The sequence below is a fragment of the [Chlorobium] sp. 445 genome (genome assembly GCA_002763895.1).
Taxonomy (GTDB): domain Bacteria; phylum Bacteroidota; class Chlorobiia; order Chlorobiales; family Thermochlorobacteraceae; genus Thermochlorobacter.
Genome location: NSLH01000002.1, coordinates 1 through 57,671, shown reverse-complemented (window position 1 = coordinate 57,671; position 57,671 = coordinate 1). Strand labels below are relative to the sequence as shown.

At 47.1% G+C, this 57,671-nt stretch carries 59 protein-coding genes and 2 pseudogenes (1 of these 61 running past the window's edge); 20 read left to right on the top strand and 41 right to left on the bottom strand.

Features of this window, described 5'->3' with window-relative positions; all coding sequences use genetic code 11:
• Positions 1-862, top strand: partial view of an ATPase gene (locus CMR00_01395; protein PIO49030.1) — the 3' portion only. Its footprint begins 797 nt before the window's first position; the window shows 862 of its 1,659 coding nt (coding positions 798-1,659); its start codon lies beyond the left edge, outside the window; the stop codon is at positions 860-862.
• A 288-nt stretch (positions 863-1,150) separates the two neighbouring features.
• Here the strand turns inward: CMR00_01395 and CMR00_01390 are convergent, their stop codons facing one another.
• The 20 genes from CMR00_01390 to CMR00_01295 all read right to left on the bottom strand — a co-directional run bounded on the left by CMR00_01390 (position 1,151) and on the right by CMR00_01295 (position 18,981).
• On the bottom strand, positions 1,151-2,680 hold the full coding sequence (locus CMR00_01390) for a leucyl aminopeptidase (GenBank protein ID PIO49029.1): 1,530 nt from the start codon (positions 2,678-2,680) through the stop codon (positions 1,151-1,153).
• 142 nt (positions 2,681-2,822) lie between these two features.
• The gene (locus CMR00_01385) at positions 2,823-3,266 is read right to left on the bottom strand and encodes a hypothetical protein (protein PIO49028.1); all 444 of its coding nucleotides are present in this window, start codon (positions 3,264-3,266) and stop codon (positions 2,823-2,825) included.
• Positions 3,267-3,269: 3 nt separating this feature from the next.
• A complete protein-coding gene (locus tag CMR00_01380; protein ID PIO49027.1) occupies positions 3,270-5,759 on the bottom strand; it encodes a DNA topoisomerase I in 2,490 nt (829 codons plus the stop codon).
• 275 nt (positions 5,760-6,034) lie between these two features.
• Positions 6,035-7,192 (bottom strand): hypothetical protein, encoded by a 1,158-nt coding sequence (locus CMR00_01375; GenBank protein PIO49026.1) that lies wholly within the window; start codon positions 7,190-7,192, stop codon positions 6,035-6,037.
• Positions 7,193-7,334: 142 nt separating this feature from the next.
• The gene (locus tag CMR00_01370; GenBank protein PIO49025.1) at positions 7,335-8,051 is read right to left on the bottom strand and encodes a hypothetical protein; all 717 of its coding nucleotides are present in this window, start codon (positions 8,049-8,051) and stop codon (positions 7,335-7,337) included.
• 64 nt (positions 8,052-8,115) lie between these two features.
• Positions 8,116-8,649: a hypothetical protein gene (locus CMR00_01365; protein ID PIO49024.1), complete on the bottom strand. Its 534-nt coding sequence runs from the start codon at positions 8,647-8,649 to the stop codon at positions 8,116-8,118.
• The gene (locus CMR00_01360; protein PIO49023.1) at positions 8,603-9,022 is read right to left on the bottom strand and encodes a hypothetical protein; all 420 of its coding nucleotides are present in this window, start codon (positions 9,020-9,022) and stop codon (positions 8,603-8,605) included. Before CMR00_01360 ends, CMR00_01365 begins: the two co-directional genes overlap by 47 nt.
• Positions 9,019-10,224 carry an amidohydrolase gene (locus tag CMR00_01355; protein ID PIO49111.1) on the bottom strand — a complete coding sequence of 402 codons (1,206 nt, stop codon included), beginning with the start codon at positions 10,222-10,224 and terminating at the stop codon, positions 9,019-9,021. The genes CMR00_01360 and CMR00_01355 overlap by 4 nt, the downstream gene beginning before the upstream one ends.
• A 29-nt stretch (positions 10,225-10,253) precedes the next feature.
• Complete coding sequence (locus tag CMR00_01350; protein PIO49022.1) at positions 10,254-11,081, bottom strand: methyltransferase type 11; 828 nt, start codon at positions 11,079-11,081, stop codon at positions 10,254-10,256.
• A gap of 3 nt (positions 11,082-11,084) precedes the next feature.
• On the bottom strand, positions 11,085-11,432 hold the full coding sequence (locus CMR00_01345; GenBank protein PIO49021.1) for a hypothetical protein: 348 nt from the start codon (positions 11,430-11,432) through the stop codon (positions 11,085-11,087).
• Between the two features lie 95 nt (positions 11,433-11,527).
• The gene (metF, locus tag CMR00_01340) at positions 11,528-12,421 is read right to left on the bottom strand and encodes a methylenetetrahydrofolate reductase [NAD(P)H] (protein PIO49020.1); all 894 of its coding nucleotides are present in this window, start codon (positions 12,419-12,421) and stop codon (positions 11,528-11,530) included.
• Positions 12,422-12,487: 66 nt separating this feature from the next.
• Positions 12,488-13,261: a hypothetical protein gene (locus CMR00_01335; protein ID PIO49019.1), complete on the bottom strand. Its 774-nt coding sequence runs from the start codon at positions 13,259-13,261 to the stop codon at positions 12,488-12,490.
• 67 nt (positions 13,262-13,328) lie between these two features.
• Positions 13,329-13,622: a hypothetical protein gene (locus CMR00_01330; protein PIO49018.1), complete on the bottom strand. Its 294-nt coding sequence runs from the start codon at positions 13,620-13,622 to the stop codon at positions 13,329-13,331.
• A 193-nt stretch (positions 13,623-13,815) separates the two neighbouring features.
• Entirely contained in the window at positions 13,816-14,154 is a 339-nt protein-coding gene (locus tag CMR00_01325) for a hypothetical protein (protein PIO49017.1), read from the bottom strand.
• A 57-nt stretch (positions 14,155-14,211) separates the two neighbouring features.
• The gene (locus tag CMR00_01320; GenBank protein PIO49016.1) at positions 14,212-14,538 is read right to left on the bottom strand and encodes an iron-sulfur cluster assembly accessory protein; all 327 of its coding nucleotides are present in this window, start codon (positions 14,536-14,538) and stop codon (positions 14,212-14,214) included.
• 85 nt (positions 14,539-14,623) lie between these two features.
• On the bottom strand, positions 14,624-15,046 hold the full coding sequence (locus CMR00_01315) for a Fe-S cluster assembly scaffold IscU (protein PIO49015.1): 423 nt from the start codon (positions 15,044-15,046) through the stop codon (positions 14,624-14,626).
• Between the two features lie 42 nt (positions 15,047-15,088).
• Positions 15,089-16,318, bottom strand: a complete 1,230-nt coding sequence (locus CMR00_01310) for an IscS subfamily cysteine desulfurase (GenBank protein PIO49014.1) — start codon at positions 16,316-16,318, stop codon at positions 15,089-15,091.
• 83 nt (positions 16,319-16,401) lie between these two features.
• Positions 16,402-16,800, bottom strand: coding sequence for an Rrf2 family transcriptional regulator (locus CMR00_01305; protein ID PIO49013.1), 399 nt, complete (start codon positions 16,798-16,800; stop codon positions 16,402-16,404).
• Positions 16,801-17,030: 230 nt separating this feature from the next.
• Positions 17,031-17,609 (bottom strand): hypothetical protein, encoded by a 579-nt coding sequence (locus CMR00_01300; GenBank protein PIO49012.1) that lies wholly within the window; start codon positions 17,607-17,609, stop codon positions 17,031-17,033.
• 79 nt (positions 17,610-17,688) lie between these two features.
• Positions 17,689-18,981 carry a hypothetical protein gene (locus CMR00_01295; GenBank protein ID PIO49011.1) on the bottom strand — a complete coding sequence of 431 codons (1,293 nt, stop codon included), beginning with the start codon at positions 18,979-18,981 and terminating at the stop codon, positions 17,689-17,691.
• Positions 18,982-19,119: 138 nt separating this feature from the next.
• On the opposite strand from CMR00_01295, the pseudogene CMR00_01290 reads away from it, so the two are divergent.
• The 4 genes and pseudogenes from CMR00_01290 (at position 19,120) to folE (ending at position 22,912) form a co-directional block, all read left to right on the top strand.
• Positions 19,120-20,981, top strand: a pseudogene (locus tag CMR00_01290) (hypothetical protein).
• Between the two features lie 189 nt (positions 20,982-21,170).
• Positions 21,171-21,692 carry a hypothetical protein gene (locus CMR00_01285; protein PIO49010.1) on the top strand — a complete coding sequence of 174 codons (522 nt, stop codon included), beginning with the start codon at positions 21,171-21,173 and terminating at the stop codon, positions 21,690-21,692.
• 109 nt (positions 21,693-21,801) lie between these two features.
• Positions 21,802-22,251, top strand: coding sequence for a 6-pyruvoyl tetrahydrobiopterin synthase (locus CMR00_01280; GenBank protein ID PIO49110.1), 450 nt, complete (start codon positions 21,802-21,804; stop codon positions 22,249-22,251).
• Between the two features lie 4 nt (positions 22,252-22,255).
• Complete coding sequence (gene folE / locus CMR00_01275) at positions 22,256-22,912, top strand: GTP cyclohydrolase I FolE (GenBank protein ID PIO49009.1); 657 nt, start codon at positions 22,256-22,258, stop codon at positions 22,910-22,912.
• 115 nt (positions 22,913-23,027) lie between these two features.
• Here the strand turns inward: folE and CMR00_01270 are convergent, their stop codons facing one another.
• The 4 genes and pseudogenes from CMR00_01270 to CMR00_01255 form a co-directional block, all read right to left on the bottom strand.
• The gene (locus CMR00_01270; protein ID PIO49008.1) at positions 23,028-23,915 is read right to left on the bottom strand and encodes an energy transducer TonB; all 888 of its coding nucleotides are present in this window, start codon (positions 23,913-23,915) and stop codon (positions 23,028-23,030) included.
• 5 nt (positions 23,916-23,920) lie between these two features.
• Positions 23,921-24,574, bottom strand: coding sequence for a biopolymer transporter ExbD (locus CMR00_01265; GenBank protein ID PIO49007.1), 654 nt, complete (start codon positions 24,572-24,574; stop codon positions 23,921-23,923).
• An 18-nt stretch (positions 24,575-24,592) separates the two neighbouring features.
• Positions 24,593-25,163: pseudogene (locus tag CMR00_01260) on the bottom strand (biopolymer transporter ExbD).
• Positions 25,164-25,189: 26 nt separating this feature from the next.
• Positions 25,190-25,942, bottom strand: coding sequence for a flagellar motor protein MotA (locus tag CMR00_01255; protein PIO49006.1), 753 nt, complete (start codon positions 25,940-25,942; stop codon positions 25,190-25,192).
• A gap of 369 nt (positions 25,943-26,311) precedes the next feature.
• On the opposite strand from CMR00_01255, the gene CMR00_01250 reads away from it, so the two are divergent.
• The gene (locus CMR00_01250; GenBank protein ID PIO49005.1) at positions 26,312-27,538 is read left to right on the top strand and encodes a hypothetical protein; all 1,227 of its coding nucleotides are present in this window, start codon (positions 26,312-26,314) and stop codon (positions 27,536-27,538) included.
• An 11-nt stretch (positions 27,539-27,549) separates the two neighbouring features.
• Positions 27,550-29,238, top strand: a complete 1,689-nt coding sequence (locus tag CMR00_01245; GenBank protein ID PIO49004.1) for a hypothetical protein — start codon at positions 27,550-27,552, stop codon at positions 29,236-29,238.
• A gap of 11 nt (positions 29,239-29,249) precedes the next feature.
• Here the strand turns inward: CMR00_01245 and CMR00_01240 are convergent, their stop codons facing one another.
• The 5 genes from CMR00_01240 to CMR00_01220 all read right to left on the bottom strand — a co-directional run bounded on the left by CMR00_01240 (position 29,250) and on the right by CMR00_01220 (position 34,021).
• A complete protein-coding gene (locus tag CMR00_01240; GenBank protein ID PIO49003.1) occupies positions 29,250-30,299 on the bottom strand; it encodes an oxidoreductase in 1,050 nt (349 codons plus the stop codon).
• A gap of 28 nt (positions 30,300-30,327) precedes the next feature.
• Entirely contained in the window at positions 30,328-31,905 is a 1,578-nt protein-coding gene (locus tag CMR00_01235; GenBank protein ID PIO49002.1) for a cryptochrome/photolyase family protein, read from the bottom strand.
• Positions 31,906-31,971: 66 nt separating this feature from the next.
• Positions 31,972-32,349, bottom strand: coding sequence for a hypothetical protein (locus CMR00_01230; protein ID PIO49001.1), 378 nt, complete (start codon positions 32,347-32,349; stop codon positions 31,972-31,974).
• On the bottom strand, positions 32,349-33,263 hold the full coding sequence (locus CMR00_01225) for a hypothetical protein (GenBank protein ID PIO49000.1): 915 nt from the start codon (positions 33,261-33,263) through the stop codon (positions 32,349-32,351). Before CMR00_01225 ends, CMR00_01230 begins: the two co-directional genes overlap by 1 nt.
• Positions 33,179-34,021, bottom strand: a complete 843-nt coding sequence (locus tag CMR00_01220) for a hypothetical protein (GenBank protein PIO48999.1) — start codon at positions 34,019-34,021, stop codon at positions 33,179-33,181. Before CMR00_01220 ends, CMR00_01225 begins: the two co-directional genes overlap by 85 nt.
• A 139-nt stretch (positions 34,022-34,160) precedes the next feature.
• Here CMR00_01220 and CMR00_01215 point away from each other — a divergent pair, with 139 nt between their 5' ends.
• Positions 34,161-34,535: a hypothetical protein gene (locus CMR00_01215; protein ID PIO48998.1), complete on the top strand. Its 375-nt coding sequence runs from the start codon at positions 34,161-34,163 to the stop codon at positions 34,533-34,535.
• A gap of 167 nt (positions 34,536-34,702) precedes the next feature.
• Here CMR00_01215 and CMR00_01210 read toward each other — a convergent pair whose 3' ends face one another.
• Positions 34,703-35,359 carry a 50S ribosomal protein L25/general stress protein Ctc gene (locus tag CMR00_01210; GenBank protein ID PIO48997.1) on the bottom strand — a complete coding sequence of 219 codons (657 nt, stop codon included), beginning with the start codon at positions 35,357-35,359 and terminating at the stop codon, positions 34,703-34,705.
• Between the two features lie 38 nt (positions 35,360-35,397).
• A complete protein-coding gene (locus tag CMR00_01205; GenBank protein PIO48996.1) occupies positions 35,398-36,336 on the bottom strand; it encodes a ribose-phosphate pyrophosphokinase in 939 nt (312 codons plus the stop codon).
• A 155-nt stretch (positions 36,337-36,491) separates the two neighbouring features.
• Here CMR00_01205 and lpxD point away from each other — a divergent pair, with 155 nt between their 5' ends.
• From lpxD to CMR00_01180, 5 genes are all read left to right on the top strand, one after another.
• Entirely contained in the window at positions 36,492-37,571 is a 1,080-nt protein-coding gene (gene lpxD, locus CMR00_01200; GenBank protein ID PIO48995.1) for a UDP-3-O-(3-hydroxymyristoyl)glucosamine N-acyltransferase, read from the top strand.
• Positions 37,572-37,711: 140 nt separating this feature from the next.
• Entirely contained in the window at positions 37,712-38,092 is a 381-nt protein-coding gene (gene gcvH, locus CMR00_01195; protein ID PIO48994.1) for a glycine cleavage system protein H, read from the top strand.
• A gap of 47 nt (positions 38,093-38,139) precedes the next feature.
• Positions 38,140-41,091, top strand: coding sequence for a glycine dehydrogenase (aminomethyl-transferring) (gene gcvP, locus CMR00_01190; GenBank protein ID PIO48993.1), 2,952 nt, complete (start codon positions 38,140-38,142; stop codon positions 41,089-41,091).
• Between the two features lie 103 nt (positions 41,092-41,194).
• Complete coding sequence (locus CMR00_01185; GenBank protein ID PIO48992.1) at positions 41,195-42,733, top strand: fumarate hydratase; 1,539 nt, start codon at positions 41,195-41,197, stop codon at positions 42,731-42,733.
• A 41-nt stretch (positions 42,734-42,774) separates the two neighbouring features.
• On the top strand, positions 42,775-43,956 hold the full coding sequence (locus CMR00_01180) for a delta-aminolevulinic acid dehydratase (GenBank protein PIO48991.1): 1,182 nt from the start codon (positions 42,775-42,777) through the stop codon (positions 43,954-43,956).
• Positions 43,957-44,000: 44 nt separating this feature from the next.
• Here CMR00_01180 and CMR00_01175 read toward each other — a convergent pair whose 3' ends face one another.
• From CMR00_01175 to CMR00_01165, 3 genes are read right to left on the bottom strand one after another with little or no spacing between them, the layout of a single operon-like run.
• Entirely contained in the window at positions 44,001-44,570 is a 570-nt protein-coding gene (locus CMR00_01175) for a rhomboid family intramembrane serine protease (protein PIO48990.1), read from the bottom strand.
• A 14-nt stretch (positions 44,571-44,584) separates the two neighbouring features.
• A complete protein-coding gene (locus CMR00_01170) occupies positions 44,585-45,007 on the bottom strand; it encodes a hypothetical protein (protein PIO48989.1) in 423 nt (140 codons plus the stop codon).
• The gene (locus CMR00_01165; protein ID PIO48988.1) at positions 45,004-46,119 is read right to left on the bottom strand and encodes a glycerate kinase; all 1,116 of its coding nucleotides are present in this window, start codon (positions 46,117-46,119) and stop codon (positions 45,004-45,006) included. The genes CMR00_01170 and CMR00_01165 overlap by 4 nt, the downstream gene beginning before the upstream one ends.
• 30 nt (positions 46,120-46,149) lie before the next feature.
• Here CMR00_01165 and CMR00_01160 point away from each other — a divergent pair, with 30 nt between their 5' ends.
• The 3 genes from CMR00_01160 to CMR00_01150 all read left to right on the top strand — a co-directional run bounded on the left by CMR00_01160 (position 46,150) and on the right by CMR00_01150 (position 49,136).
• The gene (locus CMR00_01160; GenBank protein ID PIO48987.1) at positions 46,150-47,115 is read left to right on the top strand and encodes an alpha/beta hydrolase; all 966 of its coding nucleotides are present in this window, start codon (positions 46,150-46,152) and stop codon (positions 47,113-47,115) included.
• A 131-nt stretch (positions 47,116-47,246) separates the two neighbouring features.
• Complete coding sequence (locus CMR00_01155; protein PIO48986.1) at positions 47,247-47,942, top strand: fatty acid desaturase; 696 nt, start codon at positions 47,247-47,249, stop codon at positions 47,940-47,942.
• 9 nt (positions 47,943-47,951) lie between these two features.
• Positions 47,952-49,136 carry an SAM-dependent methyltransferase gene (locus tag CMR00_01150; protein ID PIO48985.1) on the top strand — a complete coding sequence of 395 codons (1,185 nt, stop codon included), beginning with the start codon at positions 47,952-47,954 and terminating at the stop codon, positions 49,134-49,136.
• Here the strand turns inward: CMR00_01150 and tmk are convergent.
• From tmk to CMR00_01120, 6 genes are all read right to left on the bottom strand, one after another.
• A complete protein-coding gene (gene tmk / locus CMR00_01145) occupies positions 49,133-49,780 on the bottom strand; it encodes a dTMP kinase (GenBank protein PIO49109.1) in 648 nt (215 codons plus the stop codon). The two genes, CMR00_01150 and tmk, sit on opposite strands and share 4 nt — an antisense overlap.
• 26 nt (positions 49,781-49,806) lie before the next feature.
• Positions 49,807-50,388, bottom strand: coding sequence for a TIGR00730 family Rossman fold protein (locus CMR00_01140; GenBank protein ID PIO49108.1), 582 nt, complete (start codon positions 50,386-50,388; stop codon positions 49,807-49,809).
• 111 nt (positions 50,389-50,499) lie between these two features.
• Positions 50,500-51,006, bottom strand: coding sequence for a glyoxalase (locus CMR00_01135; protein PIO48984.1), 507 nt, complete (start codon positions 51,004-51,006; stop codon positions 50,500-50,502).
• A gap of 36 nt (positions 51,007-51,042) precedes the next feature.
• Positions 51,043-51,360, bottom strand: coding sequence for a hypothetical protein (locus tag CMR00_01130; protein ID PIO48983.1), 318 nt, complete (start codon positions 51,358-51,360; stop codon positions 51,043-51,045).
• 21 nt (positions 51,361-51,381) lie between these two features.
• Positions 51,382-52,008 carry a guanylate kinase gene (locus CMR00_01125; GenBank protein ID PIO49107.1) on the bottom strand — a complete coding sequence of 209 codons (627 nt, stop codon included), beginning with the start codon at positions 52,006-52,008 and terminating at the stop codon, positions 51,382-51,384.
• Between the two features lie 36 nt (positions 52,009-52,044).
• Positions 52,045-52,929, bottom strand: a complete 885-nt coding sequence (locus CMR00_01120) for a YicC family protein (protein ID PIO48982.1) — start codon at positions 52,927-52,929, stop codon at positions 52,045-52,047.
• A 152-nt stretch (positions 52,930-53,081) separates the two neighbouring features.
• Here CMR00_01120 and CMR00_01115 point away from each other — a divergent pair, with 152 nt between their 5' ends.
• The 4 genes from CMR00_01115 to CMR00_01100 all read left to right on the top strand — a co-directional run bounded on the left by CMR00_01115 (position 53,082) and on the right by CMR00_01100 (position 57,381).
• Positions 53,082-55,283 (top strand): thiol:disulfide interchange protein, encoded by a 2,202-nt coding sequence (locus CMR00_01115; protein PIO48981.1) that lies wholly within the window; start codon positions 53,082-53,084, stop codon positions 55,281-55,283.
• A gap of 81 nt (positions 55,284-55,364) precedes the next feature.
• Positions 55,365-55,751, top strand: a complete 387-nt coding sequence (locus tag CMR00_01110; GenBank protein PIO48980.1) for a transcriptional repressor — start codon at positions 55,365-55,367, stop codon at positions 55,749-55,751.
• A 98-nt stretch (positions 55,752-55,849) separates the two neighbouring features.
• Positions 55,850-56,848, top strand: coding sequence for an alcohol dehydrogenase (locus tag CMR00_01105; protein PIO48979.1), 999 nt, complete (start codon positions 55,850-55,852; stop codon positions 56,846-56,848).
• Between the two features lie 50 nt (positions 56,849-56,898).
• On the top strand, positions 56,899-57,381 hold the full coding sequence (locus CMR00_01100; GenBank protein ID PIO48978.1) for a DNA starvation/stationary phase protection protein: 483 nt from the start codon (positions 56,899-56,901) through the stop codon (positions 57,379-57,381).
• 65 nt (positions 57,382-57,446) lie between these two features.
• On the opposite strand, the gene CMR00_01095 is transcribed toward CMR00_01100, so the two are convergent.
• Positions 57,447-57,671: hypothetical protein (locus tag CMR00_01095; GenBank protein ID PIO48977.1), on the bottom strand; the 225-nt coding region annotated here is incomplete at its 5' end.

Sequence of the window (57,671 nt, the reverse complement as noted above, 5' to 3'; positions counted from 1 at the left end):
TTTGCAAGATGAACTGGGGCTCCCCCCAACAGCTGCAGAATATACAAGCATTCTCAAAGGCGAGTTTGGGGAAGATTGGTTACGCCACTCCATGAATCTGATGGACAATCCAGAAGAAGCACAAGAATTTGCAAAAAAGAAAAATCTCATGCTGAATTCTATGCAAGCCCTTTTGAGACGCTTGCGTAGACTCCGCTCAGTGTGCGAATTTCTAGATTTTAGTAACAATAAAGATAAGTTGAATGTCATCGAAGAACTTATTAAGGATTTGCAGCGCGGTGTCAGTGTCGTTATCGAGTTTGGTAAATATGACAACATGCTTAGCTACTTGCTTGTTGCCAATATCATCACGCGCCACGTCGAGAAAGCCTACAAAGATGCAACCGATAAGTATCTGTGCACACAAAGCTTACAAAATAAGCCAAAGCAACTTGTCATTACCATTGAGGAAGCACACAAGTTTCTCAATCCGCGTGCTGCCTCGCAAACCTCGTTTGGCAAAATCGCACGAGAACTGCGAAAGTATTATGTCTCGCTTTTGCTTGTCGACCAGCGCCCCTCTGGTATTGATGATGAGGTGCTCAGCCAAATCGGCACGAAAATCATTGCGGCACTCTCCGATGAAAAGGATATCAATGCGGTGCTGAGCGGTGTCAGCAATGCTGGTGGCATGCGCAATGTTTTAGCAAGTTTAGATACGCGCCAGCAAGTCTTAATTTTAGGTCATGCCGTTCCAATGCCTATTGTTATTCGCACGCGCAACTACGATGCTGATTTCTATGCAGCAATAGGCTTCACAGAGGGACGCGCTAGACAGGAAAAAGTAGAGCACTTATTTAAAGCAATGTTCCCCGAAGAGTGATGCTATCAGGAGAGTTGTACTAGACTCGTGTTGGATGCAGCGGACTTTTCAACACGCTTGTCATGATGATGAAGCGTTGGCTCAATGCGTAGAGCAAAAGTGCGCTTGTGCAAGCAATGATTATCGAGGCAGGTCTAAGGCTGGTTTAAAATAAAAAATGTGGCTGGCATACGTCCCCCACACCGTATGCCACAGGCCGCGGGCGCGACCTGTTTGCCACTTGTGAACACAAAGATAAACGTTCAATCTGAAAAACGCAAGAACATGCAAGAAAATTTTTTCATTTTTTTAATTCCAGTTGCGTAAGACTTCCACAAGCAAGCGTACCCCAAAACCTGAACTACCTTTGCTTTGTCCACCACCCATTGATGGAAATGCAGGACCAGCAATATCAAGGTGCGCCCACGCGCGATGATCGCCGATGAATTTTTCCAGAAACTTTGCCGCTGTAATTGCCCCTGCTCCTCTACCACCTGTGTTTTTGACATCAGCAACCTCAGATTTGATTTGCTTGTCATAATCGTCCCAAAGCGGCAGGCGCCATACTTTCTCTCCAGAGCGCAGCCCAGCTCTGTAGAGTGCATCAGCAAGTTGATCATTGTTGCTAAAGAGCCCTGCGACAGGATTGCCCAGAGCAATAACGCACGCACCGGTCAGCGTTGCAAGGTCAATGATTGCATCTGGCTCATACTGCTCTTTGATGTATGTGAGCGCATCAGCCAGAATCAGTCGACCTTCTGCATCGGTGTTATCGATCTCGACTGTAATTCCAGAGTAAGTGGTTAATACATCACCTGGGTTTTGAGCTGTGCCACTGGGTTTGTTATCCGTTGCTGGGATAGCGCCAATAACATGAATCGGCAGTTTCAGGCGTGCAATTGCTTCTACGGCACCAATCACATCAGCGGCACCCGACATATCAGCTTTCATATCGCCCATATTTTCTGACGGTTTGAGCGAAATGCCACCTGTATCAAATGTTACCCCTTTGCCGATGAGAGCAATTTTGGCTTTCGCTTTGCCTGCAGGCTTATACTCCAAAATTGAGAACGTGGGCGGCTCACTGCTTCCTTTATTGACGCCAAGCAACCCGCCGAAACCCAGTTGCTGCAATTTTTCCTTACCAAATACGGTAACCTTGTAACCATACTTTTTGCCAGAAGCCTTTGCAGCATTAGCTATATCTGTTGCTGTCATATAATTACTCGGGGCATTGATAAGGTCACGCACCATAGACTGCGACGTGGCGATGATGTATCCAACATCAGCACCGTCCTTGACGACGTCGAAGTCTTGTTCGGTTGTGAAAAGTATTAACTCTTTGAACTGCGCTTTCTTTTCAGGCTTGAAGGCTTTACCTTTCTTCAACTGGCTGACTTTGTCTGTCTTATGTGCAGTATATTCATACAATCCGTACTCAAATCCTTCGACGACAGCTTGCGCCACATAGGAGAGGTCTTCATTCAAAGTTTGAGCGAGCGTTTGCACATTTGTGAGGTCGATGCCAGCTTTTACGAGTTGCATTTCTCTAGCTTTGCTGGCAAATGCCGCAGCAGCTTTGCGAATAGACTCCAGTGAAGTCAGTTCGCCGAGTCCTAATAAAAAAACTCGTGTGGCTTCAATAGTGTCAGACTTTGGATACAGCATCAGAATATCGCCTTCACCAGCTTTGAAATCGCCATTTATTCCAGCCGTGTTGACGCCGACAATTGCAGAAAGCGCGCTTAGCTCTCTTTCACGCGCTGCTTTAGAGATAAAAAATCCTGCCGCATCTAAGACTTGCGAGCGAATGTCGACTTTTGAAATAACAACTCTCATTGTTGAAAGTATTGTAAGTTGAAGTGTTAAAGTTTGAATCTTTTAAGATAGAGTTTTTGATAGCACAAGACAAAGTTATGCATCTGCTCTTTGAGGCTACACTGTATCTCTGACAATCTGCTGACGACTTCTTGCAGGTTGCTTACAGTTTTATCTCCACACCATGCTTTGTAGCTGCATCATTGAGCGCCTCTTTCCACTGCTGACGCTGTTCTGCAGACAGGCGATCTAATCCGATGTCATATTCATCGCCAGACTTCAAGCGCAGTGTCATTGCGCTAACTTCAACACGAATAAAAGAAAGGTCACGCCAGAAAAATTCGATTTCAGAGAGATGAGAGGTCTTAATGGTAATGCCGTTAGGGTTGAGCGCCACAAAAAACTTAGGTTGCTTGTGTGTATGCCACCACGCTAGCCCCAGCCAGCATATTGAGATGAGAGAAAATGAGACCAGAAAAAATGTATCACGATACACCAGCAACACTAAGCCGCCAATGATTAGCCAAGAGAGCGCCATGAAGATTTGTGTGCCAAGATGGGGAATTCGGCTCTGCGGTGTCTCTAAGTACAGTTTCAATTCCGTCATCACTTATTCTTCGGTTTGTTCTACGCTGAGAGCGGGTACGGCTTCAACATTTGCCGCAATCAGGTCATCTAACTTGATAGAAAAGTCGAGTGGTGTGCCATCTAACATCTTAATTTCAACTGGCGGAAATTTCTGCCGATGCTGCTCGAACGCAAAAGACCACTTTGCTTGTTCCTGTTCATCAAATTCCTTCCACGAGCGAATGCCTCGGCACTTCGGGAAGCGTGTGCAACTAAACCATAGCCCACGCTTGCTCTCACGTAGATACATCGGCGCATTGCACTTTGGACAAGAGACTGTGGTTTGCAGTGGCGGTAGTTTCGGCGGAGCAATTCTGCCATACTTATCCAGGTTCAAAATACTGTCACAACTTGGATAATTCGTGCAAGCTAGAAACTTCCCAAACTTGCCTTGCTTGATTACCATTCGTCCTGTTTCACACTTCGGGCATTTGATGCCGGTCTCAACTGGTGCGGCTTTGGGTACAGCAATTGGCTTGATGTTTTTGCATTTCGGATAGCGCGAACAGCCTAAAAACTTGCCCGACTTTGTCCATTTGACAATCATTCGTCCTTCGTGGCATACGTCGCAAATTTCAGCATTGTCGTTCTGCGGTAGAATTGGAGCGGCTTGGCGCAGTTGCAAGGCTTTCTCAAACGGCAAGTAAAATCTATCGAGCAATTTTTCATACTCATCTTCACCTGTAGCAACTTTATCGAGGTCATCTTCCATTTTCGCCGTGAACTCTACATTGAAGAGTTCAGGGAAGTTGGCTACAAGAATTTTTGAGACATCTTTGCCAAGTTCAGTCGGGAAAAGTCGGCGGTCGCGGATTTCAACATAATTGCGCTCGACGAGGGTCGACATAATCGTGGCGTATGTTGAGGGTCGACCAATGCCGTAGTTGTCAAGTTCTTTGACCAAACTGGCTTCAGTGTAGCGTGCAGGTGGTTTTGTAAAGTGCTGTGTTTCTTTGAGCGCAGCCAAATTCAATTTATCGCGCTCTTGTAGGTTTTTGGGCAAGAGCGTACGGCTCTCATCGCTCTCGCCTTCTTCTTTGGTAGATTTGCGCTCTTCATAATCCAATTCTTTTGCATCGCCAAACACTTTGAGGAATCCTTCAAAGAGCACCACACTGCCTGAAGCGCGGAAGAGAAACTCTTGCTCGTTGTCCAAAATATCGACGCTGGTTTGCTCCAGTTCTGCTGGCGACATCTGCGAGGCAAGGAAGCGTTTCCAAATGAGTTCGTAAAGCCGAAATTGATCACGGTTGAGAAAACGCTCTACGGCTTTAGGTGTGCGGTCAACCGCTGTAGGTCGAATGGCTTCGTGTGCATCCTGCGCACTTTCCGACGACTTATATTGAATAGGCATCTCCGGAATAAACTCACTCCCGAACTGCTTGCTGATGAAGTCGCGCGCTTCGCTTTGTGCTTCTTTGCTAATGCGCTTGGAGTCCGTACGCATGTAAGTAATTAACCCTACTGCACCATCAGCGCCAAGTTCAATGCCTTCATAAAGCTGTTGCGCAAGCAGCATAGTCTTCTTTGAGCCAAAACCAAGTTGATTAGACGCCGCTTGTTGTAGCAGTGATGTTGTAAAAGGTGCAGGCGGATTGCGTTTGGTCTTGCGCTTGCGAATCTCAGCAATGGCATAAAGTCGTGATTTAATTCTTGCAGCAAGCGCTTTAGCGGTTTCTTCATTTGGAATCTCCACATCCTTGCCGCCCACTTTAGTCAGCTTGGCGACAATTTTTTCACCGCGCTCGGTCAGAAACTCGCCGATGATAGACCAATACTCTTTGGGCTGAAACGCCTCGATTTCAGCCTCACGCTCGCACACAAGACGCAGAGCCACGGACTGTACGCGCCCTGCTGAAAGACCGCGCAGTACTGTCTCCCACAGAAAAGGACTCACTTTATAGCCCACAATCTTATCCATGGCTTGACGCGCTTGCTGTGAGCGCACGAGGTTGTAATTAATCTCACGTGGCTGTTCAATTGCTTCGCGTACAGCTTTGGGCGTAATTTCGTTGAAGAGCACACGGTGCGTCGGCTTATGCAGGTCTTCTAGTTCATTTGCAATGTGCCATGCGATTGCTTCACCCTCACGGTCTGGGTCGGTTGCAATCAGCACTTCATCAGCCGCTTTGGCAAGTTTTTTCATCTCTCGCACCACTTTTTCCTTGCCTGCAATGATTTCGTAACGTGGTTCATAGTGATGCTCAAAATTGATCCCAATTTCTTTGCGCGGCAGTTCTTTGATATGTCCAATCGAGGCAAAAACAGCGAAGTCTTTTCCTAGGTACTTGTTAATTGTTTTGGCTTTGGAAGGCGATTCTACAATGACCAGACGCTTGCCTGTTGCATCGCCCTTAAACTGTACATCATCATCGCTCTGCACAGCACGTTTTACGGGCGACTTTTTTTCGCTCTTTGCTTGATGATTTTCTGATGCAGACTCTTGACTAATCGATTTCTTTTTTGCTGGCATACGCCTACTTCCGTTTAACGACAACGATTCAAGAACTACTACTTATCTGAACAAAAAAGGTTCCAAAATTTGGTCAAAGATACTTGGCAATACGACAAAATCAAATGTTTATACATCGCTCTTCAAGCTCCAGCGCCAACGCTATGCGCAGCAGCCTGTAAAATCAAGGGTTTTCAGCCACTCGACGATGATAGCAAATAAAAAAGGGATTGATAACTTTTCAGCATCAATCCCCTACTGATCCCCTACTGATGGGTCTTTCTCAGATACTCACCTTAAAAATCCTCTGGACGTGCCACAGCTTTGTGTTTCTTAGACATCTGCACGCTGGCAGATGCTGAACCTGCTGCAAAGGTACTGACATCGCCCACATTGCCTGTAACATAGGTATTGACAGGTACAATCGTACGCGTTGTGCCAGATACATTGATTTCAAACACGCGCCAAGCGTTGCCTGCAGCATTCGCTGGTGGCGTCGGTGGTGAAAATTCCCTTATCAGCCCAGTATTATCAAACACCTGCACAAGCGCTGGCGAATTTACAATACCTCTGAACCCATTTGCACTTTGATCAGAATAGTTGTGCACAGAATACCGATAGACCCCATCTCGAAAAGCCGCAATAGTGATGGTCTCCGGTCCATAACTGGTTATATCATCCACATCAAGTTCCACATTGCTGTTTGTCGGTCCCTTATTTGCAAAATAGCAGATGAATCGACTTGTGCCTGTGAGCGGTCCGGTCAGATAAGAATCTAAATCACGAGGATTTTCTCCCCATGTCAGCACGATGCGAAATGCACCAACAGCAGGGCGCTGCACAATCGTCGAGGGTGGTAATGACGTGGTGCCAGTTGGATTGAAGACGACATTACGAATCACTTGTGGAATAAAGCCAGACGCCCGAACGATGCAAACAAATGTGCCACTCGGTGCATTGCGAATGGTGAAATTGCCATTTGCATCAGTAATTGCACGCACAGCGGTTAGTACAATCGATGTATCTGTACCGAAATTGAAACTCACGGTAGCATTTGCAAGTCCTCGACCTGTTTGAGAGTTGAGAATTTGCCCTGATACCGTCGCTGGTCCAAGGAGCGTATCGATGCGGCGCGCATTGGCTGCAATGTTGAGCCCAGTCACTTCACGCGCAGTATAACCTGCAGCAGAAAGACGCAGCGCGTATGCACCACTTGGGATATTGCGAATCACATAACCGCCTGTGTCATTCGTGGTGGTGGTAAAAGTCGGTGAGCTTTCCCCTTGTTTGACGAGGGCAACAGTAGCATTGCGCACACCAATTTGAGATGTATTGATGACCTGACCAGTAAGTTCGCTTTGGGTGTCAACGGGGTTGTCGCTACTGCCCGAACATCCTATCCATAACGGTAGAGACAGTAACACAAAGAGCGAAAGAAAATAACGGTAGTTCATAGCTATACTCCTTACTTTTAGGTTAAACCGACACAACCACGACCTCTGATTTGGCTGTATCAGCACCACAAAGTTAAGTCTTTTTGTCTGTCAAAATGCATAAAAAGTTAATAGAATTCTAGACTTAGTCTAAGAGATACAGTTATGCATCGTGATAGACTTTGAGGACTGTATCGCGCAGTTTGGAGCCGACTGTAGAGCAAGTAAAGTAGATAGCATCTGCAAGTTCTTCTGGCTTTATCCACGACTTGTAATCCGCATTGGGCATGGAGGCGCGGTTTTGTGGTGTGTCAATAATGCTTGGGACAATAACCGATGCGCTAACACCTTTGGGATTGCCTTCAGCATTGAAGAGTTCAGCGAGACGAAACACCAGTGATTTAGACAGTCCATATGCCACTGCGTAACTGCCGTTTTTAAGATCAAGACCAGCGCGTGCGCCAATGAACACCACATTTCCGAACCCTTGCTTGAGCATCTGCTCAAAGACCGGCTTTGCTGAAAAGAACGCCGATTTGAAATTGAGCCGAAACATTTTGTCTAATGCTGCCTCATTTGTCTCTGCTAGATTCCCCTTTGCAAAGCCACCAACCAAAAAAATCCCAGCATCAATACGCTGATGCTGTGCTGCCGTACGCTTTACAAGTTCCCCTATTTGTTCTTCTTGTGTTACATCAATCGTGTGCGTTTCTGCGTCAGGATATGCTGCGAGAAATGCGGTGTTATCGTGTCCGGGTTCAAGCGTGGCGATAACATGGTAGCCTTCGCTTAGAAATTTCTTGGTTACTGCTGTGCCCAGATTCCCAGCGGCACCTGTGATAAAAGCAATTCTTTTCACAGCGGTTGCATCTTGCGCCATATCGCTTTGCGTGGCTTTTGGTTAAGTGATTGAACATAGCAGTTCCATGTCCGAATGGCATAGCTCAGCGGCGCATGGTCTGCCAAAAAATTAGGAATAAGAAACGATTGTTGAAGTTCAGAAATTTTTTCAAACTCAGTGGCTCTAACGATCTTACGAGTGCTTTCAGAGCATGCTTCAATGCATGGCGCGACAGGTAACTGGGCATCACAGACACCATTTCATCACGCTCATTGATAAACTGCAGTCGCCCAATATGCCGAAACCATCGCACAGGTGGCACATGCGGCACAATATCTTCACCAAGTACAACGCGGTATGTATTGCGCGAGAAGGGATAGGTAAGAAAGCGTTGTAGAAAATTTAGGTCACCCACGCGCGGCGAGCCAAACGTGTATAGTCCTTGCACTGGAAGCACAGTCTCACGTGTCAGTTTGTCTGCCGCAAGCGTTGCTAACGCTGCACCAAGACTGTGCCCTGTTAGCCAAATTCTGCGTGGCTTTTGCATGTAGAGTGAGGCTACATGCGCCTCCAGTTCTTGCCAGACACTCTCAATTGAGCTCAAAAATCCACGATGCACTTTTTGCTCCAGCACCATCGCTGACCGGGAAAAAATTAAAATCAGTTATCAAGTCTTGAACACTGTCCCAAAAACTTTGTAACTCTGTGCCACGAAATGCAATCAATAGTATCTGGTCTGTGTAAGCCACAAAACACCACAAACTTTCTTTTTGAAATGTCTTTACCTTTGCGCCCGTCTCATGCAATTCGGTTTCGTCAAAGACTTTCTGGATAAACTCTACATCTGCATACGCAAGCAATGCAACTTCTGCAAGCCACCATGCATTGCAGTTGTTAAAAGTCATGGCATCTGGATTGAAGCGGTGCGACTTCCAATTCTGGAAATAGTGATGCTCATAACTTGGCGGGCGCAGCGCGGCAAGTGTGCGCGGTGGCAGTGGCTTTTTCACAAGCTAAGATATTTCCAAGTAAGGTAACTCATAAAGCCTGTGCCGACTCGCAAGGCTTCTTCATCAATATCAAACTGCGTCGAGTGAATGTTATGCACAATGCCACGCGTGGCATTGCCAACACCCAACTGCCAGAATGTACCCGGACAGGCCTGTAAAAAGTAAGCAAAATCTTCTGCGCCCATAATTGGCTCAGCATGCAGTGCATTTTCTTCGCCTACATATTCTTTTGCCGCATGAAACGCAAATTCCGTCATGGTTTTGTCGTTAATGAGTACCGGGTAGCCTTTGCGAATTTCAATCTCCGCTTCTACGCCCATTGCCTTGCCTGTAAAATGGACAATATCTTTGAGACGCGCGTGTGCAAGTTCTCGGAGCGATTCGTCCATTGTGCGCAGTGTGCCCATCATGTGCACTTGATTTGGAATGATGTTCGTGGCACTGCCGCCGTGAATTGCCGTGATGCTTACCACAACTGCCGCAGAAGGTGGCATATTGCGACTGACAATCGTTTGCAGCGAGGTTACAATTTGCACCGCTGCCACAATCGGGTCACTTGCACGGTGTGGCGCTGAGCCATGTCCGCCTTTACCTTTAACGCTAATATAGAGTTCATCAGCCGCAGCCATCATCGCCCCTGCATAAAAACCAATTTTCCCGACCGGCACTTGCGGAATGCAATGCTGCCCAAACACCGCATCAGGCGGTCGATCTCTAAACACACCCTCATCTAGCATTGGCTTTGCGCCCCCCGGAATTTTTTCCTCAGACGGCTGGAAGATGAATTTGACTGTGCCTGCAAGATGACAGCGAATTGTACTTAGCACTTTAGCTACGCCTAACAACGCGGCTGTGTGCGCGTCGTGTCCGCATGCATGCATTTTGCCCTCAATCAGCGAGCGGAAATGATGCGATGTCTCTTCAGGCATAGGCAGAGCATCCATATCCGCACGCAAGGCTACAACTTTAGATTGTGCAGTTGCTCTATCGCCTTTGAGATGCGCCACGATACCTGTTTTTGCAACCCCACGCTGTACCTCGCAGCCTAAGCTTTCCAAGTACTCTGCTACAATGCCCGACGTGCGCACTTCCTCATAGGCTAATTCTGGATAGCGGTGAAAATCGCGCCGCAGTGCCACCAGCTCCTCAAAAATTTTATCCGTCTCTGCTGAAATGATACCTTTGATGGCTTCATGTGTCATCAGAGCATTTTTCTCACTCTGCATCAGAGTTACATTTTCCATGCCTTTACCAATAATCCTGTTCCACTTTGATGCGATATATGCATATCCAAGTAGTTCAACACAAATGCAACTGGATATACAACGAGATAATAAAACGGTAGGAGCGTGAAAAAAACTTGTGAGACGCCGAGCAGTTGAATCGGATACTTCATTGAAAGACGCCATGCTAAACTGCCGGGCTTGCCGTAGGTGTAGTAGGCTTCCACGCGCTGAAACCCTGCCATTTTTAATTTTTGCTCGATATCTTCAAGACTGTAGCCATCTCGCACATGTTCATCAATGAACCCATGCGTGTGTCCGTCGTGCTCTTCGTGGTCGTGATGCGCATCCGAGCCGCCTTTATCGGAGGGCGTGGAAATTAACAGCAGTCCACCTTTTTTCATAGAGTTGAAGAGGTTGCGAAATACACCGACATCATCTTCAATGTGCTCCATGACATCAATCGACAAGACAAGATCAAATGCATTAGGCTCACAGAAAGTGGTCAGATCTGCAGTTTTGAAGACAACGTTCGTTTTACCAATTGTCTGAAAAAATCGGTTGCAATCTTCTACTTGCTCAGCTTTGACATCCACAGCAAGAATTTGCCACGCTTGATTGAGATGAGAAAGAAAATAGACATACTGTCCAAAGCCAGCACCTGCATCTAAGATGCGTGCACCGTTTTGCTGCGTACTTGCCCACGCTTTGAGCTCACGGTGCACATACCAGGCACGCAAGAATAACAAATCAAGCAAACGATAAAAGACTTTACGCAGAAAGGGCGTTTTGTTAAACACCTTGCCCAGACTGCGCTTAATCGGGTCATATTGCATGCATTATGAGCGAAAAATGAAATAAACCGCTGCAAAGATACAGAGTGCAGCCCAAAGATAGTCAAGTTTGAGCGGCTGTTTTATGAAAAATACGACAAACGGCACAAAGACTATGAGCGAAATTGCTTCTTGGAGAATCTTGAGTTGTGCTACGCTATACTCTGTGAAGCCAATGCGGTTGGCCGGCACTTGAATGAGATACTCAAAGAGTGCAATAAACCAACTTACAATAGCCGCTACATACCACGCCTTACCGCTTAAGTCTTTAAGATGTCCGTACCAAGCATAGAGCATGAATAGATTTGAGATAGCAAGAAGCGTAGCGGTTTGAATGATAATCGGAATTTTCATCTACTGACTGGTGTAAAGTTGTATGTTGTAGAACTACTAGGAGCTAAACCTATGAGCATACTGAAGTGCGAATTCAACATCGTGAGCAGATGCATTTATACTGCTGCAAGTTGCTCGGAGTCTTGTACGCCCAGGGTTTCATAGATTTTGAGTGTAGCGCGTGAGCTGTTCAGCGTATAGAAATGAATGCCTTTCACGCCGTTATGCATTAAGTCTGCAACTTGCTCTGTTGCCCAGTGCACCCCGACTTTTTCTACATCCGCTTCATCCTTAACACGGTTGATAGCCCGTAAAAGTTTGGCTGGGAAACAAGTTCCAGGCGAAAGCTCCGCCATGCGGTTCATGCCGCTGCGTGTCGTAATTGGCATAATGCCCGCAATAATCGGCACACGAATGCCAGCAAGTTCGCATCGCTCGCAAAAGTCATAAAAGTAGTGATTGTCAAAAAAGAGTTGCGTAACAATGTAATCTGCACCAGCATCAACTTTCATTTTGAGGTAATCCATTTCCTTGAGCCGATTTGGCGTTGCAGGATGTCCTTCAGGAAAACCCGCTACCCCAATGCCCATGTGTGGAAAATGCATTTTGATAAATGAGACAAGTTCAGCTGCAAACTTGAAGTCTTGATGTTCTGGCGTCCAATTCGGCATATTTTTGGGCGGGTCACCTCGCAAAGCAAGAATGTTATGCACGCCATTTTCATCGTAGCGTTTGAGAATTTGATAAATCTCCTCTTTGCTTGAGCCGACAGTCGTAAGGTGAGAGACTACAGTTAGACTCGTTTCTTGCTGAATACGCACGACAAGGTTATGCGTGCGCTCCCGTGTTGTACCACCTGCGCCGTACGTGACGCTCACATAGGAGGGCTTCAGGGTCATTAAATCTGCAATCGTGTGAAAGAGCTTATCCCAATCGGCTTCCTGCTTAGGCGGGAAGAACTCAAAACTGAAAGCTGCTTTATTAGATCGCAGAATATCTTTCACTAGCATAGCGTGTCGTGCAATTGTCTGTTAGGAAAACTTAAATATACAACGCTTGTGTGCTTTAATAAAGGTCTAAATTACTCCTAAGCCAAGCAGCAGGGCAATCAGTATCAGCATTGTGGCAACAGTTCGCTGCACCCCGCGCATCGTAACTTTTTCGACCAATCTTGCACCAAGAAACGCACCTAGAAACGCAAACAAGATGCAAGACACCAGCGTCAGCACATTTTCTGAAAGTGCCGCCCATGCCAAATGATGTTGATAGACAAGCAGTCGTGAGATGTCAATCATGCACGCAATTAGGATGCCAGAGGCAAGAAATGTCTTTTTCTCTAAGTTGCATCGTAAAAGAAACATTGTCCGCAATGCTCCTTGATGCCCAGAAAGCCCACCAAAAAAACCGCTAAGTGCGCCGCCAAGCAAAAGATACTTTCGGTCAAAAGCAAAACGATCTTCACTCTCCTGAAATTCTAACAGCGCAAACACTATCATCAAAATTGCCAGTGTGAGTTTAACAACTGAAACCTCTGCATTCGTGCCAAATACTTGGTAGGTCAGAACTGGAGGCAGCGTTGAGAGTGTTGATAAGACATTTGCGCCTAAAAATGACGCAACAATTGCAGGCAAGCCAAATTTCAGCACCACTTCTTTATCGGCAAACTTGCCCAGCAGCGAGAGTTTGAAGAGATTGTTAGCAAAATGGACAACAGCTGTCATCATCACAGCAATTTCAACAGGAAAGAACAACGTGAAAGCGGGGAGAAGCAGCATGCCAAGACCAAAACCAGAGAAAAGCGTCAGAAGTGAAGCCAGAAGAGAGACGAGGGTAGGGACAATAACTTCCAATCGCTGTGCTGTTTTTTTACACTGTCAATAGTTTACAGTATCCCGCACCATTCGCTAGTGTTGTAGCTTAGGCAGGTGCGTTAGTTTCCGTAGCAGCAGTTTTTGTGCGCTTGAAAATTGGAACGGCAGCACACGCTTCGCCATACATTACCTTTTCGGCATGTTGCACCAGGTACGCTGTTACGACCATATATGCCCAAGTCGGAATCGGTGTCGACCCGCAGCCTTTGATAATGACTTTGCGGTTATCGTATTGCGACCAGTCATGCGCTTCTAATTTTTCTCGAAACACCGATTCTTTGAGAATACCATTCCACAGAAAATCTTGAATATCGAACTCAATCAATGCTTTGTTGTCCATTCTTGTGCGTTGAGTTAGTTCATGTTAGGTTGCGCATTGTCTCCAAAAACTGCGTAAAACTGCGAGTGCATGTATATTTCACGCACTTTGTCGGCAGCAACTGCAAAAGAATTGCAAACAATTTCGCGTGGAAATCCCGTAAAAAGCGAAAAAAAGAGTGCAGCACCGCTACACATTGAAATCACTTCCATAGTTAAGCCGAGTTTGATTCTTTGAAAAGTTTGTAGTGATAGTCCCCTATTTTTTCAATGCAAATAACATCCCCTGCTCTTAAGCCCGACTCCACAACCCACTTACCCGTGCCATGCATCGACTTGGATTTCTTGTGAAAACAAAACTTACCATATTCAATGTCAGTCTCAAACGACCAGCCTAAATCCGTCTCGATTTTGAGCATTTTCCCTGCTGTGCCATCTTTCTTTTGAATGGCATCACTCGGGAAGAAATCGAGCATATCAAACAAATTGATTTGTTTTTCAAAGAACCAGACGTCATCCTGCGACTTAACGGGAATTTTTCGCACTTCGCCCATTAGACTTTACAATTTTCAATACTCTTTGAGCGTTGTACTTTTTTGAATTGCCAAAAATTAAACCGAGAACGATTGACCGCAACCGCAGGTACGCTCTGCATTCGGATTGACAAAGTGGAATCCCTTGCCATTGAGACCATCTGAAAAATCAAGTTGTGTACCTGCAAGGTAAAGGAAACTCTTCATATCCACGAAGAGCTTAATGCCTTTATCCTCGAAGACTTGATCTCCCTTTCGCTCTTCATTTTCGAAGTCGAGCCCATAAGACAGCCCTGAGCAGCCGCCGCCTTTGACGCTCACGCGCAAGCCATATTCTGGACCAAGGTTTTGCTGCGCTTTGAGGCGTTTGACTTGCTCTAAAGCTTTTTCGCTAATCGTAATCATTTTCGTGCATCTCCTCAATAAAGAGAAGTCAGCGATTTGGATGCACTGACTTCTCTTGGTTAGTACTTCTCTTGGTTAGTTACAATTAAGCGTTAGCAAGTGCTTCTTGCGCCTTTTGACGCTTTGCTTCTTGCTTTTTCTTGAAGTCTGCAATCGCAGCTTTAATTGCATCTTCAGCCAGGACTGAACAGTGAATTTTCACTGGTGGCAAGTTAAGTTCTTGCACCAGTTGGGTATTTTTGATAGCGAATGCTTCATCGAGTGTCTTGCCTTTTAGCATCTCGGTTGCCAGCGATGAAGAGGCAATTGCTGAACCACAACCAAAGGTCTTGAACTTTGCATCTTCAATCACACCAGTTTCTTCATTAACCTTGATTTGAAGTTTCATCACGTCGCCACACTCTGGCGCGCCCACAAGACCTGTCCCCACATCCTCGGCATTAGGGTCTAAACTGCCGACATTGCGTGGATTGTTGTAGTGATCGATCACTTTTTCTGAGTATGCCATTTTATCCTCCGTTTGAAATTAGCTGATGTTAGATAGTTAAACTTAGTGATGCGCCCACTGCACGGACTTAAGGTCAATGCCTGCTTTCGCCATTTCATAGAGTGGCGACATCTCACGCAGACGATTGACAGCTTCGACTGTGATTTTTGCGGCGTAGTCCACTTCCTCTTCAGTCGTGAAGCGACCCAGACCGTAGCGAATTGAAGAATGTGCCAGTTCATCGCCAACTCCCAATGCCTTCAGAACATGTGAAGGCTCGAGCGAGGCTGATGTGCAGGCTGAGCCGCTTGAAACCGCCAAGCCTTTCAATCCCATAAGCAAGCCTTCGCCCTCAACATAAGCAAAACTCATGTTGAGATTGCCAGGCAAGCGACTTTCCATTGAGCCATTGACATAGACATCTTCAAGCTGCGACATGATGCTATCTTTGAGTTTATTGCGCAAGTAAGTCAGTCGCTTCATTTCAGTGGGCATCTCCTCTATAGCGATTTCTAAAGCTTTGCCCAAGCCGACAATGCCCGGCACGTTGAGCGTACCGCTGCGCATGCCTCGCTCCTGACCGCCGCCATCAATCACACCGGTCAGCTTGACACGCGGATTTTTGCGACGCACATAGAGCGCACCAATGCCTTTTGGACCATAAACTTTATGACCTGAAATTGCAAGGATATCAATCTTCATCTCATTGACATCCACAGGCACTTTGCCAACTGCTTGCACCGCATCCGTGAAGAAAAGCACACCATGCTTGCGACAAATCTCCCCAATTTCTTTCATTGGCTGAATGACACCGATTTCATTATTTGCCATCATGATTGCAACCATGATGGTCTTGTCAGTAATTGCAGCCTCAAGCTGATCGAGGTCGACTAAGCCATCAGGTTTAGGTGAAAGGTAGGTTACTGTGGCTTTACCTTCACGCTCCAAACGGTGGCATGTATCGAGCACAGCTTTGTGCTCTGTTTTCATTGTGATGATGTGGTTGCCTTTTTCGGCATACATCTCTACAGCGCCTTTGAGCGCGATGTTGTCAGATTCTGTCGCTCCACTGGTGAAAATGATTTCTTTTGCATCTGCACCGATAGCTTTGGCAACTTGCTCACGTGCTTTCTCGACAGCCTCTTCTGCTTCCCAACCGTAGCTATGATTGCGTGATGCTGCGTTACCAAATTTTTCAGTAAAGTAAGGCAGCATGGCTTCAAGGACGCGATGATCCATCGGGGTCGTCGCGTTGTTATCCATATAAATAGGTCGGCTCAAATCAAGTGCCATATTCAAATCTCCTCTCGGTAGTTTAAGGTGTTGTAAAATTAAATCGTCAAACGGCAAACTTGGGCATAAAAAAGTTACTTGAATTAAAGAATTTCAGCCACTTTTGCCTCGTCAAAAATCTCTCTAAATCGCTTCTGTATCTTCGTCAGCGGTTTTTTTACGGCGCAGCCCACGAAGGCATCGCAGCCCTCTGGATTGGTTTCGCAATCAATGAGTTGAATCGGCTCGCCAATCGCATCGGCAATTTCAGAGAACGAAATCTCCGACGCTGGCTTGTTGAGCCTATACCCTCCCTTGACCCCTTGCACAGATGTAATCAAACCTGACTTTGCCATCTGTTGCAGCGTTTTTGCAACAAGTTCAAATGGAATGTTTGTGTTTTCTGCAATCTCCTTTGCTGTAGCAACATCACCATTCTGCGTAGAGGCAATGTAGCGCACAGCAAGTAAGCCGTATTCAAACTTCTTCGTCAGCCGTAACATTCGCTCTCCTCTCTAAATTTTCTCGATAGTGTATCTCAATATTATACACTGTCTAAATAAGACTTTTTTAGTCGTATTTTGATTCAAAAAAAATTGCAAATCTCTACTATTTTCAACGACCGTAGCCACACGAAAGTTCCTGTATTTTTCAATATCCGATAAAATTTGTCGGAATTAAATTACACATTTCACACTTATTTTCAAAAATTTTTTAGAGCGATTGCACATCCTCACGGTTCTGGCGCTGTCAGTTGCTCATACAGCGCGCGTGCATTGGGATAGTTCGGCGCAAGCTCTAAGCAGCGTTTGAGCGATTCGATTGCTTTCTCAATGTGGTTTGTTTGGTAGTATGCGCCCGCCAGATTGTAGTAAGTCTGACTGTCATTTGCACCACCTAGTGTAAGGCTTTTTTCCAAGTATGGAATTGCTGCCTGTGGTTGATTTTGATAGACCAAAATTTGCCCGATCCATTTTGCGCTGTATGCTGTAGGGGCAAGCGTGTAAGCACGCTTCAAATAAGGCAGTGCATGCTCAAAGCGTTTGTATTTGATGAAAAGTTGTCCTGCTTTGCGGTAAGGCAATTCTAAGAATGGGAGTTTAGCAATAAACGAGTGTAGTTCCTGCTCTGCATTCAGGCTATCGCCTTGGCTGAAGAGAAAATCAGCCGCTGTGTAGTGCGCTTCCTCAATACTGAGGTCTTCACTTACGCAGCGCATTGCCAAAGTATCAATCACATTCTTGGGTTTGAAGGCTTGTAACAGCACATTTGGCTGACCTTTTGGGACAAAAGGATAGGTGCCTTTGAGCATGCGCAGTTTGAGGTCAGCGATAGTCTGGTCAAGCTGCGAGAGTGCGGGTGAAAACAGGATGCTGTCAAGTGTCTGTGGACTAAGCGGTTTTGGATCTGGCGGTAAAAGATGATGCTCGAGCGCAGTTTGCAGAAAATTTTCCCATCAGCTGATAGCCTTCGGCAGTAGGATGCAGATGGTCGCACATCAAGTTATTGCCAATAATGCCGTAAGGTGAGCGGCGTTCAAATTCAGCTTGAATTTCTGCGACGACGGCGCCATGTTCAGCAGCCAGTCTGCGAATGAGGTCGTTCATGGCTTCAGGGGCACGAAAGCGTAGGGCATCTAAATCTTTGGCACGCAGAAAGAGCGATCTAGCTTCTAGCGAATCGCCAGCCCGCAGTTTTTCCGTTGCACTCTTAAAGAGCGCCTCGGCATTTGGCTCTTCATTGAGTGAGACGAAGGGTGGCAAATCTTTGCAGTTTGAAACCAGCGTGCCCAAGACAACAGGCACACGCTGCGCTGACAAGGCATTAAGCATCTTGTGCATGTTGTCTTCAAATTGTTCTAATCCTTTGCGATAGATATCAGACTCAAAGCCAATTGCACTTTCTCCAATTACGCGTGCCATCAGCGTACCGTTGTCTTCGGTCTTAGATGAAACACCTAACTGTGCTAAGCTTGCCACGATGCGTTGAACTAATTGATAGAGTCGAAATTCTTGAAGTGCAAGCGTGAGATTTGTCAGAAAGCGAGAGCTGGCAAATCGCATAGAAGAGCCCACACCCAACACGCCGTAGTATTCGTTATGACCGTTGTAGAACATCACAAGGTCGGGCTGATGTTCGAGCAGCGCCAGCACAAAATCTTTTATTGTGTAAGTGCAAATGGCTGCAATGCCCAAGTTGATGACTTCTACATGGTGCTCGGGATAGAGTGCCTGTAAGGCACGCTCGATTGCCTTTGAAAATGCAACATGTGGCGGATAAGGCCAGCCTGCGGTGCTGCTTTCACCTAAGACGAAAATGCGTAAGGTATTCGGTGCTTTGACTTTAGCAAACACGTCCAGAATCGTGGATGGGGTACTACTCAGCGAGCGAAAATACTTTTTTGGAATCTCTGGATTGAGACGCAGTTGATTGCGGTTGCTTGTAAACTCAACGAAGACAGGATAGCTCTCACCAAAGTCAGCAAGGCGAAGTCCGACTTCAAACACGAGCAAGAATAGCGCAGGAATTGCCACTAGCACACCATAAAACCATGCGGGATACTTTTTCTTTGTCAAATTCTGACCTGATGCAGAAGCAGGCAATGTAGGTTTTGCCAACTTAGATTTAGATGCTGTTGATTTGGTTTTTGCCATAGCTTCGCGGTGCACTTGTAAATTCTTCACGTGCCACTTATACTGCTGTAATTTTGTGGCACAAACTAATTATGAAACTGCACTGCCTCGCGTTTTAAGTTGCGCAAGCATTCAAGAAAATTATGCCCGAAACTGTAATGTAAGAAGTTTGGGTTTGTTCTGACAGCTATGAAGATTTTAGGGCTTTCCGCCTTTTATCATGATTCTGCTGCTGCCCTCATTCAAGAGGGGCGTATTTTAGCTGCGGCGCAAGAAGAACGCTTTACGCGCAAAAAAATGACGCGAGTTTTCCTGCCCATGCCATACAGTTCTGTCTTGATTACGCAGGCACTGCACTCGATCAACTCGATGCGGTTGTTTTCTACGATAAGCCTTTGCTCAAATTCGAGCGACTTTTGGAGACTTACTATGCCTTTGCCCCCAAAGGTCTTCGGTCATTCATAGCCGCCATGCCTGTCTGGCTACGCGAGAAGATGTTTCTCAAATCACTTTTGCTGAAGGCTCTGGCAGAAGTCATGCCTTATAATCGCAAGCGCTTGAAATTACTTTTTTCGGAGCATCATCTTTCACATGCTGCAAGTGCATTTTATCCCTCACGCTTTGAGCGCGCCGCTATTCTTACAGTGGATGGTGTCGGCGAATGGGCAACTGCTTCAATTGCACTTGGGGAAGGACGAAAAATCACGACGCTTAGAGAACTGCATTTTCCGCATTCGCTTGGCTTGCTCTATTCAGCCTTCACCTACTTTTTAGGCTTTAAGGTCAACTCCGGGGAATACAAACTCATGGGGTTGGCACCGTATGGTCAGCCCAACGCCTCGGAGACACAGCGGTTTGAGCAACTCATCAAAGAGCACTTGGTTAAAATTTATGATGATGGGTCTTTGTGGTTGAACCAGAAGTATTTTACGTATGCCACAAGCCTGAAGATGATAGATGAACGCGCATGGACATCACTTTTTGGCGTACCGATGCGCAAACCAGAAGACGAGCCCACGCAGTCGCAGTGCAATCTTGCTTTGGCAATTCAGCGTGTTACAGAAGAGATTATGCTCAAAATGGCAGCTGCCGCAAAGCGACTGACTCGGGCGGAGTATCTGTGTCTGGCGGGTGGCGTGGCGCTTAACTGTGTGGCAAATGGACGACTTCTCAACAGCGGACTTTTCCGTGACCTATTTATTCAACCTGCCGCAGGTGATGCAGGCGGTGCACTAGGTGCGGCACTGGCTGCCTATCATCTTTACTTCGAACAAGAGCGCATGGTCGCGCAAACACTTGATGCGATGAACGGCGCTTATCTCGGTCCTGAATACTCTGAATTGGATGTCGAAAAAGTCATTCGCAAATATGATGCGGTTGCCAGATATTACAGCGACATTGAACAGCTCTGCCGTGATGTTGCCAAGTGGCTTGATGAAGGGAAAGTTGTAGGTTGGATGCAGGGGCGAATGGAATTTGGTCCGAGAGCTTTAGGTGCGCGCAGCATTTTAGCCGATGCACGTCATGCTGAGATGCAAAAGAAGCTCAATCTCAAAATTAAGTTTCGTGAAGGATTTCGTCCGTTTGCGCCGTCCGTCCTTGCCGAACGCGCTAGCCTGTATTTTGAACTCTATCACGATTCGCCCTACATGCTGCTGGTGCAAAATGTGCAGAGTGAACTTTGTTACGCCTTGCCCGAAAACTATCACGACTTGCCATTGAAAGACAAGCTCTACACGGTGCGCTCCGCTTTGCCTGCAATCACGCACATTGATTTTTCAGCGCGTATTCAAACCGTGCATCGTGAGACCAATCCACGCTACTGGCTCCTTCTCAAAATGTTTGAAGAACTGACCGGCTGTGCGGTGCTGCTCAACACCAGCTTCAATGTGCGAGGCGAACCTATCATTTGCACACCTGATGATGCTTACCGCTGCTTTATGCGCACGGAAATGGATATGCTGGTTATTGGCAACTATGTCTTTGACAAAATGGCGCAGTCGAAAGCAAACGTGCAAGCCCTACGCGAAGAAGTCTTTGCACCAGACTAATCGGTTGTAATCACTTTCACTCTTCAGGCTTGTTTATATCTGTGACAGGAATTTGTTGTAACTTCGCTTGAGACCATCGCCTGCGCATCAACATTGAAGTGGGAATTTGGCTCTAAGACGAGCTTGAGCTGTTGGATTAGAAACTTACTACACTTGCAAACAGTTATAGCGGCATAGATTTTTAGAGCTATGAAAAAAATTCGTGTAAGTCTCCTCAGCCGGCTTCGTCATCGCACCGCGCCAAATTCACGCTTGCGTCAAACGCTTGACAGCCTTCTGCTCTTGGAAGGGTTAGGCGTGCGTTGGTATAACCCGCTCTGGCACTTAAAGAGCGTTAAACTCTTTGCACAGCGCTTGGTGCTCACGATTCGCCGGGAACTGCGTGGCTATCAAAAGCCCGTTGCACATCCTAATCCTGAGGCAGTGATTTGTGCAGAGTTTGTTTGCCTACGCAGTATTGATGGTAAGTGTGCCAGTGCGCATTTTACTGAAGAATGTACGCAACAATGCTTTGGAATGAAGCGAACCGAACAAGGTAAGTTTGTCTCACTTTTTCAAGACCCTGATGGAAACCCAGCATGGCTTGAACTTTCTTGCCGTGATTGCAAAAAATATCTGACCGAGTGTAAAGGCATTGCTCCAAATACTGTGAATCCTCTCAAAGTGAAAGGTGTAGAAAGCCAACCACTGCCTGCCTTTGCGAAGCCGTGAGAAAAACAGCAAAAGCGGTAACTTTGTAAAAAAGCATGTAACTATGACACACACCACAGACTATCAAAGCCCAGTGCGCTGGTCGCCTGATGTTGATTGCTCACGCGAGATTAACAAAATGCTGACCCAGCCACGCAAAGTTTATGTAACGCGCAAAGTGCATTTCAATGCCGCGCATCGTTTGTTCAACCCGACGTTCTCTGACGAGAAAAACTGCGAGGTCTATGACATCTGCAATAATTTCTACGGGCATGGACATAACTATGAATTGGAAGTCACTCTCACCGGCATCGTCGATAAAGAGACAGGTTACCTCTTTGACCTCAAGATTCTCAAAAAGATTCTCGAAGAAGAAATTCTCTCCAAAGTCGACCACAAACACCTAAACTTTGACGTAGAGATGTTTCGGGATACTGTGCCGACTGCTGAAGTGATTGCTGTAGTATTCTGGGATGTCATTAGTCAAAAACTCAAAACCATGAACTTAAAAGGAGTCGACTTATATGAAGTCAGAGTCTTCGAATCCGAGCGCAACATCGTTGCCTATCGTGGGGAGTAGCCTCATGCAAGGAAAAAGTCAGAATGAGAAGCGCTTCATTTCAAATCTGCGCAATGATGACGAATATCCCTACGCCGACAGTTTTGTTGACGAAAATCAAACGATTGCCAAACTTGCTGAAAATATCAGGGAAAATCTTGGTCTTTTAGGGGAAAATCCAGATAGAGAGGGACTTTTGAAAACACCGGAGCGAGTTGCGAAAGCCTTGCTGTACCTGACTAGTGGCTACCGTTCTGACCCAAGAGAAATTCTCCTGAGCGCGGTCTTTCATGAAAAGTATGATGAGATGGTGTTGGTCAAAGACATTGAGGTCTTTTCTATGTGTGAGCATCACATGCTGCCGTTCTTTGGCAAGGCACATGTTGCCTATATCCCTAACGGGAAGATTGTTGGTCTATCCAAAATTCCGCGAGTGGTTGATGTGTATGCACGGCGCTTGCAAGTGCAAGAGCGTATGACACAGGAAATTCGCGATGTCATTGAGGAAGTTTTGGAGCCGAAAGGCGTAGCAGTGGTCGTTGAAGCCAAGCACCTTTGCATGGTGATGCGTGGTGTTGAGAAGCAAAATTCTACGACAACCACGTCGGCAATGTCAGGTGAATTTCTGAAAAACTCTGCGACACGCTCTGAGTTTATGCGCTTAATCAAATCATTCAACTAAGCTTCAGTTCATCAGTACGTGCAAGGTCTTGACGGCTTTGCTAGCAATATGCGCACAACTCAAAGAGAAAAGCCAGCATCAGCTGGCTTTTACTCTTCTTTGTACAAAGCAAGCGTTACTTTGTATTGAGCGTAAACTTGATGGGCACAGTCAGCCAGCACTTTACAGGCTTACCGTTTTGAATCGCGGGAGAATAACTTGACTGCATCACTGATGCAATTGCGGCTTCGTCAAAGATATCTGAGCCCGGATTTTTCAGGATTTGGGCTTTCTTTGGTTTGCCATCTTTATCGATTAAGACACGTAAGACCACACGTCCCTCAATGCCCGCTTTACGAGCAATTTCGGGATAAACTGGCTTAACCTGATTGACAAACTGTGGTTCTTTTTCTACAGCGACAAAGTCTGGCGGGTCAGCGTTGTCATCGACAGCGACTGCGGGACCGGATGGCGCAGCTGGTGCAACCATTTTAATCGCTTCAGAAAAGCCTGTGGAGTCTTCGCCAGTGATTGCATTCTTTTCGATAGCTTCTTTGAGTTTATTTTGATCGGCGATTGTACGCTTTGGTGGAGCTTCTTCATCCTTCACTTTTTTGATTTCACCAATGTCTGGTGCTTGTGGCGGCTTGATTGCAGCGGGCGGTGGCGGCGGTGGCGCCTTTTCATCCATTGGCGGTGGCGGTTGCAGATTTGCAATGTCAATTTTCTGAACGACAACGGGCGCATCGTCATCGCTATCATCTTTGAGCAACTCTTTGATAACGTCCCAAGTGATATAACCAAGAACCAAGCCTACAACTACGGCCACGGTCGTAAAGACGCCGCGCGCCATATAGTTATGCATCTCTTTGCGAAGAATCAGCGCGCCATAGTTAATGTTTCGATAGCGTTCTGTGTCTAAGTAATCTAACTTGATGAAGCCATTTGAACTCTGATGACCGTTGCTGTAGTCGGCTTGCGCAGCACTTGACTTAGCAGTTTCCTTTTCCATAATCTCGTTCATTGACTTTAGTTCCTCCTTCTTTTAGAGTTTTGTTTGCGGTCAGTTGTTGGCTTGGCGTCGGTTTTTGACTCTTTGTCAGCTGTTGCCTCAGAGCCAGTTGGCAGTACACCACCACTTAGTTTTTCAATTTCTTCTCTATCCTGTTCAGTAAAATCTGCAATACTGAATCGCTTATAGTTCAAAATATTAAGTTCATCTAGCACATCAACAAGATTACGATACTGGGCTTTTTTGTCAAACTTCAAGACGATAGCCATCACATCTTCACCAACGCGCTGACGAATTTTTTCACTTTCTGTTTTAAGCAGTTCACGGAACGCCGAGCTAATCGTTGGTCTACTGCCACTTTTATCATAGAGTTCAAATGGCTTAGGCTCGTCAAAGGCGATATTCCAATAGGCTTTATCACCCTCCGTAACACGAATGGTCAGCACATTGGATTCTGCTACTTTGACTTCACTCATATCTTTTGAGGGGAGGTTGACCTCCATCGTATTGGGTTTAGAAAAGGTCGTTGTCAGCATGAAGAAGGTTAGTAGCAAAAATGCCACATCGACCATCGGTGTCATATCAAGGCTAAACCCAACTCGTTTAGTCTTTTTCTTTTTGCCTTTCTTCCTTGAACTTTGTGATTCTGGTGCTGCAACACCACCGCCCATAACCGTTCTCCTTTGTTTTTAGTTTTGTGATTTTGGTAAGGCTTCAAGGCTTGTGATGAGGTTAAAGGTGGGCATGTTTGTCTTCTTAAAGGTATCCATCACAAGTTTGATGTACTGATAGTCAGCGGTAACATCAGCTTTGATAACAGGACGCAAGCGCGGTTCGGCTAGGCGCGCTTGAATCACCATTGTCTCAAGGTTGTTTGCCAGACGCTCCATATCACTGCCGTCGCCCACGTAGAAACCTTCTGCGAGGCGGAACTTGCGCGCAGAATCTTCTACTGCTGCAGCTCCCATTCCTGCTTCGCCCAGACGCTTGGCGATGTAATTATTGAAGATGCGATCGCGCGTGGGCTGTGCATCAACGCCCAAATAAACATCGCCTTTTGCGCCAACAGTAACGGTCATGATGTCGCGGTCGGGCAGCTTACGCTCTGCCGTTGCATTAGGCAAGTTGACAGGCGTAAGTTCTGGCGGACGAAAATTGCGTCGTCAGCATAAAGAACGTCAGCAAGAGAAACGCCACGTCGACCATTGGGGTCATATCTTGTTTGATGCCCGTACGTTTTGCCTTTTTAATTTTTGCCATAAACGCTCATGTTGAGATTCTAAAAATTACGCAGTTTTCTCATCACGCATAGAAAGCGTTTCGACGATGTAGAAAGCTGATTCATCAATTTGATACGAGAAACTGTCGACTTGGCTAGTAAAGACATTATATGCCACGATTGCAGCAATACCACCGAAGATTCCGCCTGCAGTGTTAAAGAGCGCTTCGGAAATACCAAGTGAGAGTTGAACTGCATCAGGCGCACCGCCCGTTGCAAGTGCTGTGAAGGCACGAATCATGCCAATGGTTGTACCAAGCAGTCCCACCATCGTAGAGATAGAGGCGATTGTAGAGAGTGCCACAAGGTTCTTTTCAAGCAGCGGCATTTCAACAGCTGTAGCATCTTCAATCGCTTTTTGCATTTCGGTGCGGCGCTTTTCTGGGTCGGTAACACGGCGGGCAACAAGTGACTTGTATTTATCGAGCCCTGCACGAATCACCGCCGCAAGCGAGCTCTGATGTGCATCGCACTTCTCAATTGCGCCATCAATGCGTCCTGCTTCAATCTCGGTTTTGATGTCACGGATAAAATCTGACATTGAGCCTTTGCCTTTGGCTTTACTTAACGCAATCGAGCGCTCAATCACATACGCAAAAATCATGATAATAAATGCAATCAGCACCGAGACGAGTGGTCCACCTTCATAAATAGCGTGGAAAATTGATCCCTTCGGCTGGGAACCAAACCAGAAGTAGATGCCGAGTCCGACGGCAAACGCAACGAGAATTAAAACGATTGTGAACGTACCTTGCTTCATAAGTATTTTGAAGTTGCTGTTTATGATTTAGTAAAGATTGAAAAACGGTAAATGGAGCAGTTCTGCCGTTGCCCTGTTGTTCTGTCAAGTATACAAAAAAATGTAATCTCAAAAAACGGTTTTAAAGATTTTTAACCACAAATTATTAGTGGTAGAAGTGTAAGAGCGGTGCGAGGCTGTTAGCGTGTTCCCAAGCACTTTTGCTATGCTGACTTGAGGCACGAACTTGCCTTAGTCAAACTAGCAGAGCATGCTCTAAGTTGCACGACTCTTCTGCAATGCAAGCAAAAGATTGATGAACAATTTTGCGATATTAAGCAGGTTATAGCATGTCAGAAAGTTGGAGTGTAAGCAAAACATTTTAGAACAATGCAACCCAAAGTACTTTTTGTGGATGATGAGCCGCAGATTTTAGAAGCGCTCTTACAGCTTTTCGAGGCAACTTACGATGTCTATACAGCCGTTGGTGGGGAAGCTGCACTTGCAATGATGAAGCAACTGCCGGACTTAGCTGTTGTCGTTAGCGATCAGCGCATGCCGGGCATGAAAGGTGTTGATGTACTAGCAGCAGCGCAGAGATATGTGCCGCATGCTACGCGCATCTTACTCACCGGTTTTGCCGATGCTGATGCCGTTCTGGATTCGGTGAATGTTAGTGCCATCTTTCGCTATGTGAAAAAGCCGTGGAAGCCCAGTGAGTTAGAAGAAGTGATGCGTCTTGCCGTTGCAGCACACCACAGCTTGATTGCGCCCTCCCATGCACAAGCTCCTTCCACAGCCTCTGAGAGAGACGAGAAAAAAAAACCTTCGCTCAAACCTACATTGACCGCTACACTTGCAGCACTCAGCGCCCTCTCAAAAAAAGCAGCGTCGCAAAAAGAGCAAGCATCACACTCCGATTCAGACTCTTCTGCATCACTAAGCCAATATCTAACTGAAAGCGTGGCGATGCGTCTTGCCGAACAGCAACGTGCAGAAGAGAAATTCCTTGCCAGACTTCGTCAAAAGCTAAACACGTACCAAGTGCATCCAGTCAGTAGCTACATATCAGCCTTTCATGGCAAGCGTGGTAAGCCCCAAGTCTTGATTGTCGACGATGCGCCTTCAGTATTGGATGCCCTTACTGAATTGCTTTATGATGACTACGATGTGGTGTGTGCCACTAACGCCTTTGAGGCGCTTAGTTACCTTGAGCAAGATGCGTTTGTTGCACTACTGCTCACCGACCAACGCATGCCGGGCAAAACAGGCGCTGATTTACTTGTTGAGTCGCGCAACTATGCACCACTTGTGCCTAAAGTGTTGATTACGGCTTATACTGATGTAGAAGATATTGTGCGACTCATTAACGAGGGACAAATCTATCGCTACATTCAAAAACCCTGGGATGCTCAAAAGCTAAAAGCACTCATTGATGAGGCTGTGGAAATGTATATGTTACAACTTTCTATGTTACTCAAGGACCGTGAAGCCTATCTTGAACAACCTGTTCAAGAACCAAATTCAGCAGGGAAAACCAGTCTGCCATCCATAGAAGCACTTCAAGCTCTGCAGAACTTGCGTCTTCAAAAAATCAAAAAAGATGATAAGCGTTAACATCAAAAATTATGGCACTTTCCGATACGATGCATAACCCTATGCTCCAACACGATGAGCTTTACCGCACGATAGTGGAATCTTCGCCTGTGATGCTCTACGAGTTTTTGGTTACCGTAGATATGGAATTTCATTTCCGCTACATCAACCCTGCCTGCAAAGAGATGTTTTTGATGACTGCTGAAGAGCTCATGCAGCATCCGGAGCGCTTGTTTGAACTGATGCTCAGCTCCAGTCAAGCCAAGTTTTTTTCGGCTGTCAAAACAGCGATGCAAAAGCAATCATGCTTTGACTTTGAGGATTGGCTTTTTTTCAAGAATGGTATGCGAAAATGCGTGCGTTGGACCGCCCAGCCGCGCCGTTTGCCAAATGGAGATACACTCTTCAACGGCATGGCAATTGATTCCACCGAACGCAAGCAATTAGAAGAATCGCTTGCAGCTAGCCGTCAGCAACTCGATAACATTTTGACCAATATCGTTGGCATGGTCTATCTCGGACAAAATGACCATGCCAGAACTATGGAGTTTGTTAGTCCGGGCTGCGAGAAACTCACAGGATATTCTGCCAAAGAGTTTATGAGCAACCGCATCAGTTTCGGCGAGCAGGTTATACATCCTGATGACCGTGAAAAGGTATGGGAGTACATTCAACACGCTATTGAAAAGCGTGAGCCTTTTGAGGTTGAGTATCGTCTAGTCGCAAAGTCTGGTGAAACCAAGTGGGCGCTCGAGCATGCCCGCGTGCTCTTCGATGAAAATGACTTACCTATGGTCGTGGTCGGCTTTATTTCCGACATTTCAGAGCGTAAGCGCCTCGAAGCGGAACTTGCCGCTCGACTCAGAGAAATTCAAGAAACACAGTCGCATCTGATTCAATCCGAAAAGATGAGCTCGCTTGGACAAATGGTGGCAGGCATTGCGCACGAACTCAATACGCCAATTGGTTATGTGAGCAACAATGTGGAAATCGCGCAGCGTCGCTTCGAAGAACTCGCAAAACTCTATGCCAATAGCCTGCATGCGCTTCATGCACTTAGCAACGGCGAGATTGAAGCGGCTCTAGAGCAGTTTCAAGCTATTACAGACTCCGACCTCAATACAGTTGACGCCTTACAAGAACTTGTTGTGCGCACACGGCGACTTTTCAGCGGTATGAGCGCCGGTTTAGATCAAATGGCTGCGCTCGTCAAAGGCATGCGCAATTTCGCACGTCTCGATGAAGCTGAAATGAAAAAGGCTGATCTCAATGAAGGCATCAAAAGCTGCTTGCTCATCATTGGTCATCAATTCAAGGATCATAACATTACGCTCTCTACAGACTACGGCGCTATTCCACAGGTCGATTGCTATCCAGCCCAGCTCAATCAAGTCTTTCTTAATCTTATTCAAAATGCTGTTCACGCCGTCGAAAAAAGTCCTGACCCGCACATTCATATTGCTACTTCTTATGAAGCAGGCTGGGTCAGTGTGCGCATCAAAGACAACGGCACTGGCATTCCGAAGCATATTCAGCCCAAGATATTTGATCCTTTTTTCACCACGAAGCCTGTCGGCAAAGGCACTGGGCTTGGACTCTCGATTTGCTATAGCATCGTGCAGAAACATCATGGCAAGCTCTACTTTGAGACTGAAGAGGGCAAGGGCACGACATTTGTTGTACAAATTCCTGCTGTAGAGTTCTTGCCCCCGCAGGGTTGAGCGCTCCTGAGTTATGTGGCACGCAGGCGTCGCAGATGTTCATCAATATCTGCAGTGATATGTGTTGCCACTTCCAACGCACGCCGTCCATCTTGTGCGCTGACCCGAATCGGTTTGCCATAGAGCACTGCTTCAATGAAACTTCTCTGCTCTTCTTTGAGCGCGTTGATTTTTGGCACATCGGGACTGATGAAATCAAGCACTTTGCCCTGCAGCGCATCTTCAAGATCGCCGAACAGTGCGAGCGTCTTCTGCACTGCGCGTTCTTTGAGTGTTGCGCTGCGTGTGGACGGCTCTTCCAGCAGTCGAAAGACTTCGGATTTTCCTGTAATTAAATCCAGCGAGGCGTAACTCTGAGGATTCTTGCAAAAGAAACGCATTTTGCGCACACGCGTGCGGCTGATGCGACTTGCAGTTACGGTAGCCGTTGCGCCATTTTCAAATTCTATGCGCGCATTAGCAATGTCGAGTTGATTGGAAAAAACTTGCACGCCCGTTGCCGAAATTTGCCTGACTACCGATGGCACAAGCGAAAGAATAAGGTCAATGTCGTGAATCATCAAATCCAACACAACGGATACATCTGTAGCCCGCTTGGAAAAGCCTGAAAGGCGCTCTGCTGTGATAAAGACAGGCTCGCCGATGTATTTCTCTACAGCCACAAGGGCAGGATTGAAGCGCTCAATATGCCCCACTTGAATTTTGACACCTTTTTGCTGCTCAAGCGCAATCAAGGCATCAGCTTCGGCAAGTGTTGCTGTCAGTGGCTTTTCAATGAAAAGATGCAGACCTTTTGAGAGCAGGACTTGGGCGGTCTCAAAATGCGCTGCGGTCGTAGTAGCGATAATTGCTGCGTCAAGTTCAGCAGCAAGCGCATCAAGCGACGTAAAAGGCTTAACTTGATACTTACGCGCAACATCCTTACATCGAGTTTCTTTGCAATCAAAGACACCCACAAATTCGATATCCTTGCGCTCAAGTGAAAGTTCACGGAGCAGTTTGGCGTGCAACTCCCCTAATTTGCCAACACCCACGATACCAATGCGTAGAGACTGTCTCATGGCACTCAAACATAGTACGGATTTGGCGTCAGTGCGTCAAGAAACAGAGTTGCAGAGCGCTGAATTGCAGATTTTTCGGCTTCTGTTTTTTGTCCAATGCAAGATACGCCATAGCAATCCGTGAATTGCCGCGCAGCTTTTGCTCATTGCGCATGAAAAAATTCCAGTACAGGTAATTAAACGGACAGGCTGACTCACCCACTTTTTCTATCTTGTTAAAGTCGCATGTCTTGCAGTAATCGCTCATTTTGTCAATGTAGTTTGCTGAAGCGCAATAGGGCTTTGTTGCCACAAAACCGCCATCAGCAAATTGCGACATACCAATGACATTTGGGGAGACCACCCAGTCGTAAGCATCGACATAAAATTCCCAAAACCATTGATTGATTTGACGAGGTCTGACACCAGCTAGCAAGGCAAAATTGCCAATAATCATGAGCCGCTCGATATGATGCGTGTAGCCATATTTAAGCACTTTGCCAATTGCCGTTGAAAGACAGTTCAGCGTGCGTCCATTGAATTTGGCTTCCCCTGTCCAGAAAAAGTCGGGCAGCGCGCGTGTGTGCTCAAAGTAATTCTGCTCGTGATAATCGCCTTCAGACATTTTCAGCCAGTAGCAACCGTAGATAAACTCGCGCCAGCCAATCAGTTGACGAATAAAGCCTTCGACCGAGTTCAGCGGGGCGCGTCCTTGCTTGTATTCTTCTTCGACACGGCGCACGACTTGCAGAACATCCAGCAACCCAATGTTGAGAAGCGGCGAGAGCAATGAATGAAACAGTACGAGTTCATCTTTGAGCATAGCATCTTCGTATTTGCCAAAGTTTTCAAGACGATGCGCAATGAAATCTTCTAAGAATTGTTCGGCTTCGGTGCGCGTGGTTGGCAGATGCACTTCACTCAATGTGCCAATGTTGTGCGGGAAAAATTTCTCTACATCTTCTATCACGGCACGGTCAATTGCATCCTTTGGCGGCTGATAAATTTTCGGCAACGATTTATGCGATTTCAGCGGCTGCCGATTGTCTTTGTCAAAATTCCACTGACCGCCCACTGGTGCACCTTTCTCATCGAGCAATACACCTAACGCACGCCGCATTTTACGATAGTAATTTTCCATCACAAGATGCTTTTTGCCTTTGTGCTCGCGTATAAATTCGGTGCGATTGGTCAGAAACATTGAGTTTTTCGTAAGCCTGACGCTGATGCCCAGCTTTTCAGGCAGCGATTCAGCAAACCGCACCGTAGCGATTTCGTGAGGCTCCATCACGAAAATTTCGCTGATGCCATAAGCGTCTATCGCCTCGCGCAGTCCTGACAAAAAATCTTTCTCTGCCGCAAGTTCTTGATAGCAAACTGTGTAGCCTTTTGTGCGAAGTTCTTCACGAAAGTGCCGCATTGCTGAAAAGCAGAGATAGAGCTTAGCTTTGTGGTGTTGAAGTTGGCGTGCATGCTCAAGTGCTTCAATCATCACGACAATATCGCGCGAGGGCTCAAGCGAGAGCAACGCAGAATTGCACAGCGAAAGCTGATCGCCCAGAATCCACGCTGCACGTCGTGATGCAGCAGGCTCAGGGCTTGATGAGCGAGGTGTTCTTTGAGGCATCGTGCTGGAAATCTATCAGAGCAATTAAAACGGCAACTGTGGCGCATTCGTTTCTATGCCCTACATTTAGTAAAGTCCTTTGGTCTTGATGTCAATTTTAGCATCAGTGAAATCAGCATCTTTGATGAGCGCACCTGAAAAATTTGTGCCACGCAGGTCAGCGCCGCGAAAATTCGTGCCGCGTATGTAGGCATTGCTTAAATCAGCGCCTTGCAAATTTGCACCTGAAAAATTGGCATCATGTAAGTAGGCTTGATACAGATTTGCTTTTTCTAAATCTGCACCCGAGAGATTTGCGTCAGTGAAATTTGCATTCTGCAAGAACGCATGTTTGAGATGCGCCCCCGAGAGATCAGCACCTTGAAAATTGAGCGGACGGAAGTGCTCACCTACAGAAGACAGCGCAATGAGCATCCACAGGTCACGGTCAGATAGGTAGCGCATTACGGAGCAAAACCATATTTTTTGAGCAAATCCTCAAGCGCTTCAGTTGTCAAATCGGAAAGGTCGCGCTCAGTCTCGACACTCAAGCGTTTGAGTTGCTTTTCCAAAGTTGGATTTTTGAGATAGTAGGTAATTTTCTTTGGTTTGATGCCTTCAGGCACATTTGTCGGGCGACCGCGCTTGCGTTTGAGTGCAGGAGTTGCTGAGCTCTCTGGCTCACTTGCTGTTGCAAGTTCGGCAGCACTTGAAAGTGCAGGACCCGATTCAGTGGGCAGCAGGGGCTGTGCAGGTAACTCTGGTTTTGGGTCAGGCTTAAATGTCTCGCCTGTACTTCCAAAGTGTTCCCCTTCCGATATGTTCAGGTCGTTTGAAATTCCATTAGTCTGCATAGCGGCATGCGGTGTGAATGGATGCGCCGCAGTTGTTTCAGCAGAAGCTTCAGAGATAGGCTGTGCATCGCTTTGAGTTTCCGATATGGACACACTTAACGGGACCGAGAGACTTTCATTGTTTTCATGTGGATTCAATGGCGCTTGTGGCGCTGGTATAGCACGTGAAACTGACTGACGCTCTGCTGAATCGGATTCCGACACCGCTTCCATCTTGGCATTAGTAAGTTCACCTGATTTGCTTTGTTGCAACTTTGCCTCGAGAGCTACACTTTTGCTTTTTATTTCTTCGCTGAGCTTGAGTGCACGTTGAATATGCTCAGTTGCCTTCTCGATCTTTTGCTGCTTCGTGAAAATTTTGCCTATTCTAAGCAGCGTATCTGCTTCTCCTTGTTTATCACCCGCTTCTTCTTGACACTTCAGACTGCGATGATGATACTCTACAGCTTGTTCATACTTACCAAGCGATGCATACACTGTGCCGATGCTATTGAGTAGATAGCTTCGCCCTGATGATCGCCCAATTCTTTCTTAATTTTTAAGGCGCGCTCGTAGTATTCCAGCGCTTTTTCAGAGTTACCCGCGTTGTAGTAGATTGACGCGATAGACTGCAGCGACATTGCTTCACCTTTTTTATCACCTAGCACGGTGCGCAATTTCAAACTGCGCTCGTGGTAGCTCAAACTTTGTTTATGGTCTCCTAGCTGCCCATAGATGATAGCCAGATGATTGAGTGAATTGGCTTCGCCGACACGGTCGCGTATTGCTACACGAATCCTTAAACTGTTCTGATGATATTCTAAAGCTTGTCTATACTCGCCCACGCTGGCATAAATTCCTCCGATGTTATTGAGTGCCGTCGCTTCACTTTTGGAGCTGCCAATTGCGCGACTTAATTCAAGCGACTTTTGGTAATTCTGCAAGGCTCTTTGTGTATCACCTATCTTGTAGTAGATATTGCCAAGCGTTGTGAGGGTTGCAATCTGGTTGACTTTATCGTCTAAGTCTTGAAAAATTTTGAGGGCTTTGTCGCAATCGTGCAGTGCGGCGTTGTAATCGTGCTTGCGCCATTTGCAATAACCACGGATTTTGAGTGCTTCCGCAAGCCCGCGGGTGTATCCAGCGCCTTGAGCAAGTGCCTCAGCGTCCTCAGAGAGCATCAGCGCGTTCTCAGTTTCAGTATGGCGCAAATCCCAAGCCGTTTGGTTGATCAAATCGACTCGTGCTTGCACATCCGACATAGAACGCAACATTGCTTCTAATCCTCTTAATCTGGCACTCATGAGTTCAAGGTTCGGCTTCGTTTGAGTTGTAAGCTATGTAGGCTTTGTGGTGCTGTCAATTTACTTGTGCCTTGAAAAAAATGCAATAGGTGCGTAACTTCAATATATTTACCCGAGCGGGAGAGAAAATCCACCGAACATGACCGACTCCAGAAAAACCCTACTCATTGCTGATGACGAAGAACTTATTAGAGATTTGCTCTCTGACATTTTCTCAGAGCAGTACAACATCATTGCCTGCAAAGATGGGGCAGAGGCAATTAAAAGTTTTGATGAACATCGCTCAACCATTTCGGCGGTCATCACCGACCTTGTGATGCCCAAAGTTAGTGGCGACAAAGTCATTCAGCACATCCGCACGCACTCACCCAGTCTGCCGATTCTGATTATCACAGGCTATGAGCGTGACACCAATACCATGAGCCTGCAACAAGATGCAAATATTCAAGTTCTCCAAAAGCCATTTCGCATCGATAAGCTACAAAGCCTGCTTAATGACCTGCTCAAGCGTTGATGCCCTCATACGACTAAAGCTTGCTGTGCATATTTCAAAGTATCGGCGCTGTGCATGGTAGACGCTGCCACTACACATTCTGCAGTGAAAAGAAAAAAGCAAAAGCGGCAGTCTGCCTGCCGCTTTTTTCCCTAAGGAACCCGTGCATGCAACGTGGTAAGGTGTCTTTACTTTTTCTCTGCTTTTTCAGCTGACTTTTCTTTGCCCTTTGCAATCACTTCCGGCTCAGTTGCTGCAGTTTCTGCTGCAATAATCTCTACCGCCTTCGTTGGTGCCACAACTGAAACAATAGAAATGGATGGGTCGCCCAGAATTTTCCACTTTGCAGAAGTAAACATCTCGTTGGCTTCTTTGATGTGAAGTGTGTCGCCGATGTCCATTTTGGAGATGTCAAACTCGATATGCTCTGGGATATCGGCAGGCAAGGTACGAATGCGAAGTTTATGCATAATCACCTGCACACGACCACCTTTAATAGTACCGACAGGCGTGCCTTTGAACAGCGTTGGCACTTCGGTTTCAATCATCTCATCGGCTTTGAGAAGTTGAAAATCCGCATGTAGAATCTGATCGCTGACGGGATCGAATTGGCGACTTTTCATAATCGCCTGCGTTTCTGTGCCATCACTGAACTTCAAATTAACAAGGTGCGATTCGGTAGTATAGACAAGTTTACGCAAGGCTGATTCTTTGACAGCAAGTGTCAAAGACGGCTCACCTTTGTGATAAAGCACTGCGGGCACCAGACCTTTTTTGCGCAAGGCTTTTAGCGCACCTTTTGTTTTCGTGTTGCGCTTTTCAGCTTCAAGAACAATGGTTTGCATACTTTGTTAGCGTTTAGAAAAAAAAATTTCAGGAAAACTTAATCTCCATCGAAGAGCGAACTAATGGAACTATCATCATAGATGCGCTTAATGGCTTCAGCAAACAATCCACTTACGCTGACTATCTCGAGCTTTGGCATTGGCGGGTGGTTTGTTACAACTGAATCTGTTGCAATGACTTTTTCTATGTCTGAATTTTCAAGTCGTTCGACTGCTGAGCCTGAAAGAATCGGGTGCGTACAGGCTGCAAAGATGCGCAGCGCGCCTTGTTTTTTCATTGCATTTGCGGCACTGACGATTGTGCCACCGGTGTCGATCATATCGTCGACAAGCAATACGTTTTTTCCTTTGACATCGCCGATGATATTCATCACTTCGGCTTCGTTTGGGCGTGGGCGTCGCTTGTCACATATCACTAAATCTGACCCTAAGCGTCTGGCGTAACTGCGCGCCAATTTGACTCCCCCAACATCAGGCGAGGCGACCACAAGATTGTCAAGCTCCATTTTCTGGATGTGATTGATAATGATACCTGCCGAATAGAGGTGGTCAAACGGAATATCAAAGAACCCTTGAATTTGTGGGGCATGCAAATCCATCGTCAGCACGCGGTCAGCACCCGCTGTTGTAATGAGGTTTGCAACCAACTTTGCTGTAATCGAGACGCGTGGCTGATCTTTACGGTCTTGGCGCGCATAGCCGTAGTATGGAATGACCGCTGTGATGCGACTTGCCGATGCACGCTTTGCAGCATCAATCAAAATCAGCAATTCAAGCAAGTTTTCGGCAGGCGAATTTGTCGATTGTATAATGAACAGATCACTGCCACGAATGGATTCGTTGTAATGCACAGAAATTTCACCGTCAGAAAAACTCTTCACTTCCGCTTTGCAAATCGGGAGCGAAAGCTGGTTGGCGATTTTCTCTGCCAGTGGACGGTTGCTGCGCCCCGCAAAAATTTTAATTGTCTTAAACATAACCGTACCTGCTCGCTTAGCGGTGCCTGCGCACCTTTAACGCACAGCGCGTGCTCTTTTTATTATTTATATTCGCCTGCTCTAAAAGTCGCCAAAGTCGCCCTCAAAAAAAGGGCTGCAAATATAGCACATTTCAACCTGAAACTGAAAATCTCATGCCTAACTTGTCACTCGGTGAAATCTACCGCCTGCTCTTAGAGATTTTCCCTGAGACAGAACTTGTCGGTAGCAAAACCCTGATGCTTGACAGCGTCGCACCAATTGAGACTGCTCAAAAAGGCAGTATTTCTTTTATTGCCAATTCAAAGTATGAAAAATTTCTCTCTCAAACCCAAGCCTCCGCGCTAATTGTCTCCAACACACTCAATACCTCAGAAGTGCCGCCAGACCTTGCCCTGCTCAAAGTAAGCGATCCTTACACGGCGTTTGTGTTTGTCTTAGAGTGCTTTACAGCGCCGCGACAGACAGTCCCCGTAGGCATTCATCCGACTGCTGTGATTTCAAGTTCAGCCCGCGTGCATCAGACCGCGTGCATTGGCGCGTACTGCTACATTGGTGCTGATGTGCACATCGGTGCAAATACCGTGATTTATCCGCATACTACCATTCTTGATGGCACAACGATTGGCGACTCATGTATCATTTATCCTAGTGTTACAATCTACCACGACTGTCGCATCGGTGAGCGCGTGATCATTCACTCTGGAGCTGTGATTGGTGCAGATGGCTTCGGTTTTGCGCCACAGAAAGATGGCAGTTTCAAAAAAATTCCACAAATCGGCATTGTCGTCATTGAAAGCGATGTAGAAATTGGTGCCAATACCTGCATTGACCGTGCCACAATGGGCGAGACGATTATTCGCAAAGGCGCAAAACTAGACAATCTTGTTCAAGTCGGGCATAATTGCAGTGTCGGTACGAATACGGTCATTGCTTCGCAAGCAGGACTTTCAGGCAGCACAAAAATTGGCAATTCGTGTATGATTGGCGGACAAGTCGGATTTGTCGGACACTTGGAAGTGGCTGACCGTGTTACTTTAGGTGGACAGTCAGGCGTAACAAAATCGCTCACCAAACCGGGCGAATTTCTGCGCGGCTCGCCAGCAAAACCCATTCGAGAACAACTGCGCCAAGAAGCCATGCTTGGCAAACTTGAGGAGATGATGCGCCGCATTGTAGAGCTAGAAAAACAACTTGCTGAACTCAAAGCTGAAAATAAAACCAGCTCACCATAGCGCACTATCTTATGCGTTTACTGCGCTGCAATCTCCTTTGCAATTTCTAAGCTGATGGGGCTCTTATCGCGCAAGTCTGAAAAATGTGTTAACTTTGTACAATTTCAAACTTCATACAGCATCTTCATACGAAAATAAAAATGGACTTCCCTGAAACACTACGCTACACCAAAGAACACGAGTGGATTTACCTCGAAAAAGATGACATTGCCGTTGTTGGCATCACGGATTTTGCTCAATCCGAGCTCGGGGATATCGTGTTCGTCGATCTTAAAGACGTTGGCACTAAACTTAATGCTAACGACATTTTTGGCACGGTTGAAGCCGTTAAAACCGTCTCAGACCTTTTTTTGCCTGTCGCAGGCGAAATCGTGGAGCATAATGCTGCCCTGAAAGATGCTTCAGTGGTCAATAAAAGCCCATACCAAGAAGGGTGGATGATTAAGCTCAAAGTGGCAAACCCTGCAGATATAGACAAGTTGATGAGTGCCACAGAATACCGTGCGCACATTGGTAAGTAAGCCAACGGCTGAACACGCTCGACTAACTAAAATCCGATCTTACAGCTATGAAACTCAATGTGCAGTATCAAGAAAAGTTCGAATCTCGCCACAATGCTTCTGCCCGAGATCTTGAAGGCATGCTCTACACTATTGGCGTGAGCAGTTTGGATGAACTCATTTTGCAGACAATTCCCGAGACGATTTGCCTGCACAAGCCCTTGAACTTGCCACCTGCACAATCGGAGCAAGAATTCTTGCAGTCGATAAAATCACTGGCAAAGAAAAATAAAGTCTTCAAGTCCTACATTGGCATGGGCTACTACGGCACATTTACGCCGACCGTCATCTTGCGCAATATCTTAGAAAATCCAGGTTGGTACACAGCTTACACACCCTATCAACCAGAGATTTCACAAGGGCGATTGGAAATGCTCCTCAATTTTCAGACGATGGTTGCTGACCTAACCGCCATGGATATTGCCAACGCCTCGCTCTTAGACGAAGCCACTGCAGCTGCCGAAGCCATGCATCTGCTCTACGCCGTGCGTCCTGCAAGCAAGCAACATGCCAAGCAGTGTTTTGCCTCTGAGCTTTTGCATCCGCAAACGCTGGATGTTCTGCGTACGCGCACCGCATCGCTTGGCGTTGAACTCATCGTCGGCAATCACCACACGCTCGAGCTTGCTCATCCCAATCTTTTTGCAGCGATTGTGCAATATCCTGCCACAGATGGTAATGTTGAAGATTACACGGACTTTATTGCTGCCGCACACCAGCATAATGTAACCGTAGCCGTCGGTACTGATTTGCTGGCTCTAACTTTGCTCAAACCACCGGGGGAGATGGGCGCAGATGTGGTGTTTGGTTCAGCACAACGCTTCGGTGTACCTATGGGCTACGGCGGACCACATGCCGCATTTTTTGCCACGAAAGAAACTTTCAAGCGCAATTTACCTGGGCGTCTCATCGGTGTTTCAATTGATGCTGATGGCAAACGCGCCTTGCGTATGGCACTACAAACACGCGAACAACACATTCGCCGTGAAAAAGCAACTTCAAACATCTGCACCGCACAAGTCTTGCTTGCTGTGATGGCAGCCGCTTATGCTATCTATCATGGTCCAAAAGGCTTGCGTGCAATTGCCGAGCGAGTCTATGGTTTAACTGCACTGCTTAAGCGCAGTCTGGTCCATCTGGGCTTTAGCATTAAAAATCAAACGCATTTTGATACGCTCACTGTCAATGTCGGCAGCAAGCGTGAGCGAGAGCGCTATCGCAAAGCCACTGAAAGAGCTGGCATTAACTTGCGCCTCTACGATGACAAACATATCGGCATTTCACTCGATGAAACCACAACTGTTCAAGATGTCAAGCAGCTTATTGAGATTCTTGGTGCATACCGCCAGCCTCTTGCACAGGCTTTTCTTGATGAGCAGTTTGAGCAGTACCAACATGAAATTGAGTTAGAGTTACCCGCATCGCTCACGCGTACTTCACCCTTTCTGACACATCCTGTTTTCAGGACACATCACAGCGAACATGAGATGCTGCGCTACTTGAAGCAACTGGAGAACAAAGATGTCTCAATGGTGCACTCAATGATTTCGCTGGGCAGCTGCACTATGAAACTCAATGCCACGAGCGAAATGATACCCATCACTTGGCAAGAGTTTAGCGACTTACATCCATTTGCGCCAATCTCGCAAGCTGAAGGGTATCAGGAGCTATTCAAAACCTTGAGTGCATGGCTATGCGAAATCACCGGCTTTGAGGCTGTGTCTTTGCAGCCTAATTCAGGTGCGCAAGGCGAATACACAGGTCTGATGGTCATTCGCGCCTACCACCGCGCTCGTGGTGAAGCACATCGCCATGTTGCGCTTATTCCACAATCGGCACACGGCACTAATCCTGCCAGTGCGGTGATGGCTGGCATGCAAGTTGTCGTCGTAAAATGCGATGAGCGTGGCAACATCGACCTCAACGATTTGAAGACCAAAGCCGAACAGTATCAAAACACGCTTGCGTGCTTGATGGTTACCTATCCATCAACACATGGCGTGTTCGAAGAACGCATCAAAGAAATCTGTGAGATAATTCATCGCTATGGCGGGCAAGTCTACATGGACGGCGCAAACATGAACGCCCAAGTTGGTTTGACAAGTCCTGCTGCAATTGGTGCAGATGCGTGTCATCTTAACTTGCACAAGACTTTCTGCATTCCACACGGCGGCGGCGGTCCCGGTATGGGACCAATTTGTGTAGCCAAACATCTTGCACCCTTTTTGCCCAAACACTGCCTTGTTGAGACTGGTGGCGAGCAGGGCATCAGTGCAGTCTCAGCAGCGCCTTTTGGCAGTGCCTCCATTCTTCTCATTTCTTACGCCTACATTGCTATGATGGGCGCAGAGGGATTGACGAATGCAACAAAACTTGCTATAGTCAATGCAAACTATATCAAAGCGCGTCTTGAAGGTGCCTACCATGTGCTTTATACCAACCAAAATGGTCGATGTGCGCATGAGATGATTCTTGACCTGCGTCCATTCAAAGCCGTTGGCATTGAAGCAGAAGATGTTGCCAAGCGCTTGATGGATTATGGCTTCCATGCACCGACACTCTCCTTCCCCGTTGCAGGTACAATTATGATTGAACCCACAGAATCAGAGCCTAAAGCTGAACTCGATCGCTTCTGCGATGCGATGCTCGCCATTCGTGAAGAAATCCGTGAGATTGAATTAGGCAAAGCCGATCCACTCAATAATGTCTTGAAAAACGCACCGCACACCGCTGAGATGCTACTGTCGGATCATTGGGATAAACCCTACTCTCGCGAGAAAGCTGCATATCCCTTGCCATTTGTGCGCGAAAGAAAAATCTGGCCCAGCACCCGTCGTATTGATGGTGCGTATGGCGACCGTAACCTTGTCTGCACATGTGAGACTGTTGAATCTTACACCGAGCATGTACAGCCTGCCGTAATCAATTCTTATACAGAGCCACAGCCTGCTGCAAGTTAAAATGTAACTTCTGCGCAGCTCACGCTTGGCTCTATGCAAATCGGCATTTTGTGCGTAACATTGTAAGTTATGTGTTCTGCAACCTATCAGTAAAGGAGTAACTATGTCTGCGCTAAAAGAGTCCATTCTCCAGCTTATCACGGAGACTTCCACCAACTTACCCAGCGATGTGCGTCGTGCTATTGCCGCAGCAGCAGAGCGAGAAGACGCTACCTCGCGTTCTGGCTTAGCTATGTCGACCATTACGCTCAACGTGGATATGGCGTGCGATAATGTCTCACCGATTTGCCAAGATACAGGTATGCCCACTTTCTTCATTCATACCCCTGTGGGCGTCAATCAGTTAGAAATTAAATCAGCAATCAGGGAAGCAATCGTAGACGCCACAAAAGCTGGCAAGCTACGCCCTAACTCTGTGCATCCGATTACGGGCAAGAATAGTGGCACCAATGTCGGTCCCGGCGTTCCTGTCATGCACTTTGAGCAGTGGGAAAAAGATTTCACCGAAATTAAACTCATCTTGAAAGGCGGCGGCTGCGAAAACAAAAACATTCAATACTCACTCCCCACCGAACTTGAAGCTTTAGGCAAAGCAGGTCGTGATTTAGATGGGATTCGCAAGTGTATTATGCATGCCGTTTGGCAAGCACAAGGTCAAGGTTGCTCGGCTGGCTTTATCGGTGTCGGCATCGGTGGCGATAGAACTTCTGGATACGAACTTGCTAAAGTACAGCTTTTGCGCCCACTCGACGACATCAACCCCGACCCAACCCTACGCGAACTTGAAGACTATGTAATGCACAACGCCAATGCACTCAACATCGGTACGATGGGCTTTGGCGGTAAAGTTACACTTCTTGGCTGCAAAATCGGTCTGGCAGAACGCTTGCCTGCAAGTTTCTTTGTCAGCGTGGCTTACAACTGTTGGGCTTATCGACGATTGGGTGTGTGGCTCGATCAGGATGGCAAGATTATCAAATGGCTATACCGCGAAGCCGATGAAATCAAGCGCCTTGCCAAAGGTGACGGCATTACGCTGACTGGTAAAGAAATTGTCTTGCAATCACCTATCAGCGAAGAGCAGATTCGCAAAATCAAGGTAGGCGACATTGTTATCATCAATGGTGCTATGCACACCGGGCGCGATGCTTTTCATCACTATGTAATTCATCATGGTCTGGAAGCCAAAGATATGCCTGTGGACACGCGCGGTGGCGTGCTCTATCACTGCGGACCAGTCGTGGTAAAAGAAAATGGTAAGTATCGCATCACCGCCGCTGGACCGACCACCTCGATTCGTGAAGAGCCTTACCAAGCTGATGTCATTAAGCGCCTCGGCTTCCGTGTTGTCATTGGTAAAGGTGGAATGGGTGCCAAGACGCTCAAAGGCTTGCAGGAGCACGGTGCCGTTTATCTCAATGCTATCGGCGGTGCTGCGCAATACTACGCCAAGTGCATCAAGGCAGTAACCGGTGTTGATTTTCTTGAAGAAATGGGCGTGCCCGAAGCCATGTGGCATCTAGACGTCGAAGGTTTTGCCGCCATCTGCACAATGGATTCACATGGCAATTCCTTGCATAAAGAGCTAGAGGAAGAGTCGCTCGAGCGTCTTAGAGCTTTTGCTGAGCCTGTGTTCAAATAACTTCGTGCCATCCGACGCAGAGAGCAGCTAAAGACGCCAATATGCCAACGCACGACTTTCTTGCTGATGCACTTTTGCGCCTTGAGCAACGCATTCACGCCGATGCATATCGTGGCTACGACCCTTACGATGCTTTGACTTCACCGCTCTTCAAGCTGCCAATTTTGAGACAGCAAAAAACTTTGCGCTGGGGCGCACAGCAAGTCTTGAAGCGCTTGCCCATCAATGTGCGCCCACTTCTCTTCATCCCAAAAGGCTACAACCCCGTTACGCTCGGTCTTGCTTTGCACGCTTATACTCTGCTGAAAGATGTTTTTCCTCAAAAAGCTCCCTTTTACGATGAGCGCAGTGCATTTTGTCTTTCAGAATTAGAACGCTTGCAATCGAAAGGCTACAGCGGGGCATGCTGGGGCTACGACTTTGATTGGGAAGCACGCTACGCTCGCATTCCTGCCTACACACCAACTGTAGTTGCCACAGGCTTTATTACCAACGCACTCTTCGAGTATTACCGCCGCACGAAAAATCTGCAAGCCCTTACGCTTTGCAAAAGTGCCACACAGTTCGTCCTCAACGATCTGCAGCGCACTTGGTTTGACGGCATGTTTTGTTTTTCTTACTCACCGCTGGATCGACAGGTTGTTTTGAATGCCACGCTCAAAGGAGCACGGCTCTTAGCACAAGTCTATTCCGTTACGAAACAGGCGCAGCTGCTTGAGGAAGCCAAAAAAACTGTAGCGTTTGTGGTAAGCAAGCAACAGTCCAGTGGTGCATGGTCGTATTCGCAAGGGGATGCACGCACATGGGCTGATAATTTTCACACCGGCTATGTGCTCGATTGCCTTGATGAAGTTATCAAATGCTCGGGGGAAAACACCTTTTCTGCTTGTTTGCAAAAAGGCTTTGCGTATTACGAAGCAAATTTTTTCGTGGAAGATATTGATGGTTTGATGCCGAAGTACTACGATTACGCACTCTATCCGATTGACGCTACTGCAGGCGCACAATCCATTCTTACCCTCACGCGCTTTGGCAAGCTCAAGTCAGCACTCAAGGTCGCAACTTGGCTATGCAAGCATCTGCAGCGCACAGATGGGCACTTTGCTTATCAAAAGCATCGCTATTACCTCAACGCCATTCCTTATATGCGCTGGTCAAGCGCGTGGATGTATCTTGCACTGGCGTTTCTTTTGCAAGCGCAGGCTCATCAGCACGGAGATTGAGCACGTTCTTTTTCTGCAACGCGCTGCATATAACTTCCTTACGGCTACTTGCCAATCGTTTGCGCAATGAACTTACCTCCAAAGCCAAACACTGCACCTGCAAGCCCGCCCAGAATATGCGCAAACTGCGAGACATTATCAGGCTTGAAGCTATTGACAATTTCTTGCCCTAAGTAAAGCGCGGCGACAATCACGAAAGTCAGAGGAATTTCACCATCACGGATGTTTGCAAACGAGGCTAAGAGAATGAGCATAAAGACAACGCCACTTGCACCTAAAAGCCCTGTCGAAAAGAAAATCGTGTTGAGCAATCCTGTCACAAACGCTGTAATGAGAATCTTCACCAGAATAGCCATTGAACCATATTTTTCTTCAAGCAGCGGACCGATGAGCAAGATGTATGAAAAATTGCTGATTAGATGTGTCCAATCGGCATGACCAATCACATGCGAAAAAAGTCGGAAGTATGTTAGCGGGTTAAAGAAAGACATTGACGGCAGCGCAGTAAAAAAGGCTTGCGTGCTATAGCCTTTGGTGAGGTTGCTCAGCAGCATCACTGCGGCACAGATGAGCGCATAGGTTAAAATCACAGGAGAATTGTAGCGAATCGTCATTGTTCAAATCGCGGTCAAATTTTTGAAGATGCAACATGCTGGATTTGGCAGCGCATGCTTGGATTCGGCGAAGTTTGATAAGCGCGAATGAACGCACGAAGCGCTTCCACATCAATGCCCATGAATTGAGCAGGAGCAACAGCAAGTTTTGGATAGGCTTTTTCGAAATTGCGCGCTGCACATTCTAATCGCTGCGTTTTCAGGCAGTGCAAGGCTGCCGCAAGTTGCACCAAGCCACGCAAGAAAATTTCTGCATCTTCGTTCATTGCCTGCCAGGTTTGTTCCCACGCTTCATGCGCATCCCAGTAGGCTTCACGATTAAACTTTGCAATGCCATCGAGAAACTGTGCACGCTGCGCTTCAGACAGAGTCGGTTCGCTTAGCGTTGTGATGTCTTCGGGTGAGCGTTTGCGTGGTGCGCTCGCTGATGTCTTCATAGAGCAAAGTCAGATAGAAGTGTTTTCAAACGACTTGGTGTGTCGGCTTTAGCCTTCTCTAACGACGGCGGCATGCTCTCAAAAATCGCAAAGACTTTCTCAATGCCCAAATCTTTTGCGTCTTGTTGGCTCAGTTCACAGAGCCCTGCAATGGCAACGCACGGTTTGCGATGCTGTTGACATAGACGCGCAACACTGCCCACCACCTTACCTGCAAACGATGTGCGGTCAAGCTTGCCCTCCCCTGTGATGACAACATCGCTCTGCGCAATTTGTTCATCGAGATGCACGAACTCACTGACAAACTTGAAGCCAGAGATGATTTTTACGGATTTGAGGAAAGGCGAAAGCAGCAACATTCCGAAGCCAAGTCCGCCTGCTGCGCCTGCACCTTCAACATCCCGAAAGCCTTGATGCCTTGCTGCTTCTGCAAGGTTAGCAAAATGCGCTAGACGGGCTTCGAAGTAAGGCTCCTCATCTGGCATCACACCTTTTTGCTTGCCAAAAACTTTGATGGCGCCGTTTTCACCCAAGAGTGGGTTCTTCACATCGCTTGCAAGCAACAGCGAGAGCGACGGCGGCAGGGCGAGTGGGGAGAAATCTACTGTCGCCAGTGCAGCAAGTCCAGCGTTACCGAACGGAATAGGGTGCTTGGCTTGGTCAAGTAGTAAGACACCTAAGGCTTGAAGTGCACCTGCGCCACCATCGCAAGTAGCGCTGCCACCTAAGCCCAGCACAAGCTCCGATGCACCGACTTCAACTGCAGCGCGCATCATTTCACCGACGCCAAATGTCGTGGCAAGGTCGGGACGCAATGCGCCTTTGACCAGCGTCAATCCAGCGGCGGCACTTGTTTCCATAATTGCGCGCTGCCCGAGCTGGACAAATTCCGCGATAATTTTTTCAGCCAGCGGTGCAGTGACTTCTGTGCGATGTATCTTTGCGCCTGCAACAGACTTGAAGACCTGCGTAAAGCCTTCACCGCCATCCGAGAGCACTTGAATTGCGCAAGCCCTACGCATGTGTTCGGGCAAAGCACGTTTGATATGCTGAGCAATTTCTTCTGAAGAAAACGTGCCCTTGAAACTATCGAGCGCAAGGAGTATTTTCATCACTTCAAAAAATTGCGTTGGCGCACATCTATGCCTCTGATTTTGCACTCAACCTACAGCCCTCCCGCATTTCTAACAAATGGACATGCTCAAACAATTTTCGCTGCTCTCTGCCGCACCGTGAAAAATGTGCGCTATAGACGCGAGCGCATCACAACAAGCGATGATGATTTTCTTGATTTAGATTGGCTTTGCATCGGCAGTCAGCATCTTGTTATTCTTTCGCATGGCTTGGAAAGCCATTCCTTGCGTAGTTATATGTTGGGTATGGCACGCGCGCTCCATCAGCACGGTTTTGATGTGTTAGCATGGAATTTTCGTGGGTGCAGTGGCGAGCCGAATCGTCAGGTGCGTGCATACCACAGCGGCGCTACGGAAGATTTGCACGAGGTCGTAGAGCATGCTCTCGGGCAAGGTCGGTATGCACGTATCATGCTGGTTGGATTTAGCTTGGGTGCAAACTTAACGCTGAAGTATTTGGGCGAACAAGGCAGTGCCGCAGCAGCAAAGATTGCCGCTGCTGTCTGTTTCTCTGTGCCCCTAAGTTTGGCAGAGTGTTCTCGTGCTATCTCACGTCAGCCGATTTACAATCGCCGATTTTTGCGCCAACTTTTGCACAAGGTCGTTGAAAAATCAAGGCATGTGCCGCAGCCGATTTCACTTGAACGCTTGCAGCGCATCAAAACGCTTTGGGAATTTGATGATTGCTACACCGCCCCTATTCACGGCTTCAAAAATGCTGAAGACTACTACACCAAGTGCAGTTCAGCGCAGTTTCTTGATGCGATTGCCGTGCCCACGCTTATTGTCAATGCAATGGACGATCCTTTTCTATCCCCTGCTTGCTTTCCTTTCGAGCAAGCAAGACGCTTACGCACCATCTGGTTTGAAGCACCACGCGCAGGCGGACACATTGGCTTTGTGTCATTTAATTCAAACGGCTTGTATTGGTCAGAGCAGCGCACCGTAGAATTTTTCTCTGACGCTATCTCATAAAAGTCACAAAAGCATTAAATTTCAAGCTTACGGTCAAAAACGTATGCATTCACGGCATCAAGCCAAGGCTAAGTCTGCAGAGGGAACGCATTTGCGCAAAAAATTCTTTGAGAGGCAAATTATCTCAACACATGGGGGTATTGATTGGACTGAGCATTATCATGTTGTGGCTTGCTCACCTGATTTATCTCTTCAGCAGCCCGCTTTCTTGGACGACACTGCAGAGCTACTTGCATCTTGCCGTGCAAGGCTATCTGACCACCGGGCTGTTCATCACAGCACATGATGCCATGCATGGCTCGGTTAGCTCTTTGCGCTGGCTCAATCATGCCATTGGAGCTTGTGCTTGCTGGCTTTTTGGTGCCATGTCTTATCGGCGCTTGCTTGAGCATCACAAGCAGCACCATGCCGCACCTGCTACAGCTACTGATCCAGACTTTCATGTCAAGTCGCAAAATTTTTGGGTTTGGTTTGCTGCGTTTCTTTTCCGCTATGCCACTGTGCCACAAATTCTGACTATGGCAGCACTTTACAATCTCTTTGAGCGTGTTTTCTTCGTGCCTGAATCACGCATCTGGCTTTTCTGGATATTGCCGTGTGCATGGGGCGCTCTGCAACTTTTCTATTTCGGCACCTATCAACCGCATAAATTGCCTCTGACTGACGATATGCACCCATACGCAGCGCGTACCCTGAAACGCAATCACCTCTGGGCAATGCTCTCCTGCTATTTTTTCGGCTACCACTGGGAACATCATCACTCACCTGCCACACCTTGGTGGAAACTCTGGCGACTCAAAGATGCTCTGCAAAAGCAGCCGATTTAGCGCAAACACATGAAGCACATTTTTCTTAGGAAAAACGAAGAACAGCGATTGCGCTCTGGTCATCAATGGGTCTTCAGCAATCAACTGCTCGATGTCGATAAGACCATCGCAAACGGCGATGTGGTTGCACTCTACTCTTTTACAAAACAATTTTTAGGCATCGGATTTTTCAACCGTCATTCGCTGATTGCGTATCGACATCTGAGCGCGCATGAAGAACCTATCGACCAAGCTTTTTTTGAGCATCGCTTAGACGCTGCGTGGCGATTGCGAAAAGTGCTCTACCCTGAATCGCTCACGAATACCTTTCGATTGGTGCATGGCGAATCAGATCACTTGCCCGGTCTTATTGTTGATAAGTTTGCTGATGTGCTCTCGGTCCAGACTTTTTCGGTCGGAATGGAAGTGCGGCTTGATACAATTTGCGCGGCATTGGTCAAACGCTTTTCACCGCGTGCTATTGTCTTGCGCAATGAATCAGAGTTAAGAAAGTTAGAAGGCTTAGAGCAATACTCACGTCTTGCGTTTGGGGAGTTGGCAGGTAGCGTTGAAATTGTCGATGCTGGTATCAAGTATGCTGTAGATGTGCGGCATGGACACAAAACAGGGTTTTTCCTTGACCAGCGGGAAAATCGCAAGCGTATTCGTCCGTTTGCAAAAGGTGCACGTGTGCTGGATGTTTTCACAAGCGATGGTGGCTTTGCTTTGAATGCACTTTATGCTGGTGCGCGTGAGGTTGTCGCTCTTGATGCTTCTGCCGATGCACTCACACGTGCGCAACACAACGCTGAGTTGAATGGCTTTCAAAACCTTTGTACCCGTCAAGGCGATGCATTTTTACTACTTGAAGAGATGCTCCAAAATGGGGAGCACTTTGATCTTGTCATTTTAGACCCGCCGAGTCTGACCAAATCAAAGAAAAACGTTGAGAGTGCGACAAAAGCCTACCGCAAGCTCAATCGGCTTGGTCTTCTACTTGTCAAGTCTGGTGGATACTTAGCCACAGCTTCATGCTCGCACCATGTGTCGGAGTCAGAGTTTTTGAAGATTTTGGCGCAAGCGGCTGCTGATGCTAAGCGCAGTGTCAAGATTTTAGAGCGCGCCACGCAAGCGCCCGATCATCCAATTTTACCTGCAATGCCAGAAACGCAGTATCTGAAATTTGCGCTGCTCTATGTTGCCGATGAGCATTAGCCCACACCGAGTTTTTTGTTCAGATGCAAGATGACTTCTTTGTGCAGGTCAGAGATAGATTTGAGGGCATTGAGCACGACGAACCGTTCGGGCTCTTGGCGTGCAAGGGTTTGGTAGCCTTCGCGGACACGGTGGTAGAACGCTAAGCCTGAACGCTCCATACGATCAAGTGGCAATTCATCTTTGCTGAAAGCAAGCGGTATGGATTTTTCGGAAAATTTGCGCATCAGTGCGTCTTCAGGCAAAATGTCTAGGTAAAACGTCAGCGTCGGGACCAGTCCAAATGTTGCAATGCGATTGACGGTTGCAATCATGTTTAAATCCAGACCTCGTCCAAAGCCTTGGTAGGCTGTTGTAGAGTCATAGAAGCGATCGAGAATAATGATTGTACCTTTTTGCAAAGCTGGTAAAATGAGCGCCTCGCAGAGTTCAGCGCGACTTGCAGCAAAGAGCAAAAGTTCTGCTGTCGGATGAATCTTATTTTGACTTTTGAGCAGGAGCGCGCGGATACTTTCTGCGGTAGCTACACCACCAGGCTCGCGTAGTGCTAACACTTTAATGTCGCGTGAGCGGAGATAGCTTTCGAGCAATTTAACTTGTGTCGACTTGCCGCTGCCGTCTATGCCTTCAAATGAAATCAGCATACTGATTGCACACCTTGAGCCGAGCATTAAAGCAAATTTTTTGCAATCGGCTGTGCTTTTGTCTGACGCTGCAAAAGTTGTTCCAGCAAGGCAGAGGGTGAATCAGACACAAGCAGCACTTCACGGTGGCTGGATTTGATGAAGCCTTCAGCTACGGCATGGTCTAAAAAAGCAATCAAGTGATTGTAGTAACCATTGATGTTGAGCAGTCCGCATGGCTTTTGGTGTAGCCCTAATTGTGCCCAAGTCAGGATTTCAAAAAGTTCATCGAGTGTACCCAAGCCGCCAGAGAGTGCAATGAAGGCATCGGAGAGTTCTGCCATTTGAGCTTTGCGTTCATGCATTGAGGAGACTATCAAGAGTTGTGTCAGCGCACGATGTGCGGCTTCTTTTTGCACCAAAATTTCAGGAATGATCCCGATCACTTCACCGCCAGCCGACAAGACCGCATCAGCGACAACGCCCATCAGTCCTAAATTGCCGCCTCCATACACCAATCGTAAGCCACGCTGAGCAATTTGCTCTCCGAGCTCCATGGCCGCTTTGCGGTGTGCTGGGTGCAACCCTGTACGAGATCCACAATAGACACAAATGTTCTGACTTGGCAGCAATGGTGAAGAGGTCATCATTGAACGGTTTGATTGGTAGGTTATGCCAGCTAAGATACGCAAAGTCAAGCGAGTGCACAAGGCAGCAGGCAAGCTGTGCACCACGCAGGTTTACTTACGACTGCGTCGGCGCTTTGGTACAGCCGGTCGAGTCGGTCGCGGTTGTGAGTCTGCCTTGGGTTTGCGTCCGCGTCGGCGAGAAGATGGTGCATCAGGATTGGTGTCATCGTTTGGAAAAACCTCGCCAGTCGAGGAGTAAATCTCGACAAGATTGCCGTCTGGATCGAGCAGGAAAAAGGCACGACCGTCGCGGCGTTTTGCCGGTTGTGTCAGCAAGTGAATGTTGTTATTCTTCAGAAATGCTGCAGCTTCATCGACTTCTTCATCGGTTGCTAGGCGTAGCCCGAAGTGATCGACGCGAATATCGCGTGCTTCTTCAGGACTTGGCGTCTCTGCGCGTACCAAGACCAGCATATCACCTGCCGCTTCCAAGTAGGTCATATTGATGCCCAGCCGATGATGCAACTTGAAGCCAATGAGTTTGGTGTAAAACTCCTCGGAGCGGCGCAGGTCATTGACACGCAGCGTAATCTGACTGATGCCCGTAAGTTTAAGCATAATGTGTTTTGGCAATCACAGTTTTAAGATACTGTGCTACCTGCGCCGAGGTGGCAGCTCTCGATACTCGAATGTGTACTCACGATTTTCATACTCATTGATAGCAATAATCGTCGGCTTCGGCAACTTTTCATACTTGATACTAATTGCCACTTGTTCTGGGAAAATACGATCAGCTTCGGCTTCGTTGGTCGGGTTTCTTGTCTTGGCTTTGAACGGTGCGATTTTCTCCTCAAGTTCAGCGCGTTGCTGCTCGTTGATTTCTTTTGCTCGCCGCGCCATTGCAACAACAATTTCATAGATGTTATTGCTTTGATGCATCAGTTTTGAGAAATCGATAACTTTAATTGGCATAGCGTATGTGCATTCTTTAAGTTATGAGTCAAGAAAACGGCTAATTAAAGCCTTCACTTCGTCAATTGCTGTTTGAAGTGAATCATTGACGACCACCGCATCAAACTGATTCGAAAACGAGAGTTCATACTCTGCACGTTCTAATCGACGTTGAATTGCCTCAGGTGTCTCTGTGCGTCGACTGAGCAGACGCTCACGCAGCACCTCCAAACTCGGTGGCTTGATAAAAATTAGTAAGGCACGCTCCCCATACAGCTTTTTGACATTCATCGAACCATTGACGTCCAAATCTAACAGCAAATGCTTACCGCTCGTGAGCACACTGTCAGCAACTGATTTTAGTGTGCCGTAGTAATTGTCGAAGTGCTTTGAGTGCTCAATGAATTCACCTTGACGCAATTTCTCTTCAAATTCATCGCGCGACAGAAAGTGATACTCTCGACCGTTTTGCTCACCCTCACGCATCGGGCGCGTTGTTGCCGAAACTGAAAATACGAGGTTTGGAAATGCAGCAAGTACTGCCTTCGCAATCGTGGATTTACCTGTGCCCGAAGGTGCAGCAAAGACAATGAGTTTGCCCTTCGGCTGTTCAGATGCCACTGAAGATGACACATGCGTAGCAGACTCCGACTCTGAAGCAGCTGTCATATCTTGCAAAAGACTTTCAAATGAAATAAACATAAGTTACTCAATATTCTGAACTTGTTCTCGAATTTTCTCTAGCTCCTCTTTGAGGAAAACAACAGCCTGAGAGATTTCCGCATTTTGCGATTTAGCAGCAATCGTATTGGCTTCTCGGTTCTGCTCTTGCAACAGAAAGTTCAAGCGTCGACCAGGCGCTTCATGCTGTGCCAGCGTCTCAAGAAAAAACTTGTTATGGCTACGAAAGCGCACACACTCTTCTGTGATATCCATTTTATCGGCTAAAAGTACAATTTCCAGCTCAAGCCGCTCTCGGCTCACTTTGGACTCTTCGAGCAGAATTTCACGTACCTTGGTGCGCAATTTCTCACGTGTCTCTTCAATCGTTTTTGCAGATAGTGCCGCAATGTGATCTATCGTCGCTTCAAGGCGCGCAATACGCGCTTCAAAATCACGTCTCAACTCCTCACCTTCTTTACGGCGCATCATGCGCACAGCTTGAATAGCTTGGTCAATTGCTTTGCAGATAATTTGCCACTCTCGCTCAACTTCCTCTGGTTCTTCTTCCACAGACTCAAACATATCAGAAAATTTCAGCAGATGGTCAAGCGTAATCGGCGTGCTAATCTGTGCCGCCTCTTGCAGCGCACGCAACAGCGAGGCATAGGCCTTAACGACCTCAGGCTTAATACGCACAGGCGGCGCTACTAACGCATCACGCTCAAGCTGAACTGAAAGAGAAATTTTTCCACGCTGTAACTCTTTTCGTACAAGTTCTCGCGCCTCTAACTCACGCGCGCTGAATTCGCGTGGCAACTTGACCAAAATCTCTACAAAACGGCTATTGACAGAGCGAATCTCTGCAATAGCGCGAAGACCGTTCTCGGCATATTCTCCTCTGCCGTATCCGGTCATGCTCTCAATCATGTGTAGTTTGTCTCAATGCTGTTTTTGACGAGATGGTGATTTTTTGCGTTTAGCTGAAAACAAAAATAGGTATCAAGCGTATTTCTACCAACATAAGCGCCAACCGAGAACTTGCATCTGCAATCTGCGATGCATAAATAAACTCACGCATAATGTTTAACTTTGTCAGAATGCAACTGTTTTACATACCACGCATGAAAAAATTTCTCTTACTCATTTTGCTAGGCGTGCTCATTGCGCCAAACCTGCACGCACAGTTCGTCGATGGTAAAAACCTCGTTACACCCTCATTACACACCAACAGCACAGACCTAACCAAACCGTTCACGCTAGCTATCAAATTCAAGATTGAAAAAGATTGGCATCTTTATTGGAAAAATCCGGGCGATGCAGGCTTCCCGCCCAGAATCACATGGCAATTGCCTGACGGATTTAGCGTTGGGGATTTGCAGTTTCCAACACCGCACAAAATCATTGAGGCTGACCTTGTTGCGTTTGGATACAGTGATGAACTTATCTTGCTTGCTGAAGTCACCCCCCCAAAGCAGTTGCCTAAAGCACTTTCTATCTCTGCTTCAATCGATTGGCTGGTGTGCAAAGAATCGTGCGTGCCCGGCAATGCCAAAGTTTCCTTAGACCTCTCTCGCCTGCAGCCCAGCGATATTGAAGAAGCCAATACCTTGATTGCACGCGCAAAAGCCACCTTGCCTACACCGCTTTCGCAGAGCACACTGCAAGTCGAACATGCCCTCTTTGATGGATACACCCTTTCATTGGCTTTCAGTGGTCGAGATGCTAAGCGTATCCTTGATTTTTTCCCCGAACCTCATGATGCTTTTCTTTACCGATTTAATGAATTCAAAGTTGAAAATGGTAAAGTCATCATGCCCGTTACACTTCAAGGGGCAATGCCAACATCTGTAGAACTTCGTGGCATTGTTATGCTCGACGAAAAAGGCTATGAGATTCAGACGAGCGTGCAGGCTGCCAGCCAAATCTCTACAGCACCTCAAACGGAGCGCGCACAGACTAGCTTACTCAATCAAACTTTCAACACGCAAGCGCAAACTGCTTCTCTCTCGATTGGACTTGCCATGCTTTTTGCGTTTATCGGTGGCATCATTCTCAACATTATGCCTTGTGTTTTGCCCGTGCTCTCGCTCAAAGTGATGAGCCTTGTGCGCAACGCTTCTCAATCCAAAGTAGAGAGCCTGAAGCATGGCTTAGTCTTTATGCTCGGTGTGCTCCTATCGTTTTGGATTTTAGCCCTTGCGGTGATTGTGTTGCAGCAAGCAGGTCAGCAAGTCGGTTGGGGCTTTCAATTTCAATCTCCCGCTTTTGTGCTCATAATGACGCTGGTCATCTTCATTTTCGGTCTCAACCTTGCTGGAGTCTTTGAATTTTCTGCGCCGCATCTTTCTGGTGAAGTAGACAAAACCTTGATGCGCCATGACCTCTGGGGCTCCTTCGCAAATGGCGTTTTAGCCACAACCCTTGCGACCCCTTGCACCGCACCGTTTTTAGGCAGCGCATTAGGCTTTGCTTTCTCACAACCGCCTCACATCATCTTCATCATCTTTACGATGGTCGGCTTCGGACTTGCTGCACCGTATGTTCTATTTGCAGCCAAACCAGAGTGGCTGAAATTTATTCCAAAGCCCGGACCATGGATGAATCGCTTCAAACAAGTGATGAGTTTTCTACTTTTTGCTACGGTGGTTTGGCTCCTTTCGGTGTTGGGCGCACAACTTGGCATCCAAGGCATAACCGCTGCGCTGGTATTGCTGCTCTCAGTTAGTGTCGGATTCTGGCTTGTCGGTCAGTTTATTGACTATGGCTCGACACGGCTACGCAAGTTTATCGTTTGGACAACCGCACTCTTGCTCATGGTCGGCACATATATCATCACGTTTGAGCGTCAGTTGCACTGGCGCGACGCCCAGACGCTTGTTGCAACAAGCCTACACACTGACAGCAAAATTCCATGGCAGCCCTTTTCGCTGAGCACCATTGAAACCGCTGTGCAGTCAGGCAAAACGGTTTTTGTGGACTTCACTGCAGATTGGTGCTTTACATGCAAGGTTACAGAGAAAACCGTTATAGAAACCGAGGCGGTAGAAAAGAAAATTGCTGAGTTAGGTATTGTAGCTATCAAAGCCGATTGGACCAATCGCAATGATGAGATTACGCAACTCTTGCGCAAGTTTGGTCGTTCTGGTGTGCCGCTCTATGTGGTTTTTCCATCAGGAAAACTCAATGAACCTGTCGTCTTGCCCGAAGTGCTCACACCTGAACTTTTGATTGAAACCTTTGAGAAAGCTGCGCAAAAGCCTACAGCTGAAAAAAATGATTAAGAAATGATTATGGTTACTGATAGGTATTTTTACATGTTTTGCGTATCTTAAAAGTTGATTCGTTCTAAATCTTCAGCAGTGATGGCAGTGGCAAAGCAGAAAATCGGTCAACGCTATTCGCGTCAGCGCGCAGAAATTCTCAAAATCGTTCAAGGTACGGACAACCATCCCACAGCAGATTGGGTGTATGAGCAAGCGCGCGCCGTCATTCCTAATATCAGCTTGGGTACGGTCTATCGCAACCTGAACTTACTCGTCGAGGAAGGCTTAATTCAGCGTGTCCTGCTGGGCGATGGGGTTGTGCGCTATGATGGCAAGCTCGGTCATCATCATCATTTTATCTGCACAAAAACCGGCAAAATCTATGACGTTGAGCTGCCTTTTGACGCTTCTTTGCTCGAGGAACTTGCTGCAAGAACAGGCTTGAAAGCCACAGCATACAAAATTGAATTTTACGGCGAAACATAGTCGTGCACATTTTGTCAGTCTTCCGTCTAGCCACTTTTTCTTTCTTTGTATCGGCTTTTGCTGTTGATTTTTCCTCTTAAATCTTATCCCATTACATCATGAAAGCTGCCGTGCTTCATGCCGCTCACTCGCCCCTCGTCTTTTCAGAGGTTGAAACGCCCAAGCCTGCTGCCAGTGAAGTGCTCATCAAATTGCGCTATGCGGCGCTCAATCACCGCGATGTCTGGATTCAAAAAGGACTATATGCCGGCTTGAAATTCCCGATTATCTTGGGCTCCGATGGGGCTGGCACGGTTGAAGCGCTTGGCGAGAGCGTCCCAAAAGATTGGCTTGGCAAAGAGGTGATTATCAATCCAAGTTTGGATTGGGGCACAGATGAACGTGCTCAGCAAAAATCTTTCCGCATTTTGGGCTTACCGGATGACGGCACATTTGCAGAATTTGTCAAAGTTCCTGCAGAAAATCTTGCGCACAAGCCAGCGCATCTTTCGTTCGAAGCCGCTGCAGCCTTACCGCTTGCAGGTCTGACGGCATATCGCGCCTTGTTCTCTCGTGCTAAGCTTTCAGCGCAGGACAAAGTTTTGATTACAGGCATTGGTGGCGGTGTGGCGTTGTTCGGGTTACAGTTTGCTGTAGCACTAGGTGCAGAAGTCTGGGTTACCTCAGGCTCAGACGAGAAACTCTCAAGAGCCATGGCGCTGGGTGCAAAGGGCGGCGCCAATTACACACAGCCGAATTGGGTTGAGAGGCTACGTCAGAATGCAGGCATGTTTGACGTTATTTTGGATAGCGCAGGTGGCGATGGCTTTCTTTCTCTCATTGACCTTGCTGCACCTGGCGCGCGCATCGCATTTGTCGGCGCAACACGTGGCGATGTCAAAGACTTCAACCTGCGGAAAGTGTTCTGGAAGCAACTCTCGCTGCTCGGCTCTACCATGGGCTCACGCACTGATTTTGATGCTATGCTGAAATTTGTCTCCGAAAAGCATCTTCAGCCTATCATCAGCCGCACGTTCTCTCTCGAAGATGCCGAACACGCTTTGCGCTATATGGATAATGCGCAACAATTCGGTAAAATCACTCTTAAAATTTCTTAACTTCTCTTACTTGAATTCAACGCTTAAAAAATTTGGAAAGGAGTTCATTTATGTCGACAGAAGTCAAAATCAAGCATACTTCCACAGAGGTGCTCTCTGCACTTAATCTTCAACTTGCCAATACGTTTGTGCTCGCAGTCAAGTACAAGAAGTTTCATTGGTATGTCTCCGGTCCGTTCTTCAAGCCCTTGCATGAGCTTTTTGATATGCATTACAATCAACTTCTTGAAATTGTTGATACACTGGCAGAGCGTTCGCGTGCGATTGGGGGCTACCCAGTTGCCACGATGAAAGAATTTATTGAGATAGCGGAAATTGATGAATCGCAGAATCTTAACTACACGCCGCAAGAAATGGTCGAAATTCTCTACGAAGATACCAATGCAATCATTGATTCTTTGCATCAGCACATTCAGCTTGCCACGCAGCATCATGACCCGGGCACAGCTGATATCTTCACCACCATTGTGGAAACCTACCAGAAACAGAGCTGGTATCTTGCAGAGACCAAAGCGCGCAAAGCCTTGGCTTAACGGCAGGTGTCGCCTTGCTGCTCTTGCAGTAGGTTCTCTTTGAGCCTCGTTTTAGCGAGGCTTTTTTATTTGCTGTGACTTCTTTTTTCTGTTTTTACTTCCGCTGACACTTTGTCGGTTTTCTGTTCTGACAGATTTTCATTCACTTTGTCAGACTTCTTGCACTGCGACTGACATTTTTTCTGTTTGTCTTCAGGCAGCGGAACTGGCACGAAGGTTGTTTCTATGAATAGTGCGAACACACAGCAGACCTGCACGACGCAGGAACATAACCTTAAACAATTAAAAAT

Coding starts and splice junctions, on each gene's coding strand:
- CMR00_01390 (PIO49029.1), bottom strand. CDS start 2,680: ATGAGAGTTGTTATTTCAAAAGTCGACATTCGCTCGCAAGTCTTAGAT.
- CMR00_01385 (PIO49028.1), bottom strand. CDS start 3,266: ATGACGGAATTGAAACTGTACTTAGAGACACCGCAGAGCCGAATTCCC.
- CMR00_01380 (PIO49027.1), bottom strand. CDS start 5,759: ATGCCAGCAAAAAAGAAATCGATTAGTCAAGAGTCTGCATCAGAAAAT.
- CMR00_01375 (PIO49026.1), bottom strand. CDS start 7,192: ATGAACTACCGTTATTTTCTTTCGCTCTTTGTGTTACTGTCTCTACCG.
- CMR00_01370 (PIO49025.1), bottom strand. CDS start 8,051: ATGGCGCAAGATGCAACCGCTGTGAAAAGAATTGCTTTTATCACAGGT.
- CMR00_01365 (PIO49024.1), bottom strand. CDS start 8,649: ATGGTGCTGGAGCAAAAAGTGCATCGTGGATTTTTGAGCTCAATTGAG.
- CMR00_01355 (PIO49111.1), bottom strand. CDS start 10,224: ATGACACATGAAGCCATCAAAGGTATCATTTCAGCAGAGACGGATAAA.
- CMR00_01350 (PIO49022.1), bottom strand. CDS start 11,081: ATGCAATATGACCCGATTAAGCGCAGTCTGGGCAAGGTGTTTAACAAA.
- CMR00_01345 (PIO49021.1), bottom strand. CDS start 11,432: ATGAAAATTCCGATTATCATTCAAACCGCTACGCTTCTTGCTATCTCA.
- metF (PIO49020.1), bottom strand. CDS start 12,421: ATGCTAGTGAAAGATATTCTGCGATCTAATAAAGCAGCTTTCAGTTTT.
- CMR00_01330 (PIO49018.1), bottom strand. CDS start 13,622: ATGGACAACAAAGCATTGATTGAGTTCGATATTCAAGATTTTCTGTGG.
- CMR00_01325 (PIO49017.1), bottom strand. CDS start 14,154: ATGGGCGAAGTGCGAAAAATTCCCGTTAAGTCGCAGGATGACGTCTGG.
- CMR00_01320 (PIO49016.1), bottom strand. CDS start 14,538: ATGATTACGATTAGCGAAAAAGCTTTAGAGCAAGTCAAACGCCTCAAA.
- CMR00_01315 (PIO49015.1), bottom strand. CDS start 15,046: ATGGCATACTCAGAAAAAGTGATCGATCACTACAACAATCCACGCAAT.
- CMR00_01310 (PIO49014.1), bottom strand. CDS start 16,318: ATGGCACTTGATTTGAGCCGACCTATTTATATGGATAACAACGCGACG.
- CMR00_01305 (PIO49013.1), bottom strand. CDS start 16,800: ATGTTACGGCTGACGAAGAAGTTTGAATACGGCTTACTTGCTGTGCGC.
- CMR00_01300 (PIO49012.1), bottom strand. CDS start 17,609: ATGCTCAAAGGCACCTATCCTTTTGTCCCAAAAGGTCAGCCAAATGTG.
- CMR00_01285 (PIO49010.1), top strand. CDS start 21,171: ATGAAAAAAATTCGTGTAAGTCTCCTCAGCCGGCTTCGTCATCGCACC.
- folE (PIO49009.1), top strand. CDS start 22,256: ATGCAAGGAAAAAGTCAGAATGAGAAGCGCTTCATTTCAAATCTGCGC.
- CMR00_01270 (PIO49008.1), bottom strand. CDS start 23,915: ATGAACGAGATTATGGAAAAGGAAACTGCTAAGTCAAGTGCTGCGCAA.
- CMR00_01265 (PIO49007.1), bottom strand. CDS start 24,574: ATGGGCGGTGGTGTTGCAGCACCAGAATCACAAAGTTCAAGGAAGAAA.
- CMR00_01255 (PIO49006.1), bottom strand. CDS start 25,942: ATGAAGCAAGGTACGTTCACAATCGTTTTAATTCTCGTTGCGTTTGCC.
- CMR00_01250 (PIO49005.1), top strand. CDS start 26,312: ATGCAACCCAAAGTACTTTTTGTGGATGATGAGCCGCAGATTTTAGAA.
- CMR00_01245 (PIO49004.1), top strand. CDS start 27,550: ATGGCACTTTCCGATACGATGCATAACCCTATGCTCCAACACGATGAG.
- CMR00_01240 (PIO49003.1), bottom strand. CDS start 30,299: ATGAGACAGTCTCTACGCATTGGTATCGTGGGTGTTGGCAAATTAGGG.
- CMR00_01235 (PIO49002.1), bottom strand. CDS start 31,905: ATGCCTCAAAGAACACCTCGCTCATCAAGCCCTGAGCCTGCTGCATCA.
- CMR00_01230 (PIO49001.1), bottom strand. CDS start 32,349: ATGCGCTACCTATCTGACCGTGACCTGTGGATGCTCATTGCGCTGTCT.
- CMR00_01220 (PIO48999.1), bottom strand. CDS start 34,021: ATGAGTGCCAGATTAAGAGGATTAGAAGCAATGTTGCGTTCTATGTCG.
- CMR00_01215 (PIO48998.1), top strand. CDS start 34,161: ATGACCGACTCCAGAAAAACCCTACTCATTGCTGATGACGAAGAACTT.
- CMR00_01210 (PIO48997.1), bottom strand. CDS start 35,359: ATGCAAACCATTGTTCTTGAAGCTGAAAAGCGCAACACGAAAACAAAA.
- CMR00_01205 (PIO48996.1), bottom strand. CDS start 36,336: ATGTTTAAGACAATTAAAATTTTTGCGGGGCGCAGCAACCGTCCACTG.
- lpxD (PIO48995.1), top strand. CDS start 36,492: ATGCCTAACTTGTCACTCGGTGAAATCTACCGCCTGCTCTTAGAGATT.
- gcvH (PIO48994.1), top strand. CDS start 37,712: ATGGACTTCCCTGAAACACTACGCTACACCAAAGAACACGAGTGGATT.
- gcvP (PIO48993.1), top strand. CDS start 38,140: ATGAAACTCAATGTGCAGTATCAAGAAAAGTTCGAATCTCGCCACAAT.
- CMR00_01185 (PIO48992.1), top strand. CDS start 41,195: ATGTCTGCGCTAAAAGAGTCCATTCTCCAGCTTATCACGGAGACTTCC.
- CMR00_01180 (PIO48991.1), top strand. CDS start 42,775: ATGCCAACGCACGACTTTCTTGCTGATGCACTTTTGCGCCTTGAGCAA.
- CMR00_01175 (PIO48990.1), bottom strand. CDS start 44,570: ATGACGATTCGCTACAATTCTCCTGTGATTTTAACCTATGCGCTCATC.
- CMR00_01170 (PIO48989.1), bottom strand. CDS start 45,007: ATGAAGACATCAGCGAGCGCACCACGCAAACGCTCACCCGAAGACATC.
- CMR00_01165 (PIO48988.1), bottom strand. CDS start 46,119: ATGAAAATACTCCTTGCGCTCGATAGTTTCAAGGGCACGTTTTCTTCA.
- CMR00_01160 (PIO48987.1), top strand. CDS start 46,150: ATGCCTCTGATTTTGCACTCAACCTACAGCCCTCCCGCATTTCTAACA.
- CMR00_01155 (PIO48986.1), top strand. CDS start 47,247: ATGGGGGTATTGATTGGACTGAGCATTATCATGTTGTGGCTTGCTCAC.
- CMR00_01150 (PIO48985.1), top strand. CDS start 47,952: ATGAAGCACATTTTTCTTAGGAAAAACGAAGAACAGCGATTGCGCTCT.
- tmk (PIO49109.1), bottom strand. CDS start 49,780: ATGCTGATTTCATTTGAAGGCATAGACGGCAGCGGCAAGTCGACACAA.
- CMR00_01135 (PIO48984.1), bottom strand. CDS start 51,006: ATGCTTAAACTTACGGGCATCAGTCAGATTACGCTGCGTGTCAATGAC.
- CMR00_01130 (PIO48983.1), bottom strand. CDS start 51,360: ATGCCAATTAAAGTTATCGATTTCTCAAAACTGATGCATCAAAGCAAT.
- CMR00_01125 (PIO49107.1), bottom strand. CDS start 52,008: ATGACAGCTGCTTCAGAGTCGGAGTCTGCTACGCATGTGTCATCTTCA.
- CMR00_01120 (PIO48982.1), bottom strand. CDS start 52,929: ATGATTGAGAGCATGACCGGATACGGCAGAGGAGAATATGCCGAGAAC.
- CMR00_01115 (PIO48981.1), top strand. CDS start 53,082: ATGTTTAACTTTGTCAGAATGCAACTGTTTTACATACCACGCATGAAA.
- CMR00_01110 (PIO48980.1), top strand. CDS start 55,365: ATGGCAGTGGCAAAGCAGAAAATCGGTCAACGCTATTCGCGTCAGCGC.
- CMR00_01105 (PIO48979.1), top strand. CDS start 55,850: ATGAAAGCTGCCGTGCTTCATGCCGCTCACTCGCCCCTCGTCTTTTCA.
- CMR00_01100 (PIO48978.1), top strand. CDS start 56,899: ATGTCGACAGAAGTCAAAATCAAGCATACTTCCACAGAGGTGCTCTCT.